Genomic DNA, 57,671 nt, shown 5'->3' with positions numbered 1-57,671 from the left:
TCCTCTGCGGAAGGTCGTCGATCCTGAGGCGGACATCCGGGTGAACGAGTTCTTCCGCGACCTCTACCGGGAGACCGCAGTCCAGCTCACCGGACTGGAGGCGCGCGAGCACACCGCACAGGTCCGCAACGAGGACCGGATGCAGCGCGAGCTGGATTTCCGTGAGGGACGGCTCCCTCTGCTCTACTGCTCGCCCACGATGGAGCTCGGTGTCGACATCGCGACCCTCAACGCCGTCGGAATGCGCAACGTCCCGCCCACCCCGGCGAACTACGCGCAGCGTTCGGGCCGGGCGGGGCGCAGCGGCCAGCCCGCGTTGGTGACCACCTACTGTTCGACGGGCCGTGCGCACGACCAGTACTACTTTCGCCGTTCCCACCTCATGGTGGCGGGCAGCGTTCAGCCTCCTCGGCTCGATCTGACCAACGAGGACCTCCTGCGTTCCCACGTCCACGCGATCTGGCTGGCGGAGACCGGCGCCTCACTGCAGACCCGGATGGGGCAGGTCCTCGACATCTCCGGTGAGGACCCGACGCTGGACGTCCTGCCGCACCTGGAGGAGCAGTTCGCGGACGAGGCCGCCCGCAGGAAGGCCGTCCGGCGGGCGCTCGCGGTTCTCGACGACCTCTCCGCCGTGTCCGCCGACCAGCCGTCGATCAAGGACTCTTCGTGGTGGTACGAGGAGTGGGTCCACGACGTCGTCCGCGGCGCGGCGGAGCGTTTCCACGCCGCGTGCGAGCGGTGGCGCGAGCTCTACCTGGCCGCACTGGCCGAGCAGCGGGAGCAGAACCGCCGGGTCCTGGACCACTCGACCAATCCCAAGGCGAGGCAGCAGGCCCAGCGGCGCCGCATGGACGCGGAGAACCAGCTCAAGCTCCTCAAGAACGAGGATTCCGAGCAGCAGTTCAGCGACTTCTACACCTACCGCTACTTCGCCTCCGAAGGGTTCCTGCCCGGCTACTCGTTCCCGCGGCTTCCCTTGGCGGCCTATATCCCAGGGGAACGCCGGCGCGGCGCCTACATCCAGCGGCCACGCTTCATCGCCATCGGAGAGTTCGGCCCCGGCGCGCTCATCTATCACGAGGGCGCCCGGTACCAGGTCAGCAGCGTTCAGGTCCCTGCCGGGGCCGAGGCCGGGGAGGTGGGCACGACCGAGGCGCGCATCTGCGGGTCGTGCGGCTACTGGCATTCCCGGCAGGCGGGTGTCGACCGTTGCGAGGAGTGCGATGCCGAACTCGGCGGGGTGCTGCCCGGCATGATGCATCTCCAGACGGTGCACACAGTGCGCCGCCAGCGGATCTCCTCCGACGAGGAGGAGCGCCGCCGCGCCGGGTTCGACCTCCAGACGGTCTACCGGTTCAGCAGCCACGGCTCCCGTCCCGGCCGGTTGCACGCCGAGATCGAGGGGGCGGACGGGGAGCCGCTGGCCGACCTGGTGTACGGGGACGCCGCCGCCATCCGCGTGATCAACCGGGGGCGCCGCCGCCGCAAGGACCCCAGCGACGTCGGCTTCTGGCTCGATCCCATCCGGGGCCGCTGGCTGAGCGAGACGCGCGCCGCCGACCTCACCCCCGATGACGCCGAGCTCGGGTCGCTCCAGGACGCGGTGCGCGCGGTGAAGGTCGTGCCCTTCGTCGAGGATCACAAGAACATCTGCGTCTTCAGGTTCGGTCGCCGGGTCTCGAGGGCTGAGGCGGTCACGCTTCAGTACGCCCTCGAACGGGGCATGGAGGCCTACTTCCAGTTGGAGGACGCCGAACTCAGCAGCGAGTGCCTGCCGGACGCCGACGACCGCGGCCGGATGCTCTTCGTGGAGAGCGCCGAGGGAGGGGCCGGGGCACTCCGCCGACTGCACGACGACCCCGAGGTCCTCGCCGAGGTGGCCAAGACCGCCCTGCAGATCATCCATATCGATCCGGTCGACGGCTCGGACAGGGGCTCGGCCCCCGGCGCCCGTGAACGCTGTGAGCGGGGCTGCTACGACTGCCTGCTGTCGTACAGCAACCAGGGTTTCCACCAGCTCATCGACCGGCATGCCGTCGTCGGGCTGCTCACCGAGCTGGCGGCCTCCTACACGCATGGGCGCCGTGCCCAGACCGGCACCCGCGAGGAGCACGCTGGAAGCCTGTCGGACGCCTCGGGCAGCGAGCTGGAACGCCGATTCCTCTCCTTCCTCAAGCAAAGCGACTATCGTCTGCCCGACGAGGCACAGACGCTGGTCCATGACGCTCTGGCCCGTCCCGACTTCGTGTATCACCTGGGTGCGGGCTCGGTGGCGGTGTTCATCGACGGTCCGCACCACGGGCACGACGCCGTCTGGGAGCGCGATGTGCAGGCGGAGGGGCGGTTGCTGGACCTGGGATGGCTGGTGATCCGTTTCAGCTATGACACGGAGTGGAGCGAGATCGTGAACAAGTACCCCAGCGTGTTCGGTCCCGGCCGGGGCAACCGCTGATGGGCGCGACGGGGTACGCGCCGGGTTCGCTGATCGCCGCCCGGGGCCGCGAATGGGTGGTCGTGCCCGACGCTTCCAGCAGCTCCGCCAACGGCTCCGGGGGCCCCGGGGGGTTCATCGTCGCGCGTCCCCTGAACGGTGACACCGAGTTCACCACGGGGCTGTTCGCCGACGAGGTCGAGCCGGCCAGCTTCCCCCGGCCGACGGCCGATCACCGGGAGATCGGTGACAGCGTTGCCGCCGAGCTGCTGCGCACGGCGATGCGGATCGGTTTCACCTCGGCGGCCGGGCCCTTCCGATCCCTCGCCGCCATCGCCGTGGAGCCCCGGCAGTACCAGCTGCTGCCGCTGCTGCTCGCGCTGCGGATGGACGTCGTGCGGCTGCTCATCGCCGACGACGTCGGTATCGGCAAGACCATCGAGGCGTCCCTCATCGCCAAGGAGCTCCTCGAGCAGGGCGAGGCCGAGCGCATGACCGTCCTGTGCTCGCCCGCCCTGGCCGAGCAGTGGCAGGACGAGCTGCGCGAGAAGTTCGCCATCGACGCCGAGCTCGTCCTGCCGTCCACGGTGGCCAAGCTGCAACGGCAGGCGGGCCTGCGCGCCGACGAATCGCTGTTCGACCGACACCCCTACACGGTGGTCTCCACCGACTTCATCAAGTCGCCGCAGCGTAGGGCGCAGTTCCTGCGGACCTGCCCCGAGCTGGTCATCGTGGACGAGGCGCACACCTGCGTCCCGGCGGGCGGCACCGGGGCCAGCCTCCGCCAGTTGCGTTTCGATCTGCTCGCCGAGCTCGCCAAGGACCCCGACCGCCATCTGATCTTGGTCACCGCCACTCCGCACAGCGGCAAGGAGGGTGCCTTCCGGGATCTGATCGGCCTGCTCGATCCGGAGCTGGAGACGGTCGACCTGGAGACCGAGAAGGGTCGCGACCGGCTGGCCCGGCACTATGTGCAGCGCCGCCGCCGCGACATCCGTCGCTACCTGGACGAGGAGACGCGCTTCCCCAACGACCGCCAGCTGCGGGAGGTGGCGTACGAGCAGACCAGCGACTACGCCGACCTCATGCGCAGGGCGCTGGCGTACGCCCGGGACACCGTCGTCGACGACACCGGAGCCGTGCGCCGCCAGGTGCGCTGGTGGTCGGCCCTGGCGCTGCTGCGTTCGGTGGCCTCCTCGCCCCGCGCCGCCGCCCAGACGTTCGTCACCCGTTCCGCAGCGGCGGCCGCCGAGACGGAGGCGGAGGCCGAGGCGCTGGGGGCGGCCCGCGTCCTGGACCGGATCGACGACGACGCGTACGAGGGCATGGACGTCATCCCCGGCGCCGACGACGAGGAACTGCCCAAGTCCGCCCGCGACCGGCTGCGGGCCATGGCCAAGGTCGCCGAGGAGTTGGAGGGGGCGGAGCGGGACGCCAAGCTCGCCAAGCTGATCGTGGAGGTCAAGGGCCTCATCGCGAGCGGCTACGACCCCATCGTCTTCTGTCGCTACATTCCGACCGCGGAGTACGTCGCCGAGCATCTGGGCAAGGCGCTGGGCCGCAAGGCGAAGGTCGACTCGGTCACCGGCAAGCTCCCGCCGGCCGAACGCCTCGCCCGCATCAAGGAGCTGACCGACCAGAAGGGACGGCACGTCCTGGTCGCCACCGACTGCCTGGCCGAGGGCGTCAACCTCCAGGAGCACTTCCAGGCGGTCGTGCACTACGACCTGGCCTGGAACCCGACCCGGCACGAGCAGCGGGAAGGCCGCGTCGACCGGTTCGGGCAGCGCAGCAAGCAGGTCCGGGCCATCACCCTCTACGGGCTCGACAACGGGATCGACGGGGTCGTCCTGGACGTGCTGATCCGCAAGCACGCGACCATCGCCAAGCAGACCGGTGTCGCCGTTCCCGTGCCCGAACGCAACGACACCGTCGTGCAGGCCCTCGTCGAAGGGCTGCTGCTGCGCAAGGAGGATCCCGAGCAGCTCGCCTTCGATTTCGAGGTCGGCCAGAGCCGCGACCAACTGCACCGCGATTGGGAGAGCGCGGCGGCGCGCGAGTCGAAGGTGCTCACCAAGTACGCCCACTCCGGTGCCAAGGAGCTGGACGAGGTGCGGCAGGAGGCCACCGAAGTCCGTACCGCCCTCGGCCGCCACACGGACGTGTCGAAGTTCGCCCGGGAGTCGTTGGCTGCCCTCGGTGGGGCGGTGCAGGTCCGGGAGGACGGCTTCACCGTCCAGACCCAGGGCCTTCCCGTCGGGGTGCGCCACTCGCTCGGCCTGATCGGGGCGGCCGACGACGAGGCGAAGGCGCCGGAGCTGGTCTTTCGGCACGACCTGCCGGTGAAGTCGGGGGAGCACGCGCTCGTCCGGACGGATCCGCGCGTGGTCGCCCTGGCCCGCTACGTCGTGGACGCCGCCCTCGACCCGGAGATCAAGGACAAGGAACGGCCCGCCCGCCGCTGCGGCGCCATCCGCACCCGCGCCGTCCCGGTCCGGACGACTCTGCTGCTGGTCCGCTACCGGTTCCACCTCACCCTGCCGGGGCGGGGGAAGACCAGGGCGCTCGTCGCCGAGGACGCCCAGGTCGTGGCCTACCGGTCGGGTGCGAACGGCCGCGAGTGGCTGACCGAGGAGGAGGTCACCGCCTTGCTGGGCGCCTCACCGGATGCCAATGTCCTGCCCGAGCTCGTCCAGCAGGCTGTGGAGAGGTCGCTCGCTGACCTGGGCGAGCAGCCGGGCCCGGGTGAACCCGCGCCACCGGATTCGGTGCAGGCCGACCTGGACGCCCGAGGCCATGACCTCGCGGACAGTTTGGCCAAGGCGCACCGGAGGGTACGCGCCTCGGTGGGCGCGATCCGCCGCGGCCTCAAGGTCACTCCGCACGATCACGCGGACGTGCTCGGCGTCTACGTCTACCTTCCGGCCGGAGGTGCCCGGTGACCGGATCGTCGTACATGGCCGTCAGCCTTGAAGGCGGTCTACTCTCCGCCGACCTGCTCGAGCGGATCAGGGTCGCGGACCGGCAGCTTCCCGGAAACCGTTCCGAGGACTACCACCTGGCCGCCGGTGAACGCATCGGCGAGGCGGCCAGCCGTAAGTGGGACTACCTGAAGGGCGCCTACCGGACCTTCCGCGACCGCCTCGAAGCCCTGCCCGAGTCCGACCCGGCCACCTCCGAGACCCGCGAACGCTGGCTGCTGCGCCTGTTCGACGAGCTCGGCTTCGGGCGGCTCACCTACCTCAGGGGCGGGATCGCCGCCGGGGAAGCGAGCTATCCGATCTCGCACCAGTGGGGCGACCATGTCACCGTCCACCTGCTTGGCTGGCACACCGATCTCGACCGCCGCGTGCCCGGCGCCAAGGCGCAGGCCGCGCGGGCCCCGCAGTCGATGGTGCAGGAGTTCCTCAACACCAGCGACGCCCACCTGTGGGGCGTGCTGTCCAACGGGCGGGTGCTGCGCATCCTGCGCGACTCGACCGCCCTGGTCGGCTCCGCGTACGTGGAGTTCGACCTGGAGGCGATCTTCGAGGGGGACCTCTATCCGGACTTCCTCCTGCTGTTCGCCCTGCTGCACTCGTCCCGCTTCGAGCTTCTGCCTCGCGACGACGGCGGCGAGCCCACGGTGGCGGACTGCTGGCTGGAACGCTGGCAGGCCCACACCATCGAGACCGGGATCCGGGTTCGTGAGCGGCTGCGTCAGCAGGTCGAGTACGCCCTGAATGAGCTTGGTACGGGGTTCATGGAGGTCAACCCCGGCCTGCGCGAGGACCTGGCGGCCGGACGGCTGACCCGCGAGGACTTCCGGCACGAGCTGCTCCGCCTCGCCTACCAGCTGATCTTCCTGTTCGTCGCCGAGGACCGGGGGGCGCTGCTCCTGCCCGATCCGCCGGACGCGACCCCCGAGCAGCGCGAAGCGTTCAAGGCCGCCCGGGACCGCTACGCGGACTATTTCTCCGTCGACCGGCTGCGCCGCATCGCCTCCCGCCGCCGGGGAGACCGCCACACAGACCTGTGGCGCACCCTGGTGCTGGTCCTGGACGCCCTCGGCACGGATGACGGACGTCCCGAGCTGGCCCTTCCCGCACTCGGCGGCCTGTTCTTCCGCGCGGGCGACCCGCTCGCCGATGCCGCCCTGGCACCCGACCTGCTGCGCGTCTGCGAGCTGACCAACCAGCGCCTGCTCTCCGCGATCCGCAAGATGTCGACGTTCCGGGACAACAAAGGTGTTGAGCATCGCATCGACTACCAGCACCTCGACGCCGAGGAACTCGGCAGCGTCTACGAGTCCCTCCTGGAACGCGAGCCCCAAATTGATGGAGCCGAGCCCCGCTTCTGGCTGGAGAAGCTGCCAGGGAACCAGCGCAAGACCACGGGCTCGTACTACACGCCCACGGCGCTCATCGACGAGCTGCTGAAGACCACCCTCGATCCGATCATCGAAGAGTACGCGAGATCAGGAGACCCCGAGAACCTCCTGAACATCACCGTCTGCGACCCGGCCTGTGGCTCCGGCCATTTCCTCGTCGCCGCCGCCCGCCGCATCGCCAAAAAATATGCCGCGATGCAGCACGGCGACGAGGAGCCGACGCCGGCCGCCATCCGCGAGGCGATGCACAAAGTCGTCGGCAAGTGCGTCTACGGCGTGGACCTCAATCCGATGGCCGCCGAACTGGCCAAGGTCTCCCTCTGGCTGGAGTCCTTGCAGCCAGGCCGCCCCCTCGCGTTCCTGGACTCCCACATCAAGGTCGGCAACTCGCTCCTGGGCACGACGCCCAAGCTGCTGCTCAAGGGCATCCCGGACGAGGCGTACAAGCCCATCGGCGACGACAACAAGAAGATCGCCACCCAGCTCCGTAAGGAGAACGCGGCCGAACGCGGCGGCCAGCTAGAGGTAGAAGACTCCCTCTTCGATCTGCCGCAGGCCCCGGAGACCAACGAGCCTCTCACGCAAGAGGCCACCGCCCTCAACCGGATGCGCATCGGCTCCGTCTCGGACATTCGTGAGCAGGCCCGCCGCTTCCACGAATTCCAGGCTTCCCCAGACCTGCTCCGCCGCAAGCACATCGCCGACGCCTGGTGCGCCGCCTTCGTCTGCCACAAGGACGAGAACTCTCCCCGCGCCATCACCTCGGCCACCCTCAAGATCATGGACGGCGATGAGGGGACAGGGAGGCTCTACCCCAGGGCCGTGCTTACTCCCGAGCTGGAGGCCGAACTCAACGACCTCACCCGCCGCTACCAGTTCTTCCACTGGCACCTGGAGTTCCCCGACATCTTCCGTGTCGGCGCTCCCGACGCACGCGACGAGAACCCCGACACCGGCTGGAGAGGCGGCTTCGACTGCGTCCTCGGCAACCCGCCCTGGGAAAAGGTCGAACTGAAGGAACAAGAGTTCTTTACCGCCCGTCGCGATGACATTGCCAACGCGTCCAACGCGAACGCCCGAAAGAATCTCATCCAGGAGTTGGGCACGAGCGACGAGCCGAGTGACCAGGCGCTGTACCTCGATTACCAGTATGAACTACGGCAGACAGCGGGCTGGAGCCAACTACTCCGTGGATCTGGTCGATACCCCTTGACCGGGCAGGGGCGCCTGAACACATATGCGGTCTTTGCCGAGACCGCGCGAGTTATTATCGGGCCACGAGGACGTAGCGGTCTTGTCCTTCCGACGGGCATCGCAACGGATGCGACCACGGCCCCATTCTTCGGCGACCTGGTAAGGAAGAGCAAGCTTGCGGCCTTCTTGGAGTTCGAAAACGAGGAGTTTCTTCTCAGTAAGGATGTCCATCACAGCTTTCGGTTTTGCTTGTTGAGTGTCGCTGGCCGGAACTCTCAGATCAGCCAGGCGGAGTTCGCGTTCGGATCTAGGCGCATCTCGGATATTGATAACCGTCGCTTTACAATGCCTCCTGAGGATATTCTTATTCTCAATCCAAATACTGGGACGGCGCCGCTATTTCGCTCTCGAAGAGATGCTCAGATTACGCTTGGCATCTATCGTCGACTGCCAGTTCTTTGGCAGGAGCGACCGCGTAGCAACCCGTGGAATATCTCTTTTATGCAGGGCCTTTTCAACATGGCGGGCAGTTCAGGGTTGTTTAAAACCAGGGACATGTTGGAGATGGAAGGATGGAAACTTAGGGGAAACATTTTTACCCGCAATAATGAGCGCATGCTGCCACTATATGAAGCAAAAATGATTCATCACTTTGATCATAGATTGGGTACCTATGAAGGTCAAAGTGATGCTCAGGCCAATATGGGAACGCTGCCGCGCCTAGATTCGACTGAAAAGAAAGATCCAGGACGTCTTGTGTTGCCTCGCTATTGGATCGATCAAAGTGATGTCGCCAAGCGTCTTCATGGCCGTTGGGATAGAGGGTGGCTGATTGGTTGGCGCGACATTGCCCGCAGCACGGATGAGCGGACAATGATCTGCACCTCACTGCCCCTAGTGGCCGTAGGGCACAAGCTGCCACTCTTCTTTTCGCCTACTAACCCCTGCTATTTGCAGGCAAATTTCAGTAGCTATATATTTGACTATGTGTGTCGACAAAAATTGGCTGGCACTTCGGTTTCCTTTTTCACTCTCAAGCAGTTGCCGGTCGTTTCTCCGGAAGCTTATGGCCGTCCCGCGTGCTGGGACATGGAAATACCATTGGGTGAATGGGTTGTAAATCGCGTCAAAGAATTGGGATATACGTCATGGGATCTAAAACCTCTCGCCGAAGAAATTGGCGACTTGGGTAGTCCCTTCTCGTGGGATGGGCAGCGGCGGTTTAATATGCGGGCGGAATTGGATGCTGCCTATTTTCATCTCTACGGTGTCGCGAGAGATGATATCAGTTTTATAATGGACAGCTTTGGGGCGTTCCAGCGTAACGATCCTGAGCGATTTGCCCGTACGAAGGCGTTGATTCTGGAGGTATACGACGCCATGGCGCGGGCGATTGAGACGGGCGAGCCGTACAAGACGATTCTGGATCCCCCTCCGGGGGAGGGACCTCGCCACCGGGATACGCGTACTTGGTCGGCCTCATAGACCCTTGGCCCTGAGAAGGCGGAGTTCTACTCAGGGCTGTGGGGTAGCGAGGTCTCCTCGGTGGAAATCCGACTGGATGCTCTGGAGAAGAGCCCTCCACTCTGGAGGAGGGTTCGATGACAGGGCAGGGGCTGGACGTTGCGTACTCCGAACGAATCATCGGCCGCGCAGGCCACTTAACGCATTTGCCCTTGGGTTGCTGTGGTGCGACTCGTGTCAGCCAAGGTAGTTCATGCTTATCTTTGGGGCCTGTTGATCGGTCGGCTCAGCGGTCCTGAGGCAGGCGAACTAGCCTCAGGACCGTGAGAGGGGACGAGTCAGTGTTGAGTGGAGCGGATGCTCTGAAGGAAGGCCGCCCACTCAGCCTGTGTAAATTGCAAGATGGGCCCCTGGCCGTGCAGCTTGGTGTCGCGGACGCCGATCGTGCCATCGGCGGCGTGTCCTGCTTCGATGCAGTGGCCGTTGGGGTCGCTGTGGCCAGATTTCCGCCAGCTGGTGTAGTGCGTGTTCATAGCTCTGATCCTGCCTGCTTGGCCTGTCGGTCGGCTACCCCTGTCAGAAAGGTGAGGCTGTCGGCCGGGGAGAGGGCGGCCTTGCGGAGTCGGTTGTACAGCACGGTGTACTGGGCCACTTCACGACGTTGGGTGTGAACGAGGTCAGTGGTTACCGTGTCGACCACGACAAGCGGCGGATCAGCATGGTCTGTGAACGTGTAGAGGAAGAACGATGATTTTGGGAGCAGGCCGCCGGGGATGGTCACGTTTGCTGGCAGGACCCGGACGGTAACGCGCGATTCCGCTGAGACCACTGCGACGAGATGCCGGAGTTGTGCTGTCATCACCTTCGTCGGCACAGCCAGGCGATGAATCACGCACTCGTCGAGGATTGTCTCGTAGGTAGGTCCGTCCTTCTGGAAGATGCGGCGCTGCCGCTGGAGCCGTGCATCGGCCATGCGGTCGGGCCGGTAGTCGAGTTCTCCGTGTGCGGCGTCCAACTCGACGATGGATGAGATGAAGTCTGGTAGTTGGAAGATCGCGGGCATGTTGGTCTGGTCGTAACACCGGATCTTCGCCGCGCTTGACTCCAGGTCGGCCGCCAGGCGTTGGCGTGGACCCATCGGATTGCCGTAGCGGTCCCACCAGCCCTTCTCGGCCGCCTCGCGAGCGAGGCGGACCAGCCGGTCGTACCGAGGCCCCTCCACTCCCAGGGTTTCGAGGATCTTCATCACCTCCGCTAGGTCGGGACGGATCTGACCCAGCTCCAGGCGGGTGATCTTGGTGCGGGACTGGTAGACGAGCTTGGCCAGCTCGTCGGTGGTGAGGCCGCGGTTCTCGCGAAGCTTGCGGAGTTCGGCCGCGAGCCGGCGGCGGCGGACGTAGGGGCTCGGCATGCTCCTTCTCCTCACCTAGGGAGCTGTGATGATTCGGTCACTCTGCGTACCGACCTAGGTTTGCACTAGCAAACTCGAACTGGCAATCGATTGGCCGGATCGGGTCACGCTAGCGAGATCCCTGCACGTCAGAGATGTGCTTGGGAAATTCGCACGTGCGGGATTCGCACGTGCCGACTTCGAGTGTGCAAACGTCTGGTGTGCAGGGCTGCACATGCGAAGGTCGGCTGTGCGCGGTGGGGGTGTGCTGATTGGGCGGTCGGAGCGGTTGGCATGCTGATTCTTCGTGTTCGGGTGGCCACATCTTGTGACGATGTGGTGGTCGCGGAGCGCGTCCCCGAGTGCTCCGCAAGGCGACCCTGACCCGAGGTGTCCGATGTCCTTGGCTCTTCTGCCCGCGGCCGACGCCGCGGTGCCGCTCTACTGGCGGCGGACCTTTCCCGGCCGTGCCGAGCAGGCCCGCGCGGCGCGCGGCTTCGTTCGCTGCCTGCTGGCCAGTTGCCCCTATCTCGACGACGTTCTCCTTGCCACAGGCGAGCTGGTCGGGAACGCGCTCCGGCACAGCAAGTCCGGCCAGGAGGGCGGCGCGTTCACCGTTGAGATCCTTCGTGGCTGCGGCGGCCTGGTCGTCGCGGTCGCCGACCAGGGAGGGCCCGGCGAACCGGCCATCCCTGACTCCGACCAGCTCGACGAGAGCGGGCGCGGCCTGCTCACCATCGCCTTCATCGCCGCGAGCTGGGGGTGGCACGGCAACGAGCGCGGACGGAAGGTCACCGTGACGTTCGCGGGGGAGTGGACGGAGTGACCGGCGCGATCTCCGACCTCCACAACCAGGCTCGCCAGCGCGTGCACTCGCTGATGACCGCGGCGATGCGCGCCGACCCCGCCGCTCTCGACCAGGCCGCCTCCGAGCTGGACATCGACCCCTACAGCCGAGAGTTCGTCCGGGAGGCGCGTCGCCTGGTCCTGGCCTGCGGCGCGGCACTGTCGGCGGTCCTGGCGGTTCACCGCCCCGGCAAGGACGCCCATGACCAGGAGGTGTGTCGGGGCTGCGGCACGCGCCGCTGCCACACGTTGCGCCACATCTCAGAGGTGTTCACGGCCTACACGATCCGTCCGGTGACCATCGACCGGGCCGAGGCGTGGCGCCGGGCCGAGTCGTGCTTCGGCCCGGCCGCCCCGGCGGTGGCTGTCGAGGAACGCGAAGACTGCTTCATCGCCCGCCCGGTCCCCTTCACCGGCGATGCCTATCTGCTTGTCGTCGACCGCCGCACCGGCGCTCTGACCCGCTGGCCCGACATGCCCAGTGCGCAGCTGGTCGACTACTACCGTGCCTACCTGCGGGGCGAGCTGTAGCGACGCCGGCGGCGGCCCGCTGATGGTGGCTTGGCGAATGGGGCCGGGCATGGGATCCCCGGGCCGCCGCATGTATCCACGGTTCGTGTGATGCCCCGCCGTCTCCGGCGATGCTCGAAGAGCCTCGGTGTGGAGGCGGGGCGCCGCTTTGCTCGACCGCCCTCGCCTACAGCGAGAGCGTTGTCACCTCCAGTAGGCCGCGTGCGCGGAGTTCGGCGAACGCGGCCAGGCATCCTTCGTGCCCGCCCCGCGTGACGATGTGATGTGCCTCGGCCAGGGCGCCCAGCGCGTTGACTCCGAGCGGGTACGGGATATCCGCTACCACCACGCGCTCGCCGATGCCGCAGGCCCGGTACTCCTTGGCGAGTGTGTGAGCCGCGATCCAGCGAACCTCACCGTAGAGGTAGGGGAGCCCGAGGAGGGCCGGGGTCCGGTCGTCCAGCAGTTCACGGAGCCGTGGCAACAGGCGCTCGGTGCCCGTCGGCTCGTAAACGAGCACCTGGAGCGTCAGCACCCGTTCCCGGGGAACGTCGCTGGCGAGGTCGCGTAAGACTTGCTCGAGATCATCATCGGTGTACACGGCGCTCCCCACGGTGTGCGATTCCCTTGAGGCTAGTGATCAGGTGCGGGCGGCGGATCAGTCATTGATCGGAGGGGGCCGTAGACGCCGCAGTCCATTCCGCGATTCCGTCGCAGCTCCAGAAGCGCGCTGTTCACAGGCATGCACATGGACTCGTGTGGCGGCCGTGATCCGGTCGGCCTGCACCTGATCTCCTGTGCCGTGGCGTAGTTCGGACGTCGAGCAGTCAGCCGGCCGCCTGACCGGGGCCACCGCCGAACGCGCGACGGCCCGGCCTTGACGAGGGGCGGCTGCCCGGTCGGTTGCGGCGGAGCCGGTCGTGCTCTGCTGGGTGGCACCGTGCAGGCGTCCGAGACGCGCGCCGTGGTCCCGGCGGTGGGCGTGGGTCGGATGAGTGGAGCCGGTGTCATGATGCCGCCCCGGCGGTCGGTCATGGCAGGTCGGTGACGCAGGAGAGCGCGCCGTGCGGCGCCCGAAGATCGTTCGACTTCGTCAAGGGCGTTCACGGTTTCCCGAGTCCGTGTGCCGCCATGCGCGATCTGCCCGCGCCGGATCCGACCGAAATTGGCCACAATGTCGGGTAAAGGTGCGGCCCATATTGTCCCAGCGGGTAGCTATATGAAGGCATATAGTCGACGCAGGCGTGATCAACACAACGGCGCACGGTCACACGGGGATGCGGGTATGAGCACGAAATTGGCGCTCGAGGCGCTGATGATGCGCAGCGGAGCGACGATCCTGGCCGACCATCCGGAGGGCCTCCGGGCACAGATCCTCTGGCAGATGATCGTCGAGCGGCATCCGGCGATCGAGGAGGAGTACGTCGCCACAGGCGCGAAGGCGAATCCGGCGACCAATTTCCGCTGGAACAGCGTCAGCCTGGTCAAGGCGGGGTGGGTGAACAAGACCGGCGGCCGGTGGTATCTGACCCCGGTGGGCAGGTGGGCGCTGCGCCAGTACACCGAACCCGACCGGTTCTTCCGGCAGGCGAATGATCGCTACTACGACTGGGAGCGCAACCGCGACGCCTTCCAGCGGGCTCAGGAACTCGTCGAGGCGGTGGAGGAGAGCCACTGGATCTCGGCGGGCGAAGTCGCCGACGAAACAGGACTCGACGTCACGAGGCTCGTGCACTGGTTCCAGGGCGCTCGGCCCGAGGGATGGTGGCGGCTCCTCGACGAAGGCGGGCATCTGCCCGCCGACGCGCATCTCGACGAGACCGACCGGGAGAAGTGGCTGGGCCTCCTGGCCGCTGACGGAGTCGACGTAGCCCAGGGCCGGGCCGATCCGCTCCGCAAGGTGCCCATCCAGGACGTGGTGCCGGTCGACGAGGGGGAAGAGGTCGCCCGGCGGGCCTGGCTGGTACGGGGCTCGGACGTCCGGGGCGCCGAGCTCCACGGAGAGAACCTGATCAGGACGTTGTGGCTGCGGGACAACGTGTGCTCCCTGGCGGCCTCGCGGCTCAGGGACATCACCACCGGCGCCCCGCTCGAAGTCGTCAAGGCGGCGGTGAACGAGGACTACTCCGGGCGCTCTAATCAGGACCGGGCGAGGCTGGCCGTCGAGTACCACATGTTCCTCACCCGGATGGCCGAGGGCGACCTGATCCTGACCAACGACGGCAGCCAGGTCTACATCGGTATCGTCCAAGGACCGGCCTCGTTCCGCAGCAGCGTCGACGGCCGGGCCAACCTCCAGCGTCCCGTGCAGTGGCACGATCCCGGGAACCCGTTCGACTTCGCCGAGGACCTCCCCGACGAACTGGCCGCTCAGGTCGCCAACCCCGATGCCGATGTCATCGAGCTGAGCAGGTTCCTCGCGGCGCTGGAGAACCTGATCGGGCCCGGGACCACCGTTCAGCCGGAGATGAAGCTCCCCGACGCCCCCGAGCAGCTGGCCCGGAAACTCCTCGTCGGGCACGGCTGGCTTCAGGAGTGCGTCGAGTTGCTCCGCGAGCGGCCTCAGATGATCTTCTACGGGCCGCCGGGGACGGGGAAGACCTTCCTCGCCCGCGAACTCGCCCGGCACCTGGTGGGCGGCAAGCCGGAGAACGTCCAGCTCGTGCAGTTCCACCCCGCCTACTCCTACGAGGACTTCTTCGAGGGATACCGGCCGCAGAAGGGCAAGGACGGTTCGGTCGTGTTCGACGTGGTCCACGGCCCCTTCCGCCGGCTCGTGAGCGCGGCACGGGAGCACCCCGGCGACCCCTACGTCCTGATCATCGACGAGATCAACCGAGGCAACCTGGCCAAGATCTTCGGAGAGCTCTACTTCCTCCTGGAGTACCGGCGCGAGTCGGTCCACCTCCTCTACGGATCCGACGAGGGGCAGGGGTTCACGCTCCCCGGCAACGTCCTCCTCATCGGCACGATGAACACCGCCGACCGGTCCATCGCCCTCGTCGACGCGGCCATGCGGCGGCGCTTCTGGTTCACCGAACTGCACCCCGACGTCCCCCCGACCCGGGACGTGCTCCCCGAATGGCTGAAGGAGAAGGGGTACTCCGACGAGCCCGCGCGCCTGCTGACCGAGCTCAACAGGCGCATCCAGGACCGCGACTTCAGGATCGGCCCGTCCTACCTGATGCGGGACAGCGTCGCCACCGAGCAGGGACTGGAGCGGATCTGGCAGAAGCAGATCATCCCGCTCCTGGAGGAGCACCACTACGGCGACGGAACCGACGTCCAGGGGCAGTACGGCCTCGACGCGCTGCGCAGCGCCCTGTCATGATCACCGTCCGGCTGCGTGAGAGCGGCGGGTGGCAGGGCGCGGAGCTCACCGCGGCGCAGGCCACCGCCCTCTCCGCCTCCGAACTCGTGCTCGTCGCGCCCGGTCCTCGGCCCGGCCTCTGGCGGCTGCGGGACAACCGGCGGGTCGGCGCCGCGGCCGTCGGGCCCGCCAGGCAGCGCATCCAGCTTCGCGTCGAGCCGAAGATCGCCATAGATCGGCTCTTCTTCCTCCTCGGCTACGCCCGCAAACCCCAGGGGTGGCGGCAGGAGGAGGTGGACGCCGGGGAGCACGACGAACTCCTCCCGGCGCTCGCGTACGCCTTCGCGCGCGCGGCCGACCGCGCCCTCCGCCAGGGCGTCCTGCTCGGCTACCGCGAAACGGAGGAGGCGTCGCACGTCGTGCGCGGCCGGATCCGCGTGCCCGACCAGATGCGGCGGCGGTACGGATTCCCCGTGCCGATCGAAGTGCGCTACGACGACTACACGGTGGACATCGCCGAGAACCGGCTGCTGCTCGGCGCCGCCCACCGCTTGCTGCGGATGCCCGGCGTCTCCGCCGACATCCGTCGGCTGCTGCGGCACCTGCTCGTGCGGCTGGACGGCGTGACCCGTCTCGTGCCGGGCCTGCCATCACCGCACTGGACGCCTAACCGCTTGAACGCCCGCTACCACACGGCCTTGGGACTGGCCGACCTTGTGCTGCGCGGCGCCTCCTACGAACTGGACGACGGCACCGCCGTGCGCGTCGACGGGCTGATGCTGGAGATGTGGCGGGTATTCGAGGATTTCCTGACCGTGGCGCTGGCCGAGGAACTGCGCGCGTACGGAGGCGGGGTCCGGTTCCAGGACGGCAGGCACCATCTCGACCGTGCGCGTCAGGTGGGCCTCAGACCCGACCTGGTCTATGTGTCCCCGGACGGCAACCCGGGCGCGGTCGTGGACGCCAAATACAAGCACGAGGACAGCCCAGGGGGACATCCGGCCGACCTCTACCAGATGCTCGCCTACTGCACCGTGATGGGCCTGCGAACCGGGCATCTGGTCTATGCGGCGGGCTTCCCGAGCCCGTACGTCCACGACATCGCGGGCACTGGAGGCGTGCGGATCGTGGAGACCGCCCTGGATCTGTCGCTTCCGTCCGAACGGCTTCTCGCCCAGGTCCGGGATCTGGCTCAGGAGATCGCCGGTCGCCAGGCCACCGGCACTACTGTGAGTCCGTGACCGAGTCCTACCTTCTGATCCTGGGAGACCGCGAGGCCATCGCCTGGGTCCTGGGGGAACAGCGCATGGCCTTCCCCCGGACGGCGCGGGCCGAGATCGAACGCCTCACCGTGGGCGACGAACTGCTGATCTACGCCACGCGCGGCGCGTTCGGCAACCCGACCAGAGACAGAGGGCGGGTGATCGGCCGGGCCGTGGTGCGGTCGGAGGTGGCCGCGCTGGAGCAGCCGGTGAAGTTCGGTGAACGCGAGTTCCCGCGCGGATGCGACCTGGAGGTCGAGGCTCTTGCCCCTTGGGGCAGCGGAGTGGAACTGCGCCCGCTGGTCGAGCGTCTGGAGGCCTTCCCGGACACGAAATCGTGGAGCGTCCGGCTGCGGCGTCCACTGCTTCACCTGCCGCAGGGCGACGCGGAGCTGATCGGCGACGCGTTGGGTCCACTGGCCGGAGCGCTCGCGGACAATCTCGGCGGCTACCGGGCCAGAGCGGGCCTGACCGCGCCGTCGAAGAGATCCTCGGACGTCACTGCGTAGCCGCCGCGCAACGGCAGGCGGGCAGCGGAAGTGCGGCGATCTCCGCCTGGAAGTCGACGGTCGTGGCCGGGTGCGCAGGGTCCTGACTGATCAGGCAACCCGCGAACGCGGGACGGGCCGCCAACCGGGTGACGTCCCCGCCGTCGAACAACGTGTGGATCACCTCCAGGAGCACTTCCACCCGGGGCCGCACGACGGAAGCGGAATCGCCATAGGTCTCGTCGAGCGCGGTACCGAGGTTCAGCGCTTTCCATGCGGGGACCTGCTCCTCCGGGAGACCGAGCCAGCGCTCGATCGTGCCGTGCAGCCTGACCGCCCCGAGTGTCGCCCCGGGAACGGTTGCCGCGGCTCGCAGTGCCTCCAGGGACGCCCGGTCACGGCAGATAGCCCTGCGCTCGGCCGACGTCCCCGGGTCCTTCATCGGCGCGTCCTCGTCCCAGAGCACCACGTGCGGGATCTGGAACATCGACAGCGTCGAGACGGCGCGGTGCAGCTCGTACTTGCCGCCGGCGTCCAGGACACCGAGGTTGGGTCCGAGAGATTCCAGAAGCCCGCGGGCGTCCAGCCACTCGAAGACCGCCACGTCGCTGAAACCCTCGACCACGATCACGCGGTCGGCGAAGAAGGCCGCCGCGCGGCGCGGGTCCAGGTCGTACAGGACGCGGTTCTCCTCGTCCCCCGGCGGCGCCTGCGCAGGATCTCTGAAGCACGCGTGGGCCGCGCGCGTGTAGAGCGAACGCGTGCGAACATCTTCAAGCGTCGCAGTGACCTGGAGAGGGGAAGGCGAGGTGACGCGGACGGCGGCACCCGGCCTGTGCACACGGGCGAGCGCCTCGGGCGGAGTGCGCGACGCCGAGAGCATCTTCGGATCGTGCGTGGTGATGGTGACCGCCGTGTTGCCGGTCCCGGCGATGCGCCGCAAGTCGTGCGCCAGCCGGACGATCTGCGCGGGATGCAGGAACGCCTCCGGCTCCTCGAACAGGATCCACCGAAACTCCTCCGGCTCCCCGTCCGCACGGAGCTGGGCGGCGGCCTGGATGAGCCCCGCGATCAGCGCGCGCTGGACGCCCGAACCCTCGGCCTCCATCGAATGCAGGCTGCCCCCTTTCGACAGGGAAAGATCGATCAGGTTGCCGAGGATGAACTCGTCGGTCAGCTCGCCCACCCGCACCCGCGCCGACAGGCCCCAGGGGCGGAGTGCGTCACCGAGGCGCTCCTCCAGGCGGCGCACCGGGCCCGATTCCATGGCCTGCCGCAGACCCTGGAGACCGTGGTTGATCGTGCCCAGGAAACCGTCGACGCGAGGGTCGGTGAACGCGAGCAGCATCACGTCGCGGAGCGGGGAGGGAGCGCTCATCGCCGTCTGGTCCTCGACGCTGGTCACCGCGGGCACGTAGACGCAATGCCCGAGCCGGGACGGCGGCTCGCGCCACCCCGTCGCCACCACCGCCTCATCTTCGTTGGCCGGAATGAAGTAGTAGTCGCCCTGCCGCCGGTCGCCGTCACCGGTCAGATAGCGGCGCACGGTCAGCACGTCACCGTCCAGCGGGCGGATCTCGTCGTCGGCCAGCTCACCGGGCTCCAGATCCAGCTCCTTGAGATCGAGCTCGTTCAGCACATAGCTGATCTCGACCCAGGACGGATCGTGAGCCTCCTCGGACGTCAGATCCCAGGGCCTGTCCCGCGCCGGATCCCAAGTGAGAGACCCGTAGAAGAGGCGCACGGCATCGAGCAGCGTCGACTTGCCCGCGTTGTTCGGGCCGATCAGGGCGCTGAACGGCCGCAGATGCAGCTCGGTCGCGCGAGCGCCACGGACATTGCGCACCGACACCCGGAGGGGACGCATGAAGGGCTCCTCTTGTCGACGGCTCAGCGCGGAATGGGGAGGAAGGGGCTGGGACGTCCCGTATGAGATACGTAGAGGGCGTCGCGGGCCCGAGTGCAGGCGACGAACAGCAGGCATCGTTCGCGCTGGAGGGCGTGCTGGTGCGCGGTCAGATCGTCCATCTCTGGAGGGACGACGGAGTCCAAGGGGATCAGGCCCTCGTCGGCGCCGACGGCGGCTACGCACTGGAACTCCAGCCCCTTCATGGCGTGCATGGTGCCGACCTTCACCCCATCGCTCTTGGCGCTGGGCGCGTAGGCGGGAAGGCCCGCCGCCTTGAGCTTGCGCTTGACCTGCTCGGCCAGATCGCGCCTGCGTGAGGCGACCCCGATCGCCCGTCGCTCGACACCGCTCGCCGCCCAGTCGCGGACCTGCTCCACCAGGGCGTCCAGTTCCGCTTCGCGGTCCGGGAACCGCCGGACGACGGGACGGCGGCCGTGCATCGGCGACCCGTAGCCGGCGAGCGCGTCGTCGATGTCGTCCATACCGGTCACGGGCAGGTCGTCGTGAAGGATCTGGACCGCCCAGGACAGGATCTCGTGGGTCGTCCGGTAGCTCACCGTCAGCCGGCGGCTGCGGCCCCGCACCTCGATGCCGAGCTGCTTCAGGGAGACCCGGTTCTCGTAGATCCGCTGATGCGGGTCGCCCGCGATGAACAGATCATCCGGCCCTTCGGCGACCGCGGCCCGAAGCAACCGCCACTGAGCGGGGTGCAGGTCCTGGCCCTCGTCGACGATGATGTGCCGGAACAGGCGCTGCCCGGTCGAGTCCAATATCCGTGCGGCCTCGTCGGCCATCTGGAGGAACGACCACACGCCGTCCTGACGCATCCGGTCCGTCAGCGTCTGGATCGCCCGCCATACCTCGGGCTTCCTCGCCGTCGCGAGCGGCCTGCCCCGGCCTCGGCGATCGCACTTCACGTACTCCTGCTCGGTGGTGATGCGCTGCGCTAGGATCACCTGCTCCCATTCGCTGAGCAGGAACGCCCCGGTGTGGTCGAAAGCGAGCGCCTTGGCCTCGTTCTCCCAGCGCTCACGCATCTCACCGTCCAGCAGCGGCTTGGGGGATCGCCCGCCCTGGGCCTCCTTGATGACGCCGAAACAGATGCTGTCGGTGGTCGCGATCTTGATCCGTCCGCTCGTCGCGAGATCGTCCACGAGCAGCGCCACCTGGTCGCGCAGCGCGTCGGCGAGATGGCGGGTGTAGGTCGTCAGCAGGATCGGGGTGTCATCCTCCCCGCCGTCCTCACCGGGCAGGCGATCGGCCAGGAACGCCGCTCGATGCACGGCCGTCACCGTCTTCCCGGTCCCGGCACCGCCCGTGATCATGACGGGGCCGCGGTAGGTCTCCCGGTAGGCGATCTTGCGCTGCTGCGGGTGCAGGAAGACCCGCCACACGTCGAACGGGTGCGCCAGGATGCGCGTGAGCTCGTCCGGCCCTTCGACGAACACCACCTGCTCGGGCGTGCGCGCCATCGCCGTCGTGAGGTCGTCCGGGTCCACCCGCTGCGGCGCGGTCGCCTCCACCAGGTTCTTGCTGACCTCCGCCCACGCCTCCTCGACGGTCATGCCCGATGCCAGCGCCACCAGCGCGTCGTACTGGACCGCGGGAAGCAGCCGCTGCAAAGCCTCCAGATGCTCCTCACGGGTGAGAAGGCGGATCACGGGAAGGACATCCTCATCCACACCGAGCCGCTTAAGATCCGCGTCCTTGATCTGGTCGAAGAGACGCTCGCCCACTCCGCTACTGGCCGCGGCCTTCTCCAGAGCCGGAGTCACCGTCTCCAACTGCAGCTCGTCGCGGCTTTCCAGCACACCGAGCCGCTGGTTGACCGTGAACCTCCGGCTGGCGCAGTAGGCGTACGCCTCGTCATGCGGTAGGACACGCAGCAGGCAGTACGAATCACCCGATTCGGGCGCGAGCACGACCCCACGCCAGAACTTGTCGATCCGGATCGTCCTGATGCGCGGGTCACGCGCGTTGCGCACCCGCTCCAGGTGAAGACCCGCGTGCGTGTGGCTCTGGAACCGGCCGATCGCCTGCTGAACCGCCTTCTGGACCGGCTTCTCCAGCTTGGCGTACTCGGTGAGGAACTCCTTGGCGATGGCCAGCTGCGCCACGTGCGGATCCCTTCTGGGGACGGCGTATGAGCGAGATAGACCCCGGGAGGGAGGTCAGTCCGATTCTCGGACCTGGTCGACGAACCAGTCCAGGGTCGCGACCACCACGTCCCAGACGGAGTCGTCGGTGAGCAGGGAGATCGGGAAGTTGGGATAGAGGGAGAGCTTCGCAGCCGGGAGTTCGACCCCCGGCGCCGTGTTCAGGCGCCGGCGAAGCTCGTCGCGTGCCTCGCCGTCATCGAACGGCACCCGTCGTGCGAGGGGCTCGAAGGGGATCTCGACGTAGGCCGGATAGATGGCCAGCATCCAATAGTCCTGACCGCCATGCCGCATCAGGAGTCTGCAACGGGCTGTGGCGGCCCTGCCGAAACTCGGGCCTTCACCCAGCCGCCGCCAATGGTCGAGCAGCCCGGAGACCGCCCGGGCCACGTCGGGACCCTGACGTTCACCGATCTGACGATGGAACCTGAGCTCATGCTCGGCGAGCTCGGACGGATCGACGTCCTCGGCATCGGCGGTCCGCATGTCCTCCGCACCGGGGAGCCCGAGCAATTGGGCCAGTTCCGTCGCCGTGACGCGCTGGTTGGGATCGGCGCGTCCCGACTCGTCGAAGTGGATTCCCTCCTGGCGCAGGACCTCGTTGATGTCACGGTCGTCGTTCTCGTCCACCCAGCGGAAGTTCTTCGACGGCCGTCCCTCCGTGGTGATGACACGATGCGCGTTCAACACCCGCCTACCGGCCAGATGCACCCCGACGGGCAACGGTGCGGAACCGATCAGCTCCGCGAGCTCGGCGTACGTCGTCCACGAACCCGTGGGCAGGTTGGCGAGCGCCTTGTGCAACAGCGTCCAGTCGCGGCCGGGCGCGTCACCGTCCTCCCGTTCGGCGGGGCTGGGCCAGATATTGATCGCCCGTGAGGCGAGGTCATCGGCCCGGCCGAGGATCTCGGCCTTGTTCCACCGTGGCCGGCCAACGATCGCCTGGGTCATCGCGATCCCTGTTTGCCGCAGGCGCTCCCGCTTCCGCTTGTAGGGCATGTCCCCGAGTTCGGAGTTGTACGCGGTCAGGGTGAGATTGCCGAGCGTGTGCACCAGTTCGCGGTGCACCATGGCCGCCTCGTCGCCGTTCTCCGAGAGCTCCGCGCGCCACTCGTCGGTGAGGTGCTGGGGGAGCACGTGCTCGATGGTGATCTTCTTGTCCTCCAGCAGGACCGGCTCGCCGCCCTCGAAGGTCTCCTCGAGACGCCGGAGCACGAGCTTCTTCTGCCCTGCCCGTCCCTGCCAGTAGAACTGGCGCGTACGGATCGCCGTCCGCAGCTCATCGTCGCTCAACCAGTACAGGCGTGCCGGCGACAGCGCCGACCGGACCGTCTCGGCGAGCGGCTCGTCGGCCGACAACTGGACGGTCAGGCGCTGGAAGATCCGGTTGAGGTTGCGGGTGGGAACACCGCCGATCAACCGCCGTACCAGGAAGCTCTCGATATAGGCGAGCGCATCGGCGACCTCGTCGTCGTGGGCGTGCCCCTCCTCGCGCAACTCCAGCATCCGCATGATCGGCGGATAGGTGGTCTGAGCCTGCCATTCGTTGAGGAACGTCAACCTGGCCCTGATCCGGACGTCCTCCTCCTGCTCCGGAGACAGGATCAGTTTCAGATGCTCGGCACGGCGGGCGAGTTCAGCCGCATACCGTTCGACCTTTGCCTCGTGTCCGGCGGTCTCGTCCAGCAGCTCCTGGTGGCCGCGGTAGACGTCGGAGTACTTGGCGTCCTCGCCGCGCTTGAGGACCAGGACGAGGTACATCAGCAGCTCGAGCGCCTGCGTGCCGTGCTCCTTGCGGAGACGCTCCTGCAGCGGCAACCAGTACAACCGGTAGACGTGTTCACCGCGGGTGGGAAGGCACATGAAGACGTAGTTGCGGATGAGATCGACAGGACTGAGACGCGTTCCGGTGTTGTTGAGCGACTCGAAGATGCGGAAGGCGTTGTCGTCCTTCTCGACCACGATGTGCACGAGACTGAGCCGGCTCAGGATCACTTTCTCGATGCGTTCGATGTCGTGCGGGTCGGCCGGATCGTCGGCATCGACGAGCGCGGCGCGGAAGAACTCGTAAGCGGCCCCGATGTTGCCGCTGACCCTTTCGTCGAGCTGGCCGTCGATGCACGCCATCAGCGCGGCCCGATCCGCCTGGGTGGGCAGCAGCCGGTAGCGCAGATCCCCCTGCCTGAACTTGTTGATCAAATGCTGCTCGTTGATGCGTTCGACGCACGAGGGATCCTCGGCGGCGAGATGGTCGCGCAGTGCGCAGAGCGCCAGCAGGAGCGTGGTCAGGCGCTGCTGCCCGTCCACGACGATCCACTGCGAGGTCAGGGCGTCCAGGTGCGGACTCGGAGCCAGCACGACCGAACCGAGGAAGTGCGTGGTCGCCTGGCCCCGGGCGAGCGCATCAGACTGATCGAGGATGTCCGACCACAGCGTGCCGAGCTGAGAAGGCCCCCAGGCGTACGTGCGCTGATAGAGCGGGATCACGAACTGCTTCTCGCCCTGGATCAGCTCGCGAAGTGTCGTCTCTCCGGCCTTCACGCCATCCCCCGTCCTTGTGCGCCGCCCTGGCACAGTGCCGACTCACCCCGATGTTGACAGGAGTTAGGGACATGTGTGCTGCTTTCAGCATGGCGTGATCTGGTCGTTAAGGGCCGTCCATCGTTGCCCTCCGGGAGCAGCCGGGGTAAGTCGTCCCTCGGCGTTTAACGGCGGAGGGCGCGGCGGGCCAGGGGGATGGCGGCCAGGACGGCGGCGGCGGTTCCGGCGGCGAGGAGGGGTCTCTGCCAGCGGCGGTGGGGTTCGGGTTGTGATTCGGGTTCGGGGCGGGTTCTGGGGAAGGGGCGGGGGCTTGGGTGTATTCCTCGTCGAGGATCTGGTGGAAGCGGAGGGCGCGTTTCGTGTCGGAGGTGCGGATGCGGACCTCGCGGGCGGCCTCCCAGAAGGCGCGGCCGGGTCGGCCGCTGAACATCTCCCGGGAGATCGCTCGCAGTCGGGCCTCGCCCAGGGCCTTGGTCTCGAACGACATCTGCCACTCGGACAGGATCATGTTGATGTACATGAGCTGGCGGCGGGCCTTGCGGTCCTCGTCTTCGGGAACCGGGCCCCATGCCTCGTCCAGGTCGGGATCGTCCATGGCCATTTTGAGCAGGTCAGCGATCGCGGAACGGCGCGCCTCTTCGCGGGCGATCCGCGTTTCACGTGCCTGGAGGATGAGTGTGGCCGCGATGCCGAGGAGCGCGAGAGCGGCCAGGAGAGCGGACGCGGCGCCAGAAGTCTGCCCGATGAAGCTCAGACGCTCCCATCGGGATGTGGAACCCCCGAAACCACGCAAAGCCCACGGCGAGGAGCCAATCAGACCTATCGCCACAAGTATGGCGAGTATCAGCGTGAGCGTTCTGAAGGCGCCGCGGTTTCGGGGATTGAAGGGCATCTAAGAACGATAGATCAGGCCGCCGGGCTCGGGAGCGGAGCGATCTCACGTTCGAAGAATGTGAGCAGCGACTCGCCCGACTCGTACAGCCGGGCTATCTCCGTCGCCGCGGCCTGGATCACGTCCGGTGCCTCGATGCGGCGCGCGCCGCAGGGCGTCCAGTCGTCGCGGTAGCGGACCTCGTACAGGACGCGGCGGCCCAGAACCACGATCTCGGGAAGTCGGCTGCGTGATTCCAGCGTTCTCACGCACGACGCTTGGAGGACGCGGAGGCCGAATCCTTCCTCGGCGAGCATCCGCAGCGCGTTCAGCTCCCATTGGAGATAGGGGGTCACGGGTTGCTCGACGACCCGGACGCGCTGGATGCGTAGCCCTTGCTTGGCGTTGTCCCGCGCCTCCGCTCGCACCGCGTCGCGGTCGGCCTCCAGCAGGCGCAGGGCCCGGTCCCAGTCGCCGGACATGAACGCCTCCCAGCTGGTGTCGCCGGGTTCGCGGAAGGTCTGGGCGCGTTCGAGCTTCCAGATCACGCCTTGGAGGTCCTCGACCTGGCGGGCGTAGTCCTTGTGGTACGCGGCGTGGTCGAGGACCTCGCCGGGGACCTGCCGGATCCGCTCAAGCATCGGGGATGTCCGGTTTCGCGGCGGAAAGCATGCGGCCGGAGATGATCACGAGTCGTTCGTCGGAGCCGATGCGCACGCCGGGTGGAAGGCGGTCCGCGTAGGCGGTGGTGGCGTCCCGGCCGATCACGGCGATATCGCCGTTGTCGAGCTGCCAGATCTCGGGACAGTCCTGGGTGGTGCGGCTGTCCCCGAGTTCCGCGGCCGTCCTGCCCAGCCTGCGATGGAACTGTGCGTCGTGATCGGCTTCCCATGGTCTCGGCATGAGGCCACTCGCTTCCGTCATCGGCGATGTTGCTAATTTTCCCATCGGCGTTGGCGGTCGACAAGAGTCGTCATGGTAAAGGGCAGGGATGAAAGCGGGGCGCTGTGGTGTCGCTTTCTCAAGGCCCAGTTGACGGCGTGCGGACATGCCGCGGGAGTGGCTGGAGGACCCGTTTACGGAGACCTGCTTGCGCGTATTGCGGGTGACCGAAAATGCGATGGAGGGCGCAGTGATCCCTTGGTGACCGGGAGTGGAAAAGGCGAGGCATCTTTGCTGGTCAATGGGGCGAGATGCCCGCTATTTCCCATGAAAGGTCGTGAAGGCGGTTACCGATTCTCGGGACGCTTCAGGGGTGGGGCTTTGCGGGCCGAGCCTCGGTAGGACTCGGGGGTGTAGCGGAGGGCGCTGTGTTCGAGCGTGTCGGCGGCGGCCTCCAGGAGGTCGACGCCGAGGAGATCGGCGAGCCGGGTGAGGTAGATGAAGACGTCGCCCAACTCCGCGCGGATGCGGGCGTCGGCCTCGGGGTCACCGGTGACCTGGCGGGACTCGTCGGGGGTGAGCCACTGGAACTCGGCTACGAGTTCGCCGACCTCGCCGGCCAGGGCCATCGCGAGGTTCTTGGGGGTGTGGAACTGTTCCCAGTCACGTTCGGCCGCGAACTCCCGGAGTCGCGCGGCCAGTTCGCCGATCTCCTGCATGCCGCCAGGTTAGGAGGTGGAGGCCAGGAAGGCGGTGATCTCCTGGCGGGTGGGGGCCGTGGTGGGGCCCCGGTGGAGGACGGAGAGGGCGGCCGCGGCGTTGGCTCGGCGGGCGGCTGTTTCGAGGTCGATGCCGCGGAGGAGTTCGGCGGCCAGGACTCCGCAGTGGGTGTCTCCGGCGCCGTTGGTGTCGATCGGGGTGACGGGGTGCCCGGTGATGTGGGTGATTTGGTCTTCGTGGGCGATGGTGCAGCCTGAGGGGCCGGTTCGGACGATGACGGTGGCGTGGGCTGGAAGGCGTTCGAGGAGGGCGGTTGCTGCGGTGCCGAGGGTGGGTTGGTTGGTGAGGGCTTGGGCTTCGGAGATGTTGCAGCTGAGGATGTCCACGTGCTTGAGGAAGTCGTCCAAGGGGAGGTCGGCGGCCAGCGGGCCTGGGTCCAGGAGGACCTTCCCTGGGAGAGTGGCCAGCCAGGTTTGCAGGGTTGTTTCGTTGGCGGGGTTCAGGAGGGTGTAGCCCGTGACGTAGATGAGGTCGGCTTCGGTGACCTGGATGGTGTTGAGGTCGTCCAGGGAGAGTCGGCCCTCTGCGCCGGTGCCGGTGATGAAGGTGCGTTCGCCGTTCTCTTCGATGAGGGCCACGCACGTGCCTGTGGCTGACTCGTCGCCAGGGGGATGCGCTATGGCGATGCCTTCTGCGTGGAGGGCTGCTCGGACGCGGTCGCCGAAGGGGCCTGTGCCGTGGGTGCCTGCATAGAGGACGTCCGCGCCTGAACGGGCGGCTGCCGCCATCACGTTGAGGCCGCCTCCCGGGAGGAGGTCGGTGGTGGTGGCCAGTACGTCGTGCCCGGAGGTGGGGAGGGCCGGGACGCGCATGACGAGGTCGAGGATGACCTGGCCGGTGTGGATGAGTCGCACACGTCGAACTTACTCAGAAGGCGCTGGTGATGGCGCCGCTGCTGCCCCAGTCGCGGTACGTGGCCGAGTAGAGGGAGTGGAAGGTCTCCTCGGGGGTGATCCGCGTCCAGATGTCGATGTCCAGGCGGAGGGGGAGGTGGTCGCGGGTGACCACGAGGGTGTAGGTGATCGTGCTGGCCCCTCCGCCGAGGTTCTTGTAGAACGTGGAGACGGGGTTGTCCGCAGCGAGGTCGTGTTTCTCAGCAGCGCCAGGATGTTGTACGGCGAGGTCACCCAGCGGGCTTGCATGGCCATCCAGATGTGCGGGTCGGTGCGGCCTGCGTTCGGGCCCGCGGGATAAGGCGTCTTGGCCTGGTTGCGGAAGTAGCCGTTGTTGCCGACCAGGATGACGCGTTGGTTGTACGACTCGCTCATGTCCCCCGAGGGGTTGCGTACGGTCACGTCGTAGTTGGTGCCCGCCCCAGGATTGAAGTGCAGCCGTCCGGTGGCTTCGAAGGCGTCGGTGCTCTGGGTCATTCCTCCTTCCGCTGTGAACGACGCCGCCTCTAGGAGGTGGAGCAGGATCGCCCTGCTGGCGGGACGGCGCGTCGGGTCCTTGTGCAGGCACTGGGCGAGCAGGGTTCGGAGTGGGCCGGGGCCGTTGGCCGCGTAGGCGAGGGTGGCGCCCCAGGCGAAGACGTCGGCGGCCGGCGTGACCGGCTTCCCGACAAGTTGCTCCGGCGCCATGTACGAGGGTGTGCCGATGACCGAGCTGGTCGCGGTGAGGGTCGCGTCGAGCGTTCTGGCTACGCCGAAGTCGATGACGCGGGGGCCGTCGGGGCCGAGCAGGACGTTGCCCGGCTTGAAGTCGCGGTGCACCACGCCGGCCATGTGGATGGCGGCCAGCGCGGTGGCGGTGCCGACGACGAGCCGGTAGAGCTCGGGGCCGGCGAGGGCGCCGCCCTCCTCGACGCGTTCACGCAGGGACGGGCCGTCGATGAACTCCGTGACGACGAACGGCGTCCCGGCCTCCTTGCCCACGTCCAGGATCCGGGCCGTGCAGAAGGGCGCGACCTTGCGGGCGGTGGTCGTCTCTTTGAGGAAGGTCGCGTGGGAGCCCGCGCGCTCGTGGAGGAGCTTGATCGCGACGTGTTCACCGGCTGCGGCGGCGAGGTGGACGACGCCCTGGCCGCCTTCGCCCAGGCGGCCGAGCAGCCGGTGGCCGCCGACGCGCTCGGGGTCGCGGGAGGTGAGGGGACGAATCCTCGCGGGGCTCACTGGCATGCTCCATGGGCGTTGCTGAGAAGTCCTGAGGGCGGGCGCGAATGATCGCGGAGCTGCGGGGTTTCGCTCGTGCCGCCGAGACTTGGACGGCCGAAAAGGAACGGTCGTTTACCGGCGGTTGAACATCCGGCCGTTGTCTCGGCCGTGCGGATCACGGTGATCTGGGGGTTGCCCCAATAAAAGGGATTTCAATGGCGAAGTCTGACGAAAACGGGTGATCACGTCGTGGCTTCGCGGAAAGGCGCTCGGGGTATAAGTGGTCCGAGACATCTCGCTCGCCCCCACCCCTTCCAGTAACGGAGTCAGGAATGCATGCCTCCCGCCTCGGCGTGATCACTCTGGGTTCACTGATGTTCACCGCCTGTTCCTTCGTGGCCGCCGGGTCGGCGTCCGCGGCGGCCACGCACTATGTGGCGCTCGGCGACTCCTACTCGTCCGGGACGGGGGCGGGGAGTTACGACCCCGGGGCGGGCGCCTGCAACCGCAGTGCCAACGCCTATCCGCGGCTGTGGGCGGCGGCCAAGTCGCCCGACTCGTTCACGTTCGCGGCATGCTCGGGCGCCACGACCGCGAGCGTGGCCAGCGGGCAGCTGGGTTCGCTGACGTCCACGACGACGCTGGTCACGATCACGGTGGGCGGTAATGACGCCGGGTTCGCGAAGGTGATGGAGACGTGCGTGCTCCAGTCCACGGCCAACTGCGAGACCGCGGTGAAGAACGCCGAGACGTACATGCAGAACACGCTCCCCGGACGGCTCGACTCGGTGTACGGATCGATCCGGTCCAGGGCTTCTTCGGCTCGCGTGGTCGTGCTCGGGTACCCGCGTCTTTACATCCCGAACAGCGCGGGCTGCGTCGGCCTCAACCAGACCAAGCGGACCGTGCTCAACCGCGCCGCCGACACGCTGAACACCTCGATCGAGAAGGCGGTCGCGCGGGCCGGGTTCGTGTTCTCCGACGTGCGGGACGAGTTCTCCGGGCACGAGCTGTGCTCGGGCGACGGCTGGCTCAACTCGGTGACCTATCCGATCGGCGACTCCTACCACCCGACCGCCCGCGGGCACGCGAACGGCTACCTGCCCGCGGTGAACTCGGCGGCGCGGCGCGCGCTGGCCCTGCAGCGCTAGTCGTTTTCGATCAGGGCGATGGCGGCGTTGGGGCAGGCGGCGACGGCGGTTCGTGCGGACGCCGTCTGGTCGGCGGTGGGGAAGGGCTGGAGGACGAGCACCAGCCCTTCCTCCTCGTCCTGGTCGAAGAGGTCGGGGGCGTTGAACGCGCACTGGCCCGCCCCGCGGCAGGCGGCGTGGTCGGCCACGAGCCGCGCGTTCACCAGGCGACCGGGAGCCGCTGGACGCCGTAGATGATCGACTCGCGGAACCGGAGTTCGGCGGGATCGCAGGCCAGGGACAAGTTCGGGAACCGGTCCAGCAGCCTGGTGAACGCGATCTCCATCTCCACGCGCGCGAGGGTCTGCCCGATGCACTGGTGCATGCCGAAACCGAACGCGACGTGGTGCTGCGCGGAGCGCGTCAGGTTCAGGGCGTCGGGGTCGGAGTAGCGGTCCGGGTCGCGGTTCGCGGCAGGCAGGGCGATGATGACGCCCTCCCCGGCCGGGATCGCGACCCCGCCGAGCCGGACGGGTTCGGTCGTGACCCTGGCCGTGCCGCGCTGGACGACCGTCAGGTAGCGCAGCAGTTCCTCGACGGCCTGGGGGATCAGGCCGGGGTCGTCGCGCAGGAGGGCGAGCTGGTCGGGACGGTTCAGCAGCGCCAGGGTCCCGAGGCCGATCATGCTCGCGGTGGTCTCGTGTCCGGCGACGAGCAGCAGCCGGGCGATCGAGACCAGCTCGTCGTGCCCGAGCGCGCCGTCGGCGACCCGTGCCACCGTGCGTCCCAGCAGGTCGTCGGTCGGTTCGTGCTCCTTGTCGGAGACCAGCCGGTCGAGGTAGCCGGCCAGCTCGCCGAAGGCCGCGCCCGTCTCCTCGTCGCTGAGGGTGAGGGACAGGGACGCGACACTGCGGGACTGGAAGAACTCGCGGTCGGCGTACGGCACGCCGAGCAGCCCGCAGATCACCAGGGAGGGCAGCGGGAGCGCGAAGTGCTCCACCAGGTCGGCCGGCGGGGAGGCGGCCGCCATCGTGTCGAGGAGGGCGTCGACGGTCTCGGTGATGCCGGGGCGGAGCCGGTTGGTGCGCCGGACGGTGAACTCGGCGGCCAGCGCGCGCCGCAGCCGCCCGTGGTCGGGATCGTCCATGCGCAGGAACGACAGCGCCCCCGGGACCGGGGGCAGCGGGAACATCCTGGGGAAGGCGGGGTGCTGGTCGTCGGCGCTGAGGCCCGGATGGGCGAGGGCCTCCCGGACGTCGGCGTGGCGCGACACCAGCCAGTGCTCGGTGCCGTCCGGCAGCGACACCCGGCAGGGCGGCCCCTCCCGGAACGCGGCGAACTCGGGGGCCGGGTCGAACGCGTTGGCCCGGTGGAAGGGGAAGGGGGCCGGCGGGGCTGAGGGGCCATTCATGAACGGTCCTCCGAAGGCCATCGTGCCGATCCGTTTCCGGAGTCCGAAAATGGCGTGATGGTACCGCCGGATCGGCGTGATCCGCTGGGGTCGGATTCGACGCTAACTTTCGCCGGTCGGACGTCAAGCGGTGGTGTGCAGTCGGTTTCGGCCCTTGCTGACGAGCGAGAACGGGTGGGAAGAACCGAGCCGGATGGTGATGTGGGGTCGCCTTGTCCGCCGAGTTGCGATGGCCGTCCCTTAAGGGAGGTGTGTAATCGGACCGGGTCCGTCGCCGTAATGAGGGAATGACTTTATGGTGCGCTGGTGGCGGTGACGGTCCTGGGCGCGGCGGTCGCGCTTTGGTAACCGACACTGTCTCCCAGGTAAGGTGCCAGGCGCCGATTTCGGGGTGAACCGGACTCTGTCGGACGGCTCCTCTAACGTGATCAGGCATGAGCGATCGACTGCCGGACGAGAGCGTCCTGGTGTTCCCCGACGTCCTGCGTGAGGCGCTGCACCCGCGCCGCGGAGGGCTGCCTCCTGTGCCTGAGGCTGTGGTGGACGCGTCCGAGCTTGGCCGGGTGCGGGAGCGGCTGGAGGCGGTGCGCCCGGCCATCGAGCGCATCCTCGGCGAGGAGCACCGCAACGCCGACCGGCCCGTCGAGGCGGCGCGGGCGTACCTGCGAGGCGAGCTGGACCCGCGGGGAGCGGCGGTGGTCGCGCGACTCGAAACCCTGTTGACCTACGCGGGTCGCCAGCCGTCGCAGGCTCCGTGGATCGACGCCTGGGTCGTCGAGCACGGGCTCGCCTTCGCCGCCTGCGCCTGCGTGGAGGTCGACGGGGTCGACCTCGATCGGCGGATCGGGACCGAGTCGTACATGCTCGACGGCGACATCTGGCAAGGCGGCAGGTGGGAGCCCAACTTCGTCCACTGGGCGCTCGGCGGAGCCGGGAAGAGGATCCGGTCCCTGCTGGCCGTGGCCGGCGACGCCGAGTACGCCGAAGCGGTGGAACGGCTTGCGGGCCACCGGCGGCACCCGCTGCAGAGGGCCCTGGTGTCCTACCTGGTTCCGACGCGGCAGGACTGGGTCGAGGAGTGCCTGGCGGACCCGGAGCAGTCCTCGCGCGCCAAATGGCTGCTCTGGTGCGCGCTCGGCTCGATGGAGCAGGGGGCACGACTCGGGGCGATCTGGGAGTACGAGTACTACGAGCAGAACCACGGCTTTCTCACGGGCCTGCTCGCCACGGCGGTCGAGGGCGTCGGCACGGCCATCGCGCCCGCGCTCGCGGACTCCCTCGACGACGAGACCGACGTGAAACTCCGCAAGATGTTCCTCGACGCGCTCGCCGTGCTGCCCACCGATGAGGCGTTCGGCTTGGTGGCCGAACGGCTCCACCAGAAGGACGTCCGGCCCGCCGTGGTGACGATGATGGGGCGTTTCCCGAGGCGGGCGCTGCGCGTCCTGGGGCCGGTCGCGGCGGGGGACTCGGAGTCGGCGCGGGTGGCGGTGTCCCTGCTGGACGAGCACCTGCGGGCCTGGCCCGAGCTGGCCGCCGGCGAGCTGCCCGAGCAGGTCCGGTCGGCCGTGGGAAAGGCGCGGGAGGGGAGGGTGGAGGAGGCCGCCGCCGGCGACCTGCCCAAGGCGCTGACCTCGGGACAGGCCCCGGAACCGCCTGCCTGGGCGGCGCCCGGGATGCTGCCGCAACTGCTGCTGCGCGGGCGCGGCAAGTCCCTACCGGCGGACGCCGCCGCCCGCCTGATCGCCGCGCTGTCCAAGACGGGCCCGCGTCGTGCGCCCGCGGCGAACGTCAGGGACGCCCTGGAGGCGTGCGACCCGGTGTCGCTGGCCGCGTTCGGCTGGGCCCTGTTCGACCTCTGGCGGACCTCCGGCGAGGTCGGTGACAACGGCTGGCCGCTGTCCCAGCTCCGCTGGACCGGCGACGACGCGACGGCCCGCAGGATCGGCACGATGGTCCGGTCCGCGGCCTGGCGAGACGGCGTCAAGCTCCCGCAGAACGCGCTGACCGTCCTCGCCGCCATGGGGACCGATGTCGCGATGATGCAGCTCAACTCCGTCGCCGAGAACGTCAAGCCCAAGGCCATCAAGCGGAGGGCCCGCAAGCTGCTCGACCAGGTGGCGGAGGAGCGCGGGCTCACCCGCGACCAGCTCGCCGACCGGCTGGTGCCCGACTTCGGTCTGGACGCCGACGGCAGCATGACGCTCGACTACGGGCCGCGCCGTTTCACGGTGGGCTTCGACGAGCAGCTCAGGCCGCAGGTGTTCGACGAGAAGGGCGTGGCGCGCAAGACCCTGCCCAAGCCGGGCGTCAAGGACGATCCCGCGCTGGCGCCCGCCGCCCACCAGAGGTTCGGCGGGCTGAAGAAGGACGTCCGCACGCTCGCCACCGCGCAGATCCGCCGCATGGAGCGGGCGATGGCCGACCGGCGCCGCTGGGAGCCCCGCGACTTCCAGGAGCTCCTGGCCGGCCACCCCCTCATGTGGCATGTCGTGCGGCGGCTGGTCTGGCTGCACGAGGACGGCGGGAAGGTCACCGCGTTCCGCGTCGCCGAGGACCGCACCTTCGCCGACGCGGACGACGACGTCCTGACGCTGCCGGAGTCGGGCCTCGTCGGCGTCGCGCATCCGGTGGACCTGGGGGACGAGCTGGACGACTGGGGCCGCACGTTCGCCGACTACGAGATCGTGCAGCCGTTCCCGCAGCTCGGCCGCGGCACCTACGCGTTCACCGCACCGGAGCGGGAGGCCGAGCTGCTGGAGCGGTTCGAGGGTCTCGACGCCGGGGTGGGCGCGGTGCTGGGCCTGGAACGCCGGGGGTGGGTGCGCGGCGGCTCGGCGGACGGGGGCATGCAGCCGTGGTTCCACTGGGAGGTCCCCGACGCCGGCCGGACGGTCACCATCGAGGTCAGCCCCGGAATCCCGGCGTGGAATCCGGGCGAGGCCGGCCTGCAGACGGTCCGGTCCGTCCGGATCGCCCGCGCCGACGGCCTGGACGACCTGGTGTGCTTCGGCGACCTCGACCCGGTGAGCGCCTCGGAACTGCTCCTCACTCTGCACACCCTGACCGAGACCACCGCCTGAACGCCGAGGCAGTTCAGGCGGCGGCGGGTTCGCGGGCGGGGGAGCGGAAGACCTGCGCGGTGTGCCAGTCGATGTGGAGCGCGTTCGGGGTCGGCAGGCCCGACTGCGGTTCGCTGACGGGACGTCCCGACAGTTCGTGCACGAGCTTCAGGGTGGCGGCCGTGCGGCCGATGAACTTCCGGGAGACGGCGACCGTGCGGTCCTGCGTCATGCCCAGCACGCCGCGGTCCAGGAGCCGGTGGTGCAGGGTGCACAGGCACAGGCCGTTGTCGACCTGGTCGGGGCCGCCGTAGGACCTCCATTGGAGATGGGCCGCGTCCAGGCCCACGGCCGTACCGTTGAGCCATCCTTCGTAGCCGCAGAAGGCGCAGCAGTACTCGTACGCCTCCAAGACCCGCATGCGGAAGCGCGGGTCGCGCGGTGGAAGGAGCCGCTCGGTGGGGGCGGGCAGGTCGATGCCCTCCAGGTCCAGGCCGGCCTCCTGGCAGATGTCGTCGTGGAGGGACGGCTCGAAGTTGGCCTCCAGCAGGGCGCGGGCCAGTTGCCCCACAAGGGACGGGTCGGCGGTGAGCGCGTGCGCCAGGTCGGGGTGGAGGCGGCCCTGCACGCCGGGCCGGCGCAGCTTGCTGAGGCCGGAGCCGGGGCTGCCCGTGCCGTCGGGCGTTTCCACCACCCAGATCTTGTCGTCGTTGGTGAGGTGGTGGAACGGGTAGCCGGGGCTCGTGGAGCGCGGCGGCCCGAACTCCGTGAGGAGTCTGCCCAGCGGTTCCTCGGCGGCGGAGAACGGGATGGGGCGGTCGCCGTCCCGCTGGAAGCGCGCGAGTGCGAGGAGCAGGAGCAGGGGCTTGTGCGGGGCGCGCACACCGTGCTGGGTGTGCTGACGGATCCGCAGTATTCGCTCCACCCAGTCCACGGGAAAGAGGATAGGGGCGTCAGTGGTACTTGCCGGGCCCCGTCTCCCCTTCGCCGTCGAAGTCGAGGGTGTGCTCCATGTCGAGGTACTCGTCCTCCGGCCACAGGGCGTCGGCGAGGAAGGCGAGGTACTCCTCGTCCCAGGGGTCGAGTTCGGCGGTCAGCGACTCCGGGTAGGGGCCGGGGCCGGTGTCGGCCTGGACGCACGGCGGCGCAGAGACCGGCTCGGCGTGGACGGCGTCCGGCGCGTCCGCGAGGTCGGCGTCGGCGTGCGCCGGCCGTGCTCGGCGGGTTCCCCGGGAACGCGGGAGCAGGCGTGGCAGGCTCAGGGCGAGCAGCGCCGCCACGGAGGCGAGGACGAGGGCCGCGATCACACAGCTGTCCTTTCCGTAAGAGCCTTTCGTAAGGAGCAAAGTAGTTGAAAGCTACTAGCCGGATGTTTCGGAAGGGCAACGACATGCCGCACGCGGGGGAGAGCGATGCCGCGAAGTTTTCCGCTCCTTGGCCGGAGGTCCGGGAGCTGGGGCGGCTGGTTTGGGACCACCTGGTGTTCGTCATGCCGATGGCGCCGAGCCAGGTCATCCTGGCCATGGGCTGCCACGACCCGCGGGTCGCGGTGCAGGCCGCGCGGCTGTGGCACGAGGGGTGGGCGCCTTTGGTCGTGGTCTCCGGCGGCAGGGGCAAGGTCACCGAGGGCTGGGCGGAGACGGAGGCGCGGGTGTTCGCGCGGGTGGTGCGCGAGCACGGCGTGCCCGGCGACGCGGTGCTGCTGGAGGAGACGGCGGCCAACACCGGGGAGAACATCACCGCCACGCGGGCCCTGCTCGCCGCGCGCGGTGTGCCGGTCGAGCGCGGGATCCTCGTGGCCAAGCCCTACATGACCAGGCGCTCCCTGGCCACGGCGGCGCGGCAGTGGCCGGGCGTCGACTGGCGGACCTCCGCGCCGGAGGTGTCGTACGAGACGTACCTGGAGGGGGACGCGCGGCGGTTCCTGGAGCTCATGGTCGGGGATCTGCAGCGCATGGCCGTGTACGCCGAGCGCGGCTTCCAGGTGCCGATGCCCGTCCCGGAGGCGGCCTGGGCGGCGCACGAGGAGCTGGCGCGGCTCGGCTACGACCGCTACGTGATCACCTGACGCCCGGCCTTGTTCCGGGCCCGCTGGGCAGAGGCGGGGGGCCGACACTGCTCCATATTCTATGGGCAAATCTAGTCACTTGCAGTCGTATATCATGATCGGGTGAAGCTTTCGGAGTGGGCACGTCAGCAGGGCGTGAGCTATCAGACCGCCTGGCGGTGGGTGAAGAACGGCAAGATGCCCGTCCCCGTTCGCCAGGCCCCGTCCGGTACATGGATCGTGGAGGAGTCCCGCAAGCAGGTTTCCGGCCATGTGGTCGCGTACTGCCGAGTCTCCTCGGCCGATCAGAAGCCGGACCTTGACCGGCAGGTTGCCCGGGTGGTGACCGAAGCCGGTAAGCGCGGGCTGCCCGTGGGCGAGGTTGTCACCGAGATCGGATCTGGTCTGAATGGCAAGCGCCGCAAGCTGCATCGTGTGCTCGCCGACCCCAAGACGTCCGTGATCGTGGTCGAGCATCGTGACCGGCTGGCCCGGTTCGGCGTCGAGCACCTGCAAGCCGCCCTGTCTGCGACGGGACGTGAGCTAGTGATCCTCGATCCCGAAGAGACCACCGACGACCTGGTCAAAGACATGACGGACGTTCTCACCTCCATGTGCGCCCGCCTGTACGGGCAACGGGCCGCGAAGAACCGCGCCGCCCGCGCCATCGCCGCAGCAACCTCGAAGGAAGACCAGTAATGCCCAAGAAGAAGCGCCAGCCGCCCCAGCCGGGCACGGACCGATACCTGTGCCCGGCGGACGCCTCCAACATCCTCGGGGTTAAGCGCCACGTCATCGCCGAAGCGCTGCGCCAGGCCGGACGAGAGAAGCCGCTCACTCACACCGAGGCGCGATCCTGGCGTGATCATCCGGAGACCGCACCCGGGGAGGGCATAGCCGTACTGGCCGCCGCCGCCTCCGCGAAGGCCGAGCAGGAACACCGCGAGCGCCAGCGTGACATTGAGTACGAGCACCGCATGCTCAACCTGACCGAAAAGGTCACCAAGCTCCTCCTCAAGAGGGCGAAGCACTTCCGAAATCCGGATGCCGAGCTGATCGCGCAGGACATGGCGTTGCGTGCCTCGAAGGAGATGTGCCGCGCCCACAGCGACACCTGCGGCGACCTCGGTGACCCTGTACTCCTCAGCGATCTTGATATTGCCGCCCTGCGCTGGGCTGGCATCAACCCATACGACCACTCGACGTGGATCGTGCACCGGGGGGACTGCCCCGCGTGAAGAAGTTCTGTCCGCAGCCCGGTTTCGTGGTCCAGGCGTACAAGTTCGCCCTGGACCCGAACGCGACCCAGGAGGCCGCGCTGCGATCGCACTGCGGTGCCGCCAGGGCCGCCTACAACTGGGCTGTCGGGTGGGTGTCGGCCTCGTGGTGGCAGCGCAAGGCCGAAGCCACCTACGGGATCGCCGAGGAGGAGCTGACGCCGTGGCGACCGTGGTCGCTGCCCGCGCTGCGCAAGGAGTTCAACCAGGTCAAGAAGACCGACCACCGCTATGCCGGCTGGTGGGAGGAGAACTCCAAGGAGGCATACAACACCGGCCTGGCGAACGCCGCTGCCGCGTTCGACAACTACGCGAGGTCAAAGAACGGCAAACGCCGCGGTGCCCGTATGGGCATGCCCCGCTACAAGCGCAAGCACAAAGCGCGCCTCGCGTGCCGGTTCACCACCGGCAGCATCCGCGTTGCCGACGACCGGCATGTGACGCTGCCCGTGCTGGGCACGATCCGCACCCACGAACCGACCACCAAGCTCCTCGCCCGTATCAGCGACAGCACCGCCCGCATCCTGTCGGCGACCGTCCGGCACGAGCGAGGCCGCTGGTTCGTCTCCTTCCAGGTCGAGACCAAGCGGGAGATCACCAAGGTTGCCCGGCCCAGCGTGGCCGTGGGTATCGACCTCGGGGTGAAGGTACTCGCGGTCATGGCCGACAGCGCCGGAGAGATCCGCTACGCCGACAACCCCAAGCACTATGAGGGCGAGCAGAAGCGCTTGCGGCGTCTCTCGCGGCGCGTCTCCCGCCGCCAGGGCCCGGCCGTCTACGACCCGGCCACCGGCAAGACGACCCGACAGGAGCCGTCGAACCGCTGGCGCAAGGCCAACGCCGAACGCAACAAGGTCCACCACCGGGTGGCGAACCTCCGCGAAGACGCCCTGCACAAGCTCACCACCAGCGTGCGCGCCGAGTACGGCACCGTCGTGGTCGAAGACCTCAACGTCGCCGGAATGCTCCGCAACCGGCGCCTTGCCCGCAAGATCGCCCAGGCCGGCTTTGGAGAGATCCGCCGCCAGTTCACCTACAAAGGCCAGCGCAACGCCTGCCCGACCATGGTCGTCTCGCGTTGGTACCCATCCTCGAAGACCTGCTCCTCATGCAAGACGGTGAAAGCCAAGCTGCCCCTGCATGTCCGAGTGTTCTCCTGCGACGCCTGCGGCCTCGTCATCGACCGGGACGAGAACGCGGCCCGCAACCTTGCCGATCTCGCGTCGGCCAGCATGACCGGTACCGGAGTGGCCGGAGACCGGGGCACCCCCAGCGTGCCGAAACCGCGTGGAGCCGACCAGAAGACCCGCGCCACCCGCCAGGCCCGCAAAGGCCCGGCGGGGCGGGCAGGTGGCGCAAAACCGACCATGCGTCGGAAGGAACCGCGAGACCTTCATCAGGACACCACGACCCAACTCGGGCTGTGGTGACACCGTTAAGGACCTTCCGTGCAGAAACGCACGGATTGCTGAGATCCGACTATGACCTCAGCAACGGCATGGTGCACAATCGGGCCATGGGCACGACGCAAGCGACCACTTACTGTCGTATCTGTGAACCGCTGTGCGGGCTGGAGGCCACCGTCGAGGACGGTGCGCTGCTCCAGATCCGGTCCGACCGCGAGCACCCGCTGTCCAAGGGCTTCGCCTGCCCCAAGGGCATCGCCATGACCGAGGTCCAGAACGACCCCGACCGCGTCGTCCACCCGCTGCGGCGCCGTCCCGACGGCGAGTTCGAACGGGTGACCTGGGACGAGGCCCTCACCGACATCGCGGCGAGGCTGCGCCGCATCCGGTCCGACCACGGCGGCGAGGCCATCGGCTGGTACTTCGGCAATCCCGCGACCTTCTCCTACAGCCACCCGCTGTGGCTGAACTCCTTCATGGCCGCGCTGAAGTCGCCGCACCTCTACTCGGCCGGGTCGCAGGACGTCAACAACCGGTTCGCGGCGAGCGCGCTGCTGTACGGCTCGCCCGCGCTGGTCCCCATCCCCGACCTCAAGCGCACCGACCTGCTGCTGATGCTCGGCGCCAACCCGCTCGTCTCGCACGGCAGCATCATCACCGCGCCGCGCATCAAGGAGGAGCTGGCGGCGATCACGCGGCGCGGCGGCCGGGTCGTGGTCGCCGACCCGCGGCGCACCGAGACCGCCCGCGCCCACGAGCACCTGCCGGTGGCGCCCGACGGCGACGCCTGGCTGCTGCTCTCCCTGCTGAACGTGATCTTCGCGGAGGGGCTGGAGGACCGGCGGGACGACGGCGTCCGGGCGCGGGGGACGGAGACGCTGCGCCGCCTCGCCGCCGCCTTCCCACCCGAGGACACCGCGGCGCGCAGCGGCGTCCCGGCCGAGACGGCGCGGGCCCTCGCGCGCGACCTGGCCGCCGCGGAACACGCCGTCGTCTACGGCCGCACCGGCACCTGCCTGGGCCGGTACGGCACGCTCACCGCGTTCCTCATCGACGCGGTGACGTTCGTGACGGGCAACCTCGACCGCCCAGGCGGCGGCATCTTCGGCGCCGCGCCGCTGCGCGTGGACGAGATCCTCCGCCTGTCCGGGCTGGCCACCTACGGCCGGACCAGGTCGCGGGTCGGCGGCTACCCCGACGTGCTGGGCACCTTCCCCGCCGGGGTGATGGCCGAGGAGATCACCACCCCCGGGCCGGGACGGCTGCGGGCGCTGCTGGTCTCCGCCGGGAACCCGCTGCGGACCGTGCCGGGGACCGCCGCGCTGGAGTCCGCGCTGGAGGAACTCGACCTGCTGGTCTGCATCGACCTGTACGTCACCGACACCGGGCGCAAGGCCGACTACGTACTGCCGGCGACCACGTTCCTGGAGCGCGAGGACCTCCCGCTGCCGTTCCTGCAGAACCACCTCACCCCGTACGTGACCTGGACCGAGCCGGTCGTGGCGCCGCGCGGCGAGGCCCGCCAGGAGTGGGAGATCATCGACGAGCTGGCCCGCCGGATGGGGCTGGCGCTGGGCGCGGTCGGCGCGCAGCGGCTCGCGTACCGGATGGGCGTGCGCCCCTCGCCCCGCCTGATGGTCGACCTGCTGCTGCGCACCGGGCCGCGCGGCGACTGGTTCGGGCTGCGCAGGGGCGGGCTCAGCCTCCGGAAGCTGCGCGCCAACCCGCACGGGATCGTCCTGGCCGAGCACCAGCGGACGGGCACGCTGCGCCGCAGGATCCTGCACAAGGACAAGCTGGTGCACCTGGACCCGCCCGAGATCGTCGCCGAGATCGAACGGCTGGCCGCGGCCCCGGAACCGCCGCCGGAGTACCCGCTGCGCCTCATCGGCCTGCGCGAGCTGCGTTCGCACAACTCCTGGATGCACAACGCCCCCGCCCTGATGCGGGGCAAGCGCGCGCACGCGGCACGCGTCCACCCCAAGGACGCCGCCGAGTACGGCCTCCAGGACGGGCAGCCGTGCCGGATCGCCTCCGAGCACGGGACGGTCGAAGTCCCGGTCGTCGTCACCGACGAGATGTCGCCCGGAACGGTCGCCGTACCGCACGGCTGGGGACACGAGGGCGGCGGTTGGAAGCGGGCCAACGCGGCCGGTGGCGTGAACGTCAACGTGCTGGCCTCACCCAGGGCCGACGACCTCGAACCACTCGCGGGGATGGCGCACCTCAACGGCGTCCCCGTCGCCATAGGCCCCGCCACCTGAACCAGGGCGGGCACGGGAGCGTCCAAGGCCCATGCCCGAGCGCCGCTGGTTCCTGAGGCCCGCCTACGTGCCGGTGATGATGCTGGTGCTGTCGCTGCTGGCGGCGGTCGTCGTGGTGGAGTGGCGTGGCGAAGGGGCTTACGGGGAACCGAAGCCACGCGACACCGCTCTCCTGGAAGCGCGCGCTCGCGAGGTCATCTCCGCCTGGCAGGCGCGGCATCCCGTTGCGAAGCGCACCTTCGTGCCCGTACGCCCCAGGACGGTGCCGCCTGTCGTCGGGACGTCGGTGCTGTACGGGCGCGATCCCTCCGTGCAGCGGCAGGAGGAGATAGGGCGCGCCGTGAGGTCGGGGCACCTGCGCGTGGCGCCGCGCGCTGTCACGGACGTCCTACCGGAACGGCAGCCGGTCCTGTGGGAGGACGGATTCAGCCTGGACGTGCCTGTCGTCTCGGCGGCCGATGCGATCTCCACGGCACGGTCCTCTTTCTGTGAGTCGCAGGACTGCGGGGTTCCCGCGCTGGAGGTGACCGGGGCGCGGTTGCGGTCGGCGCCCATGGAGACGGCGCATGGAAGGGCCTCGGTGCCCGTGTGGATGCTCGACCTGGAAGGCACCCCGGTACGGCTGGCGCTCAAGGCCACCGATCCGCGACTGGAGCCCGAGGCCCTCAAGCCTCGTTTCCAGCCCGGCGGCGGTGTTTACGCCCCTGTTTCCAGGGTGGAGGCGCCGACGCAGGGGTCCTCTATGACCGTCCAGTACATCGGGGCGCCTCCCGGGGAGGGGCCGTGCTCGGCCGAATACCGGGCACGCGTGGTGGAGGGCGAGACCGCGGTGGTGGCGATCGTCCAGGCGCGTCCCCGGCGCGAGCCCGTCGAGGGCGTCGCCTGCGCGCCCGCCGGAACGCTCCGGCGGGAAGTGATCTCCCTGTCCCGCCCTCTGGGCGAGCGGGTCGTGCTCGATCTCGCCCAGGGACTGCCGGTACCCGTCATCGGATGAACCGGAGGGTGACCGGATAAAGTCTCACACGCATGTGAGTGTTCAACCGCGACGGACAGGGGCGGGACGATGCGCATCGGGGAACTGGCCCGGCGTACCGGCGTGAACCACCGGCTGCTCCGCTACTACGAGGAGCAGGGCCTGATCGAGGCGGAGCGCTCGCCGAACGGGTACCGCGAGTACGGCGACGAGGTCGTGCTCCAGGTCAGGCAGATCAGGGCGCTGCTCGGCGCGGGCCTGAACACCGGGGCGATCAGGAGCATCCTGCCGTGCGCGCAGGGGACCAGGCCGACGTTCGATCCGTGCCCGGAACTGATGGCCACGCTGCACCGCGAACTCGCCTCGATCGACGAGCACATGGACAACCTGGAGCGGGCGCGCAGAGCCCTGAGCGGATACCTCGCCGACGCCTCAGGACGCGTCGAGGCGCGCGAGACCGAGCCGGAGACGGAGCGGGATACGGCTGACCGGGGCCGCGTCTAGACGGTTGATTCCAAGGGGTTTGGGTGCGGTCAGTGATCAAAAGCGGTGAGTGATCGTTTGACCTGTTGGCCGGTGTGGTCGTTGTGCCAGATCGCTGCGGTCAGTGCCAGCACCCGGACCGCGATGCGGACGGCGACGCCGGCCGGGGTGCGTCCGCCGTGACGTTCCAGGTCGAGGTGGCCCTTGAGGGTCTGGTTGATCGATTCGATGGTCTGCCGCAGCGGCTTGAACAGATGCACGGTGGGGCGTTCGGGCTCGCCCTTGCGGGCGGGCCGTAGCAGGACCAGGTCGCCCTCGGTGAGAGCGTGCTCGAACGCGCGGCCGTAGTAGTGGCGGTCACCGATGATCGTCTGCCCCGGGTGGCGGGCGGCCAGGTCCGGGTCGGCGCCCAGCATGTCCAGCAGTGTGGCGCGCTCGTCGGCCTTGGCACCCGTCAGCGCGAAGGCGACCGGCAGCCCGCCCAGGGTGCACAGCAGATGCAGCCGCAGCCCCCAGAAGAACCGCGAGTGGGAGGCGCAGTAGCCGTATTCGGCCCATCCGGCCAGCTCGCTGCGCCGGGTGGTGTCGCGGGAGCGGCCGCACTCGACCGGGGTGGAGTCGACGACCCAGACGTCATCGCTCCACAGCGAGGTGTCCCGGCCCAGCATCTGGATCATGTGCACGACCAGGACCGAGGCCGCCCGCAGCCGCTTGTTGTAGCCGGACTGCCCGGGCAGGCGGGGGAACATCACGGCCAGGTCGGTGCGGGCGTAGCGCAGCCATCGCCGCTCGGAGGTGAAGCCCAGCAGCGCCGACATCACCGCCAGGGTGACCAGCTCGGCGTCACTGAGCCTGGGCTGGATGCCGGTGGCCGGGCGCCAGGGGGCCAGGTCCGGGAAAGCCCGCAACCAGTCGTCGATCCTCACATACAGTGCGGTGGCGAGGGTGTTCAGGTCTGGGGTCACAACCGACCATGGACACCCTCGCCCCATTTCCGCAGGCGATCCCTTGGAATCAACCGTCTAGGCGGGGCCGGTAAAGAGCCGTCCAAGCAGGGAGCCGTCCGGGCGGGCCTGGGTAAAGAGTCGTTCAGGCGGCCGGAGCGGGGTGGGCGTACTCGGTGGGACGGTGCGGGGCGATGACCCGGCCGTCGGGGAGCAGCTCACCGGTGTCGTCGAAGAGCACGATGCCGTTGCACAGGAGGCTCCAGCCCTGTTCGGGGTGGCTGGCCACGATGCGGGCGGCCTCCCGGTCGAGCCTCTCGGGCGTCGGGCAGGGCGGCTGGTGCGTGCAGACCCGGTGGGTCGGGGTGAACGGGGATCGGGCGGACATCGGGTAGTACCTCCACTGTGTCCTAATTTAGGACATAGTGAATCTTGCCTACAGGCGACCTAAATATGCAAGTAGATGGGGAATTCTTTACTTTGCCCCAGGTGTAGATCGCGTCCGGGCGGGTCAGCGGCGCAGATCGTCGTCCGCCTCGTCCCCGTGGTCCACGTCGAGTCCGACGATCGACAGGCAGCCGGTGCAGATCCATTCGGCGATGACCGCCTCGGGGTTGGTGGCCTGCGTCCGGTACGGGTGCGCCAGGCGCCGCCGCCGCATGCCGTGGCCGCAGGTGGAGTGCAGCAGCCTCCCGCACTGCGGGCACGGCCAGACGTCCTCGCGGTGCCGCAGGCACTGCGGGCACTGCGGCGCCTCGTACGGCCCGGCGAGCTCGAAGACGTCCGGGACCTCGGTCGAGGCGAGCTCGTTCCGCCACTCCGCCTCCAGGTCGAGGTACTCGTCGGCGGGCCAGTGATGGTCGGCCAGCCACGCCAGGTACTCCTCCGAACTGGGGTCGAGCACCGCGGTGAGCGACTCGGGGTGGCCGGCGTCGCCGGCGGCGCGGTCGGTCTCCGGCGCGGGGGAGCGTCCTGGTCCGCGCCGTGTCAGGGCCAGCAGCGTGAGCAGGCCCAAGAGCACGGTGGCGGCCAAGCCTGTCGCCGTGGCCATCGTGGCGTCCTTTCATGATCTTGCTGCGAGGGTGTCCGATCATGAATTCACTTCACAAAACGCTGCGCACGCTACAAGAAAGGCTCTTTACGGAAAAGTCGATCACAAAAGAATCTTGCTCGGGTTCGCGCCGCCGGGGGTGTCCGAAACCCCCTCCGTGCGGGGGCCGGGAGGCCCGCCGCGCGGGGACGCGTCGCATCCGCCGCGCTCCGTCCCGCTGGTCCCATCTGTCCCGGTCCGGGCGGGGCTGGGCGGGTCCGGTGTGGGATTACTCTCTCCTCCGGTGCCGATCGGGATGTCCAAGATCGACCCGGCCTCTACGCTGGCGTGGCGTGAACGGATGATTCCGGGCGGTGTGCCCCGGATCCTGGAAGGGCTGGGGGGGACCTAGCGTGAGCGAGGATGCGGTCCGGCCGCGTACCGACGACCTGGAGGCGGCCCTGGCGTCGGTCGCCACCGGGCCCGAACTCGGCGCGCTGCTGCTGGAGCTGCGCCACCGGGCCGGGCGGTCGCTGCGCGGGCTGGCGGAGGGCAGCGGGCTGGCCGAGGACGTGATCACCGGTATGCTCACCGGCCGGCGGTTCCCCGCCGAACGGGGGCTGCGCGCCTTCCTGGGGGCCTGCGGCGTCCCGGAGGCGCGGACGGCCCCGTGGGTGGCGGCCCATGCCGCGCTGGACCGCGGCGGCCTCACCTCTCCCGGCCCGGGCTTCCGAGCTCCGGACGACGACGAGGACGGGCTCAGCGTCACGATCGTGGACGGCGCGAAGTTCTTCGAGGAGGTCTCCGAGCGGATCAACGCCGATCCGGGGGCCGGCATCCGGGCGGACATCCGGGCCGAGATCCGGGCGGAGCTGCGCGACGAACTGCGGGCGGAGCTGCGCGAGGAGCTGCGGGCCGAGCTCCGCGCCGAGTTGCTGGAGGAGCTGGAGGACGTCCGCCGCCGCGCCTCCGCGATCCTGGCGTCCGCCGAGCGCGACGCCCGCACGCTCCTGGACGAGGCCCTCAGGTCGCGGTTGAGCGCAGCCCGGAGGGAGGGGACCCAGCCCGACGCCAACGTCTCGTTGACCGGGCTGCTCGGCGAGACCGTCCCGGAGGAGGCGGCGCCGCGGGTCCGCGAGCCGCTGTGCGTGCCGATCGGGCTGGACGCCGAGCGCCGCCCGGTCGAGCTCGACCTCAGGGACTCCGGGCACGGCCCGCACGGCATGGTCATCGGGGCGGAGGGCTCGGGGAAGTCGGAGCTGCTGCGCGCGATCGTGCTCGGCCTGGCGATGACGCACCCGCCGGAGGAGCTCAACCTCGTCCTGCTGGAGCACGGGGACGGCGGGACGTTCGCGGGGGCGGACCGCCTCCCGCACGTCTCGGCGCACGTGCCGAACCTGTCCGGCGCGCCCGCGCGCGCCGAGCGCGTGTACGAGGCGCTGTCCGGTGAGATCGTCCGGCGCCAGCAGGCGCTGCGCGCCGCGGGCGACCTGCCGTCCGTGCGCGAGTACGAGGAGGCCAGGGGCGGGCGCGCCGGCCTGGACGCGCTGCCGCCGCTGCTGATCGTCGTCGACGGGGCCTCCGAGCTGCTGGCGCGCAGGCCCGACTTCGGCGACCTGTTCCAGCTGATCGCCCGGCTCGGCCGGGCCCTGGGGCTGCACCTGCTGGTCGCCGCGCGCAGCCACGCGGACAAGAGCCTGCGCGCGCTGCACCGGCGGGCGGGCTACGTGATCGCGCTGCGGACCGTCGCCGCCACCGACTCGCGCGAGCTCCTCGGCGTCCCGGACGCCCACTGGCTGCCCGACGCCCCCGGCCACGGCTTCTTCAGATGGGGGACCGAGCCGGCCGTGCGGTTCAGGGCCGCGTCCGCCGCCGACGTCCGCGAGGCCGTGATCGAGCGGCTGGCGGCGCGCGGCGGCACGCCCGCGTTCCGGATCTGGCGGCCCCCGCTGGAGGAGGCGCCCGGCCTGGAGGAACTGCTGCCGCCGCTGTCGGTCACGGCCGAGCACGGCCTCACCACGGCGGGCTGGGAGCACCGGGGCGGGCTGCGCGCCGTCGCCGGGATCGTGGACCGGCCGTTCTACCACCGGCGCGACCCGTACTGGCTGGACCTGTCGGGAGAGGCCGGGCACGTCGCGGTCGTGGGCGGCCCGGAGAGCGGCAAGACCACGGCCGTCCGCGCGCTGGTCGCGTCGCTCGCGCTCACCCACACTCCGGAGGAGGCGCGGTTCTACTGCCTCGATCTCGCGGAGCCCGACCCCGCCGCCGTGCGCCGGGACGATCCGGCGGCGGGCCTGGCGGCGCTGGAGGGGCTGCCGCACGTCGGGGCGGTCGTCACCCGCGACCCCGGCCCGGCCGGAACCGCCCGCGACCACCGCGACCACGACCGCGTGCGGCGGACGATCGCGCAGGTCACCGCGATCCTGGAACGCCGCGAGCACGCGCCCGCCCAGACCGGCCCGCTGGAGGACGCCGCTCACGTGTTCCTGGTCGTGGACGACTGGTGCACGCTCCGCGACGACTTCCCCGACCTGGAGGGCTCCGTCGCCGACCTGGCCGAGCGCGGCCTCCCGCACCGGGTCCACGTGATCGCCTCCGCCGCCGCGTGGAAGGACTTCGGTGACCGCGCGCGGGAGGCGTTCGGGACGAAGCTGGAGCTGCGCCTGGCCGACCCGTCCGCGTCGGAGTTCGGCGCCAAGCGCGCGGTGAACGTCCCCGACGGGAGCCCGGGACGCGGCCTGACCAGCGACGGGTTCCACTTCCTGACCGCGCTCGCCGACCTGGGACGGCTGGTGCCCGACGTCGCCAAGGCGTGGACGGGCCCGGCGGCGCCCGCCGTCCTGCCGCTCCCCGACGTGCTGCCCGCCGCACGGCTGCCCGTCCTGGTGCCGTCCGGTCCGGAGGGCCGCGCCCGGATCCCGATCGGCGTCGAGGAGGGGACGCTGGCGACCGTGCACGCCGACTTCGCCGCGCACCCGCACTTCCTGGTCCTCGGGGCCGCGGGATCGGGCCGCTCGAACCTGCTCCGCCACATCACCGCCGCGATCACGGCCCGGCACGCGCCCGAACAGGCCCGGGTGGTGTTCATCGACTACCGCCACTCGCTGGCCGAGGTCGCCGACACCGAGCACCAGATCGGGTTCACGGTCTACGCCGACAGCGCGACCGCGCTGGTCAAGGACATCCACGCCTCGCTGAGCCGCCGCCTCTCCGCGGGCGGCGGCCCCGCCGTCCCGGGACGGGACTGGACGGGCGCCGAGCTGTTCGTGGTCGTCGACGACTACGACCTGGTGGCGCGCCGCGGCGCCGACCCGCTGCGCCCCCTGGCCGACCTGGTGCCGCACGGCCGTGAGATCGGTCTCCATCTCGTCCTCGCCCGCGCCCTGCACGGAACCTCCCGCGCGCTGCCGGCCGAGATCGTCGGGCCCATGCTGGAGATGGGCACGCCGTGCCTCCTGCTGGCCGCCGGAGAGGACGCGGCGAGCGAGAAGGCCCTGGTGGAACGCCTGTCGCCGCTGCCGCCCGCCCCGCGCCGCCCCGCACCGGGGCGCGGTCACTTCTCGCCGGGCCGCGACCGGCTCGCGGACGCGCGGCCCGGCCCCGCCCGGCTGATCCAGACGCCGCTGCACGCCCCCGCGGCCCCCGCCCCGCCCGTTCCTTAAGTCCGCTTTCGCTCCCGCTTGCTGTGATCGTGCCTGCCGGCCCGGAAGGGACCGGGCCGGCGGCACCGATCACGGAGGGAAACAGAGCATGGCTCTCAGCGGACGTACCAAGATCGGGATTGTGCTGGCGGGGGCCGCCGGGGCGGCGGCGCTCGGCCTGGGCGGCGCGGCGCTGGCCGACCCTGGCGCCCCGCCCGAGCTGCGGATCGTCAGCGGCCACGACGAGGCGCCCGGGACCACCGGCGGCCCCGGCATGACCGGCGCCTCCTGGAACGCCGGCGCGCCCGGCAAGGACTGCCCGGAGAAGCGCACCGCCACGCCCGACCCGGCGCAGGCGGCCGACGGCCGATGACGGGGTCCCGGGTCGCCGAGAGCGCGCTCGCCGAGCGGGCCCTCTTCGAGATGAAGAGGATCATCGTCGGCCAGGACCACATGATCGAGCGGATGCTGGTCGCGGTCCTGGCCGGGGGCCACTGCCTGCTGGAGGGCGTGCCGGGGGTCGCCAAGACCCTCGCCGCCGAGACGCTGGCCACCGTGGCCGGCGGCTCGTTCTCCCGCGTGCAGTTCACCCCCGACCTGGTGCCGTCGGACATCGTCGGCACCCGCGTCTACCGGCCGTCGGCCGAGTCGTTCGACATCGAGCTCGGCCCGGTGATGGCCAACGTGGTGCTGGCGGACGAGATCAACCGGGCGCCCGCCAAGGTGCAGTCGGCGCTGCTGGAGGTCATGGCGGAGCGGCAGGTCAGCATCGGCGGCCGAACGTTCCGGGTGCCCTCGCCGTTCCTGGTGCTGGCCACCCAGAACCCGATCGAGTCCGAGGGCGTCTACCAGCTGCCCGAGGCGCAGCGCGACCGGTTCCTGATGAAGATCGACGTCGGCTATCCGACGGAGGCGCAGGAGCTGGCGGTGCTCTACCGGATGAGCGTGGACCCGCCCGCGCCCGCCCCGGTGCTGGACGCCGAGCTGGTGACCGGGCTGCGGCGGGCCGCCGAGCTGGTGTTCGTGCACGACGAGGTGGCGCGGTACGCGGTGCGGCTGGTCGCGGCCACGCGGGACCCGATCGCCCACGGGGTGGACGAGATCGCCCGGCTGATCGCCTACGGCGCGGGGCCGCGGGCCACGCTGGGGCTGGTCGCGGCGGCCCGCGCGCTGGCGCTGCTGCGCGGCCGCGACTACGTGCTGCCGGGGGACGTGCGGGACCTGGCGCAGGACGTGATGGCGCACCGGCTGGTCCTGTCGTTCGACGCGCTGGCCGACGGCGTGGACGCCCGGACGATCGTGGGCCGGGTGGTGTCGGCCGTCCCCGCGCCGCGGATCGCCCCGCGCGAGGACGACCCCGGCGGCCAGGGCGGCGGCGGGCACGACGCCGGGCCCGACGCGGGCCCGGACGCCCGGCCGTACACGGGGCCGCACATGGGGCCGCACGCCCCCGGGACGGAGGCGGCGTGAGCGTCCCGAACCCGAACGCCTCCCTCGACCTGCGCGACCTCGCCCCGGAGCAGGCCCTGCGGCGGCTGGAGCTGGTCATCACGCGGCGCCTGGACGGGCTGCTGCAGGGCGATCACCTCGGGCTTCTGCCGGGCCCGGGGACCGAGGCCGCCGAGGGCCGCGAGTACCTGCCCGGCGACGACGTGCGGACCATGGACTGGAACCTCACGGCCCGCACGACGGTCCCGCACGTCCGGGACCGGATCGCCGACCGGGAACTGGAGACCTGGGCGCTGGTCGACGCGACCGCGAGCATGGACTTCGGCACCGGCCGGCTGGAGAAGCGGGACCTGGCGGTCTTCGCGGTCGCGGCGGTCGCGTTCCTCACCGAGCGCACCGGCAACCGGATCGGGGCGCAGATCGTCCACGGGGACGGGCTGCGGCACGTCCCCGCCAGGTCGGGCCGCCCGCACCTGCTGGCGCTGCTGCGCACGCTGCTGGCCGCGCCCCGCTCCCGGCCGGGCGGCGAGGAGGGCCCGACGCTGGGCGCGGCGGCCGAGCTGATGCTGCGGACGGCGTCGCGGCGGCGCGGGCTGGTCGTGGTCGTCTCCGACTTCCTCGAACCGGTGGAGTCGTGGCAGCGGCGGCTGCGGCTGCTGGCGCACCGGCACCAGCTGCTGGCCGTCGAGGTCGTCGACCCGCGCGAGCTGACGCTGCCGGACGTGGGGCTGCTGGCGGTCGTCGACCCCGAGACGGGCCGGCGCCGCGAGATCTCCACCGCGAACCCGCGGCTGCGGCGCCGGTACGCGGAGGCGGCGGCGGAGCAGCGCGCGGAGATCGGGGCGGCGCTGCGCCGGGCGGGCGCGGCCCATCTGCGGCTGCGCACCGACGGCGACTGGATGCGGGACGTCGTCGAGCACGTCCTGTCCCGGCGCCGCGCCGCCACCGCCGCGCCCGCGCCCGCAGGGGGGAGGGGACATGGACTTCCTGGCGCCTAGCCGGCTGCTGCTGCTGACCGTGCCCCTGCTCCTGGTCGGCCTGTACGTCGCCGTGCAGGTGCGGCGGGGGCGGTACGCGGTCCGCTTCACCAACCTGGCCCTGCTGGAGAAGGTCGCCCCGGTCACGCCGGGCTGGCGGCGGCACGTCCCGGCGGCGGCGTTCCTGCTGATGATGGGGTTGTTCGTCACCGGGTTCGCGCGTCCGGCGGCCGATGTGCGGGTGCCGCGCGAACAGGCCACGATCATGGTGGCGGTGGACGTGTCCCACTCGATGGAGGCCACCGACGTCGAGCCCGACCGGCTCACCGCGGCCAAGCGGGCGGCCGGGACGTTCCTGGACCGGCTGCCGGCGCGGTTCAACGTGGGCCTGGTGGCGTTCTCCGGGACGGCCGCGGTCACGGTCCCGCCGACCACCGACCGGCGCGAGATGCGGGCCGGGATCGACCGGCTGACGCTGGGCCCGCGCACCGCGATCGGCGAGGGCGTGATCGCCTCGCTGGAGTCCATCGCCTCCTTCGGCGCCCAGTACGGCGAGAACGCCCCGCCGGGATGGGTCGTGCTGCTGTCGGACGGCACCAACACCTCCGGCCGCAGCCCGGAGGAGGCCGCCCAGCGCGCGACGCGGGCGCGGATCCCCGTCTCGACCATCGCGTACGGGACACCGGAGGGGATCTTCTACCAGAACGGGGCCGCGGTGCCGGTCCCGGTGGACGGGCCGTCGCTGGAACGGCTCGCGCAGGAGACCGGCGGCCGCTTCTACGAGGCCGCCTCCGGCGACGAGCTGCGCCAGGTCTACGAGGACATCGGCAGCAGCGTCGGCTACCGCACCGAGCGCCGCGAGGTGTGGGGGTGGTTCATCGCGGCCGGGCTGCTGCTGGCCTGCGCCACCGCCGGGGCCTCGCTGCTGTGGTTCTCGCGACTGCCCTAGGGGCTGGGGGAATTCGATGAGTCAGAGTTCGACAGGCTACGGATCCGTCGGGTCGCCCGAGGACGACCCCAGGTACGGCCTGGGGGAGCCGCGCGGGCCCGACTTCCAGTCCGCGCCGCCGCCGCAGGGATGGGCTTCGGGCCCGGTGCCCTCTGCCCCGTGGACGGCACCGGTCGTCCTGCCCGGCCGGCCCGCGGCCCCTGGGGCGCGGCGCGGGCGGCCCGCGCGGCTCCTCGTCGCGGCGGTCCTCGCCGCGGCGCTGGCCGGCGGCCTCGCCGGCGCCGCGGCCGGGTGGGCGACCGGCGACCGGGCCGCGGCGCCGCTCGCGCAGTCGACCGCGGGCCCGGCCAACGGCCCCGGCGACCTCAGCGACGTCGCGGCGCGCGTGCAGCCCAGCGTCGTGTCGGTCGAGGTCCGGACCGGGTCGGGGCGCGGCGGTGGGTCCGGCTTCGTCATCGACCGGTCCGGCCACATCCTGACCAACGCGCACGTCGTGGAGGGCGCGGGCCAGGTCGACGTGGTGCTGTCGGACCGGCGCCGCCTCTCGGCCCGGGTGCTGGGCGCGCTGCCCGACCAGGACCTCGCGGTACTGTCGATCAGCCCGTCCGACAGCCCGTCGCCGCTGGTCTTCGGCCGGTCCGCGGACGTGCGGGTGGGAGACCCGGTGATGGCGCTGGGCTCCCCGCTCGGGCTGGCCGGGACGGTCACCGGCGGGATCGTCAGCGCGCTCGACCGGGAGGTCCGGCTGGGCGACGGCGGGCGCCGCACCGCGCTGCAGACCGACGCGTCCATCAACCCCGGCAACTCCGGCGGCCCGCTGGTGAACGCGCGCGGCGAGGTCGTCGGCGTCAACACCGCGATCGCGACGCTGAGCCGGGGCGGCGGGGGCGGCTCCATCGGCATCGGGTTCGCCATCCCGGTGGACCGGGCCGTGGACGGCGCCGAGCGGATCATCCGCTGACCGGCGGCGGGCGTCCGGGCTGAGAAGATACGAGCAGGCGAAGAGGGAGGTAACGGGCGCATGAGGGTTCTCGTGGTCGAGGACGAGGAGGACCTCGCCGAGGCGCTCCGGTACGGGCTGGTCCGCGCCGACTACGCGGTCGACGTCGCCTACGACGTGGCCCAGGCGTCGGAGAAGCTCTACGCGGCCTCCTACGACCTGATGATCCTCGACCTCAACCTGCCGGACGGGGACGGCTTCGACCTGTGCCGCTCCCTCCGGGGTGGCGAGCTGGACGGGGAGAGCGGCCCCGGCCTGCGGATCCTGATGCTCACCGCGCGGGACCGCCTGGCCGACCGCGTGCACGGCCTCGACCTGGGCGCCGACGACTACCTGGTCAAGCCGTTCGCCTTCCCCGAACTGCTGGCCCGGGTCCGCGCCCTGCTGCGCCGCGACACCGGCCCCGCCGCCTCGGCGGTCTGGGAGGTCGGCGCGCTGCGGCTGGACACGGGACGGCACGAGGTCTTCCGCGGCGGGCGGCGGCTGCAGCTGACGCCCAAGGAGTTCGCGGTGCTGCGCTACCTGATGAGCCGCCCCGGGCAGGTGGTGTCGTCGGAGGATCTGCTGGAGCACGTCTGGGACGAGCACGCCGACCCGTTCACCAACACCGTCCGGGTCACCATCGGGACGCTGCGCCGCAAGCTGACCGTGGAGCCGGAGGAGCAGCTGATCGAGACCGTCGTGCGGCAGGGCTACCGGCTCAGGGACCCGGGGAGCGAATCCGAGCCCGCGTCCACCACGTCCGCCGCCACGTCCGCCACCACGTCCACCACCACGGGCGCCCCCGCGGGGCGAGCACGAGAGATGACCGACTGATCATGCGTCCGCGCCTCCGCCTCCGCCCGCCCGGGTTCGTCCAGTCGATCCGGTTCCGGCTGACGGTGATGTACTCCACCCTGCTGTTCGTCCTCACGGCGGCGGTGCTCGGCGGCATCTACCTCGCGGTCGACGCCAGCACCGACGCCGAGCCGATCACCAGCACGATGCGCGCCGGCAAGTACCACCAGGGCTCGCTGGTCCCGTACGCCGAGGTGGAGGTCGTCAAGGTCCAGCAGGTGGAGCGGGCCGTCAACTACGAGACCCAGCAGGCCCTCAAGCGCTACTCGCTGCTGATGCTGGGCGGGATGTTCGTCGCCAGCCTCGGCATCGGCTGGGTGCTGTCGGGCCGGGCGCTCAAACCGGTCCGCGCGATCGCCCGCGCCGCCGAGGAGATCCAGGCCACCGACCTGTCCCGGCGGATCCGGCTGGAGGGGCCCAAGGACGAGCTGCGCTACCTGGCCGACACCGTCGACTCGATGCTCGACCGGCTGGACGAGGCGTTCGGCGCGCAGCGGCAGCTCATCGACGACGCCTCGCACGAACTGCGGAGCCCCCTGGCCATCATCCGGGCCAACCTGGACACCGTCCTGACCGCGCCGGACGCCGAGGACGCCGACCGGCGCCGCGCCGTCCAGGTCGTCGACCGCGCCACCACCCGCATGACCCGGCTGGTGGAGGACCTGCTGGCCACCGCCCGCCGCTCCGCGCCCGCCTTCCACGACACCGACGTCGACCTGTCGGTGGTGGCCCGGGAGGCGGCCGAGGAGTTCGACTCGCTGGCCGCCGCCCGCCGCCTCACCATCGACCGCGACCTGCGCCGCGGCCTCACCCTCATCGGCGACCACGACGCGCTGCGCCGCGCGGTGGGCAACCTGCTGTCCAACGCGGTGCGGCTGGCCCCGGCCGGATCCGCGATCACGGTGGCGGCCGACCGGTCCGGCGGCTGGCAGTGGGTCGCGGTCAAGGACTCCGGGCCCGGCATCGGCCCGGACGAGCAGGAGCGGGTGTTCGACCGGTTCTGGCGCGGCTCGGACGCCCGCCGCTCCCGGGACCGCCGCACCGGGCTGGGCCTGGCGATCGTCCGGCACATCGTGGAGGCGCACGGCGGCCACGTCAGGCTGTTCTCCACCCCGGACGTCGGCAGCACGTTCGTCCTGTGGCTCCCGGTGGCCTCCGGCGGCGCCGCCGTCCCGCAGGCCCCGCCCGACCTCGACCCGATGGAGGGCAGGGCGGCCGCGCGGGCCCGGGGCGGCTGACCGGGAGGCGAGGGTGGCCGGGCGTTCGGCGGGCCGTCATCGCGCTGACACGGGCGCGTCACACCCCTGTGAGGAAATGGGGGCCGCACCGCCGTGTCCCCTGCGGGACCGGCCGCCCCGCACCCCCGACCCGCCCGCACCTTCGGAGGGCCCGCATGCGCGAGCAGACCTTCCCTTACGACCACCGCGTCCTGGCCGGTTTCCCGGGCGCCCGGTCGTACGAGCGCACCCCGGAACAGATCACCTACCTGGCCGAGCGCGCCGGGCTGCCGTGCCTGCTGGTCGTCCCGATCGCCGGGAATGACGGACCGCTCACGGTAACCGTTCTAGTATTCGAGGACGAACGCGAGCGCGGTGCCTACCTGGCCGCCCGTGATCGGACCGCTTCCGCCGCCACCTGAGCCTCCGTGGCGGGTGCGGTTTTCCGCAGGGGAGGATTGCGGCGCGTACCCGGGTACGCCGGTGGTCGTCTCCATGGTGAACAGGCTCACCACTCCATAACGTATGCATATGATCACGACTCTGACGGCGGCCGCCGCGGCGAACGGCGGGGACGCACCCGCCGGGGGGATCGCGGGCTGGGCCACCGACCTCATGGAAAGCCTCGGCGCGATCGGGGCGGGCCTCGCCATCGCCCTGGAGAACATCTTCCCTCCGCTGCCGAGCGAGGTGATCCTGCCGCTGGCCGGGTTCACCGCCGCGCAGGGCAAGATGAACCTGGCCGCGGCACTGATCTTCACCACGCTCGGTTCGGTGGTCGGCGCGCTGGCGCTGTACGGGATCGGCGCGGTCATCGGCCGTGACCGGATCCGCCGGATCGTGGACAAGATGCCGCTGATCAAGCTGTCGGACCTGGACAAGACCGAGGCCTGGTTCGCCAAGCACGGCACCAAGGCGGTGTTCTTCGGCCGGATGATCCCGATCTTCCGGAGCCTGATCTCGGTTCCGGCGGGCGTGGAGCGGATGCCGCTGCCGGTCTTCCTGCTGTTCACCACGCTGGGCAGCCTGATCTGGAACACCGTGTTCGTGATGCTCGGGTACGGGCTCGGCGACCAGTGGCACAAGGTCGAGGAGTACGTCGGCGTCTACTCCAAGGGCGTCCTGGCGGTGGCGGCCGTGGCGGTGGTGGTCTTCATCGTGCTGCGCGTCGTGAAGTCGCGCCGCAAGAACGGGACGGGCGCCCCCGACCAGGAGGCCGATGAGCAGCCTCCCTACGGCCAGCAGCAGTTCGGCCAGCAGCCGCAGCAGCAGGGCCACGGCGGGCAGGGCTACGGCCAGCAGCAGGCTTACGGCCAGCAGCCCCAGCAACCGCAGCAGCCCCAGCAGGGCTATGGCCAGCAGCAGCCTCAACAGGGCTATGGGCAGCAACCGCAGCAGCCCCAGCAGGGTTACGGGCAGCAGCCGCCCCGGGGCTACGGCCAGCAGCCCCAGTACCCCCAGCAGGGGCAGTACCCGCAGCAGGGGCCGGGGCACCAGCCCCAGCAGCAGGGGTACGGCCACTACGGCAACTGAAACGCAGAGGGCGACCGGAGCGGACGGCCTCGGGCGGGGGCGGTCGTGAAGCCGGAACGCGGTGGCCTGGCCGCGCGCCTGGTGAGGGCGCCGGCCGGGCTGACGCTGGGAGCGGTCAGCGCGGGCGTGGAAGCGGTGCTGCTGGCGCTGGCGGCGCTGTTCATGGCGTACGCGTTCGCGTTCTCGCGGGGCCGCCGCGCCGTCCCGGGCGTGGTCGCGGCGGGGGCGCTGGCGGGCGCGCGCTGGGAGCGCAGGAGGCTGGCGGCGTTCTTCGGCCATGACGAGCCGGCCGAGTACGGCCCGCTGCGCGCGCTGGCCTACCTGGTGCTGCGGGTCCCGCTGGGGCTGCTCGGCGGGGCGATCCTCGTCCTGACCGCCTACGGGGCGGTCGTGGGGGTGGCGCTTGCGGGCAGCTGGTGGATCACCGGCCGGTACCTGGACGGCATCCCGCCCGAGCCGTGGATCGTCTTCTACGTCGCGGCCCTGGGGGCGATCCTGCTGTTCATCGCGGTGCAGGGACTGGCGGGGGTGGTGGCGCTGGAGCGGAAGGTGGCGCGGCGCTGCCTGGGCCCGAGCCCGCTGGCCCAGTACGAGCGCCGCATCGCCGAACTGGCGGCGTCCCGGGCCGAGGTCGTCGACGCGGTGGACGACGAGCGCCGCCGCATCGAGCGGGACCTGCACGACGGCGTCCAGCAGCGGCTGGTGGCGCTGGGCATGCTGATCGGCCGGGCGCGGCGCGCCGGGGACGCGGAACGGTCCCGGGAGCTGCTGCGGCAGGCGCACGAGGAGTCGCAGCGGGCGCTGGAGGACCTGCGCGAGGTCACCTGGCGGGTCTACCCGGCCGCGCTGGACGGCGAGGGGCTGCGGGCGGCGCTCGAGACGGTGGCCGAGCGGTCCCCGCTGCCGGTGACGATCGACTACGAGCCGACCGGGCGGCCCCCGCACGCGGTGGAGACCGCCGCGTACTTCGTGGTCTGCGAGGCCGTGACCAACGCGGCCAAGCACTCGGGGGCCACCCGCGTCGCCGTCCAGGTCGCCGAGACCGAGACCGAGATGGAGTCCGGGACCGCGGGCGGCGAAGGGGGAAGGGTGATCGGGGTGCGGATCGAGGACGACGGCCGCGGCGGGGCCGACCCCGCCGGCGGCGGGCTGGCCGGGCTGGCCCGGCGGGTGGCGGCCCTGGACGGGGCGTTCCGGGTGGACAGCCCGCCGGGCGGGCCGACGGTGATCGGGGCGGAGTTCCCGTGCGGGTGATCCTGGCGGAGGACTCCACGCTGCTGCGGGAGGGCCTGATCCGGCTGCTGGCCGAGGAGGGCCACGAGGTCCTGGCGGCCGTCGGCGACGCCGAGGCGCTGCTGGCGGCGGTGCTGGAGGACGGCCTGGCGCCCGACGTGGTGGTCGTGGACGTGCGGATGCCGCCCACGCACACCGACGAGGGGTTGCGGGCGGCGCTGGAGATCCGGCGGCGCCGCCCGGGGATCGGCGTGCTGGTGCTGTCGCAGTACGTGGAGAAGCGCTACGCCACCGAGCTGATCACGGCCG

Annotated in this window: 47 protein-coding genes and 1 pseudogene (2 of these 48 cut by a window edge); 29 read left to right on the top strand and 19 right to left on the bottom strand. The window is 70.2% G+C overall.

Translation table 11 applies throughout. The annotated features are described in order from the left end of the window. The 3 genes in view from ACZ466_RS03880 to ACZ466_RS03870 are tightly spaced (each overlapping or abutting the next) and all read left to right on the top strand, a layout consistent with a single transcriptional unit that may run on beyond the window. Positions 1–2,455, top strand: the 3' end of a protein-coding gene (locus tag ACZ466_RS03880; protein ID WP_378283615.1) for a DEAD/DEAH box helicase. Its footprint begins 2,750 nt before the window's first position; the window shows 2,455 of its 5,205 coding nt (coding positions 2,751–5,205); its start codon lies off the left edge, out of view; its stop codon occupies positions 2,453–2,455. Then, positions 2,455–5,376, top strand: coding sequence for a helicase-related protein (locus tag ACZ466_RS03875; protein WP_378283614.1), 2,922 nt, complete (start codon positions 2,455–2,457; stop codon positions 5,374–5,376). The genes ACZ466_RS03880 and ACZ466_RS03875 overlap by 1 nt, the downstream gene beginning before the upstream one ends. Beyond that, on the top strand, positions 5,373–9,482 hold the full coding sequence (locus ACZ466_RS03870) for an Eco57I restriction-modification methylase domain-containing protein (protein ID WP_378283613.1): 4,110 nt from the start codon (positions 5,373–5,375) through the stop codon (positions 9,480–9,482). The genes ACZ466_RS03875 and ACZ466_RS03870 overlap by 4 nt, the downstream gene beginning before the upstream one ends. 317 nt (positions 9,483–9,799) lie before the next feature. Here the strand turns inward: ACZ466_RS03870 and ACZ466_RS03865 are convergent, their stop codons facing one another. Together ACZ466_RS03865 and ACZ466_RS03860 are read right to left on the bottom strand one after the other, a co-directional pair. Then, the gene (locus tag ACZ466_RS03865) at positions 9,800–9,994 is read right to left on the bottom strand and encodes a DUF397 domain-containing protein (protein WP_378283612.1); all 195 of its coding nucleotides are present in this window, start codon (positions 9,992–9,994) and stop codon (positions 9,800–9,802) included. Continuing rightward, on the bottom strand, positions 9,991–10,872 hold the full coding sequence (locus tag ACZ466_RS03860; RefSeq protein ID WP_378283611.1) for a helix-turn-helix domain-containing protein: 882 nt from the start codon (positions 10,870–10,872) through the stop codon (positions 9,991–9,993). The genes ACZ466_RS03865 and ACZ466_RS03860 overlap by 4 nt, the downstream gene beginning before the upstream one ends. A 376-nt stretch (positions 10,873–11,248) precedes the next feature. Here ACZ466_RS03860 and ACZ466_RS03855 point away from each other — a divergent pair, with 376 nt between their 5' ends. Further along, positions 11,249–11,677 (top strand): ATP-binding protein, encoded by a 429-nt coding sequence (locus ACZ466_RS03855; protein ID WP_378283610.1) that lies wholly within the window; start codon positions 11,249–11,251, stop codon positions 11,675–11,677. Next, positions 11,674–12,228: a hypothetical protein gene (locus tag ACZ466_RS03850; protein WP_378283609.1), complete on the top strand. Its 555-nt coding sequence runs from the start codon at positions 11,674–11,676 to the stop codon at positions 12,226–12,228. Before ACZ466_RS03855 ends, ACZ466_RS03850 begins: the two co-directional genes overlap by 4 nt. A gap of 166 nt (positions 12,229–12,394) precedes the next feature. On the opposite strand, the gene ACZ466_RS03845 is transcribed toward ACZ466_RS03850, so the two are convergent. Beyond that, positions 12,395–12,808, bottom strand: a complete 414-nt coding sequence (locus ACZ466_RS03845) for a hypothetical protein (protein WP_378283608.1) — start codon at positions 12,806–12,808, stop codon at positions 12,395–12,397. 684 nt (positions 12,809–13,492) lie between these two features. Here ACZ466_RS03845 and ACZ466_RS03840 point away from each other — a divergent pair. The 3 genes from ACZ466_RS03840 to ACZ466_RS03830 are packed head-to-tail and all read left to right on the top strand — an operon-like array spanning position 13,493 to position 17,288. Continuing rightward, positions 13,493–15,538 (top strand): McrB family protein, encoded by a 2,046-nt coding sequence (locus ACZ466_RS03840; RefSeq protein ID WP_378283607.1) that lies wholly within the window; start codon positions 13,493–13,495, stop codon positions 15,536–15,538. After that, positions 15,535–16,758, top strand: coding sequence for an McrC family protein (locus tag ACZ466_RS03835; protein ID WP_378283606.1), 1,224 nt, complete (start codon positions 15,535–15,537; stop codon positions 16,756–16,758). Before ACZ466_RS03840 ends, ACZ466_RS03835 begins: the two co-directional genes overlap by 4 nt. Further along, complete coding sequence (locus ACZ466_RS03830; RefSeq protein WP_378283605.1) at positions 16,755–17,288, top strand: hypothetical protein; 534 nt, start codon at positions 16,755–16,757, stop codon at positions 17,286–17,288. The genes ACZ466_RS03835 and ACZ466_RS03830 overlap by 4 nt, the downstream gene beginning before the upstream one ends. Here the strand turns inward: ACZ466_RS03830 and ACZ466_RS03825 are convergent. The 9 genes from ACZ466_RS03825 to ACZ466_RS03785 all read right to left on the bottom strand — a co-directional run bounded on the left by ACZ466_RS03825 (position 17,278) and on the right by ACZ466_RS03785 (position 28,517). Beyond that, a complete protein-coding gene (locus ACZ466_RS03825; protein ID WP_378283604.1) occupies positions 17,278–19,134 on the bottom strand; it encodes an ATP-dependent nuclease in 1,857 nt (618 codons plus the stop codon). The genes ACZ466_RS03830 and ACZ466_RS03825 overlap by 11 nt on opposite strands. Positions 19,135–19,157: 23 nt before the next feature. Further along, positions 19,158–21,293, bottom strand: coding sequence for a UvrD-helicase domain-containing protein (locus ACZ466_RS03820; RefSeq protein ID WP_378283603.1), 2,136 nt, complete (start codon positions 21,291–21,293; stop codon positions 19,158–19,160). A gap of 54 nt (positions 21,294–21,347) precedes the next feature. Next, positions 21,348–23,873, bottom strand: a complete 2,526-nt coding sequence (locus ACZ466_RS03815) for a DUF262 domain-containing protein (RefSeq protein ID WP_378283602.1) — start codon at positions 23,871–23,873, stop codon at positions 21,348–21,350. Positions 23,874–23,979: 106 nt separating this feature from the next. Then, complete coding sequence (locus tag ACZ466_RS03810; RefSeq protein ID WP_378283601.1) at positions 23,980–24,765, bottom strand: DUF6082 family protein; 786 nt, start codon at positions 24,763–24,765, stop codon at positions 23,980–23,982. A 14-nt stretch (positions 24,766–24,779) separates the two neighbouring features. Continuing rightward, positions 24,780–25,385: a DUF6879 family protein gene (locus ACZ466_RS03805; RefSeq protein ID WP_378283600.1), complete on the bottom strand. Its 606-nt coding sequence runs from the start codon at positions 25,383–25,385 to the stop codon at positions 24,780–24,782. Further along, positions 25,378–25,647, bottom strand: a complete 270-nt coding sequence (locus ACZ466_RS03800; RefSeq protein ID WP_378283676.1) for a hypothetical protein — start codon at positions 25,645–25,647, stop codon at positions 25,378–25,380. Before ACZ466_RS03800 ends, ACZ466_RS03805 begins: the two co-directional genes overlap by 8 nt. A gap of 326 nt (positions 25,648–25,973) precedes the next feature. Next, positions 25,974–26,345 carry a nucleotide pyrophosphohydrolase gene (locus tag ACZ466_RS03795; RefSeq protein ID WP_378283599.1) on the bottom strand — a complete coding sequence of 124 codons (372 nt, stop codon included), beginning with the start codon at positions 26,343–26,345 and terminating at the stop codon, positions 25,974–25,976. A 9-nt stretch (positions 26,346–26,354) separates the two neighbouring features. Beyond that, on the bottom strand, positions 26,355–27,260 hold the full coding sequence (locus ACZ466_RS03790; RefSeq protein ID WP_378283598.1) for a PfkB family carbohydrate kinase: 906 nt from the start codon (positions 27,258–27,260) through the stop codon (positions 26,355–26,357). A 9-nt stretch (positions 27,261–27,269) separates the two neighbouring features. Then, positions 27,270–28,517, bottom strand: a complete 1,248-nt coding sequence (locus tag ACZ466_RS03785) for a serine/threonine-protein kinase (protein ID WP_378283597.1) — start codon at positions 28,515–28,517, stop codon at positions 27,270–27,272. Between the two features lie 314 nt (positions 28,518–28,831). Between ACZ466_RS03785 and ACZ466_RS03780 the strand changes: the two genes are divergently transcribed. Further along, the gene (locus ACZ466_RS03780) at positions 28,832–29,650 is read left to right on the top strand and encodes an SGNH/GDSL hydrolase family protein (RefSeq protein ID WP_378283596.1); all 819 of its coding nucleotides are present in this window, start codon (positions 28,832–28,834) and stop codon (positions 29,648–29,650) included. Here ACZ466_RS03780 and ACZ466_RS03775 read toward each other — a convergent pair. Then, the gene (locus ACZ466_RS03775) at positions 29,647–29,853 is read right to left on the bottom strand and encodes a ferredoxin (protein WP_378283595.1); all 207 of its coding nucleotides are present in this window, start codon (positions 29,851–29,853) and stop codon (positions 29,647–29,649) included. The genes ACZ466_RS03780 and ACZ466_RS03775 overlap by 4 nt on opposite strands. After that, positions 29,850–31,040, bottom strand: a complete 1,191-nt coding sequence (locus ACZ466_RS03770; RefSeq protein ID WP_378283594.1) for a cytochrome P450 — start codon at positions 31,038–31,040, stop codon at positions 29,850–29,852. The genes ACZ466_RS03775 and ACZ466_RS03770 overlap by 4 nt, the downstream gene beginning before the upstream one ends. Before the next feature lie 434 nt (positions 31,041–31,474). On the opposite strand from ACZ466_RS03770, the gene ACZ466_RS03765 reads away from it, so the two are divergent. Then, positions 31,475–34,123: a DUF4132 domain-containing protein gene (locus tag ACZ466_RS03765; protein ID WP_378283593.1), complete on the top strand. Its 2,649-nt coding sequence runs from the start codon at positions 31,475–31,477 to the stop codon at positions 34,121–34,123. 13 nt (positions 34,124–34,136) lie between these two features. Here the strand turns inward: ACZ466_RS03765 and ACZ466_RS03760 are convergent, their stop codons facing one another. Together ACZ466_RS03760 and ACZ466_RS03755 are read right to left on the bottom strand one after the other, a co-directional pair. Then, the gene (locus ACZ466_RS03760) at positions 34,137–35,036 is read right to left on the bottom strand and encodes a phosphorothioated DNA-binding restriction endonuclease (RefSeq protein ID WP_378283592.1); all 900 of its coding nucleotides are present in this window, start codon (positions 35,034–35,036) and stop codon (positions 34,137–34,139) included. Between the two features lie 19 nt (positions 35,037–35,055). After that, complete coding sequence (locus tag ACZ466_RS03755; RefSeq protein WP_378283591.1) at positions 35,056–35,409, bottom strand: hypothetical protein; 354 nt, start codon at positions 35,407–35,409, stop codon at positions 35,056–35,058. 83 nt (positions 35,410–35,492) lie between these two features. Here ACZ466_RS03755 and ACZ466_RS03750 point away from each other — a divergent pair, with 83 nt between their 5' ends. From ACZ466_RS03750 to ACZ466_RS03720, 7 genes are all read left to right on the top strand, one after another. Beyond that, positions 35,493–36,170 carry a YdcF family protein gene (locus ACZ466_RS03750; protein ID WP_378283590.1) on the top strand — a complete coding sequence of 226 codons (678 nt, stop codon included), beginning with the start codon at positions 35,493–35,495 and terminating at the stop codon, positions 36,168–36,170. Between the two features lie 102 nt (positions 36,171–36,272). Continuing rightward, positions 36,273–36,848 (top strand): IS607 family transposase, encoded by a 576-nt coding sequence (locus tag ACZ466_RS03745; RefSeq protein WP_378283589.1) that lies wholly within the window; start codon positions 36,273–36,275, stop codon positions 36,846–36,848. Then, positions 36,848–37,387, top strand: coding sequence for a hypothetical protein (locus ACZ466_RS03740; protein WP_378283588.1), 540 nt, complete (start codon positions 36,848–36,850; stop codon positions 37,385–37,387). The genes ACZ466_RS03745 and ACZ466_RS03740 overlap by 1 nt, the downstream gene beginning before the upstream one ends. Further along, a complete protein-coding gene (tnpB, locus tag ACZ466_RS03735) occupies positions 37,384–38,856 on the top strand; it encodes an IS607 family element RNA-guided endonuclease TnpB (protein WP_378283587.1) in 1,473 nt (490 codons plus the stop codon). The genes ACZ466_RS03740 and tnpB overlap by 4 nt, the downstream gene beginning before the upstream one ends. 86 nt (positions 38,857–38,942) lie before the next feature. After that, positions 38,943–41,096: a molybdopterin-dependent oxidoreductase gene (locus ACZ466_RS03730; RefSeq protein WP_378283586.1), complete on the top strand. Its 2,154-nt coding sequence runs from the start codon at positions 38,943–38,945 to the stop codon at positions 41,094–41,096. 31 nt (positions 41,097–41,127) lie between these two features. Continuing rightward, entirely contained in the window at positions 41,128–42,090 is a 963-nt protein-coding gene (locus ACZ466_RS03725) for a hypothetical protein (RefSeq protein WP_378283585.1), read from the top strand. A gap of 69 nt (positions 42,091–42,159) precedes the next feature. After that, positions 42,160–42,573, top strand: a complete 414-nt coding sequence (locus ACZ466_RS03720; protein ID WP_378283584.1) for a MerR family transcriptional regulator — start codon at positions 42,160–42,162, stop codon at positions 42,571–42,573. Positions 42,574–42,602: 29 nt separating this feature from the next. Here the strand turns inward: ACZ466_RS03720 and ACZ466_RS03715 are convergent, their stop codons facing one another. The 3 genes from ACZ466_RS03715 to ACZ466_RS03705 form a co-directional block, all read right to left on the bottom strand. After that, on the bottom strand, positions 42,603–43,517 hold the full coding sequence (locus tag ACZ466_RS03715; RefSeq protein ID WP_378293641.1) for an IS982 family transposase: 915 nt from the start codon (positions 43,515–43,517) through the stop codon (positions 42,603–42,605). A 124-nt stretch (positions 43,518–43,641) separates the two neighbouring features. After that, a complete protein-coding gene (locus tag ACZ466_RS03710; protein ID WP_378293340.1) occupies positions 43,642–43,884 on the bottom strand; it encodes a DUF5999 family protein in 243 nt (80 codons plus the stop codon). 123 nt (positions 43,885–44,007) lie between these two features. Beyond that, positions 44,008–44,547: a hypothetical protein gene (locus ACZ466_RS03705; RefSeq protein WP_378293338.1), complete on the bottom strand. Its 540-nt coding sequence runs from the start codon at positions 44,545–44,547 to the stop codon at positions 44,008–44,010. A gap of 392 nt (positions 44,548–44,939) precedes the next feature. Here ACZ466_RS03705 and eccCb point away from each other — a divergent pair, with 392 nt between their 5' ends. The 12 genes and pseudogenes from eccCb to ACZ466_RS03645 form a co-directional block, all read left to right on the top strand. Then, positions 44,940–48,188, top strand: a complete 3,249-nt coding sequence (gene eccCb / locus ACZ466_RS03700) for a type VII secretion protein EccCb (protein ID WP_378293336.1) — start codon at positions 44,940–44,942, stop codon at positions 48,186–48,188. Between the two features lie 88 nt (positions 48,189–48,276). Continuing rightward, positions 48,277–48,540 carry a hypothetical protein gene (locus ACZ466_RS03695; protein WP_378293334.1) on the top strand — a complete coding sequence of 88 codons (264 nt, stop codon included), beginning with the start codon at positions 48,277–48,279 and terminating at the stop codon, positions 48,538–48,540. Next, on the top strand, positions 48,537–49,637 hold the full coding sequence (locus ACZ466_RS03690) for an AAA family ATPase (RefSeq protein ID WP_378293332.1): 1,101 nt from the start codon (positions 48,537–48,539) through the stop codon (positions 49,635–49,637). Before ACZ466_RS03695 ends, ACZ466_RS03690 begins: the two co-directional genes overlap by 4 nt. Further along, positions 49,634–50,614, top strand: a complete 981-nt coding sequence (locus ACZ466_RS03685) for a DUF58 domain-containing protein (RefSeq protein ID WP_378293330.1) — start codon at positions 49,634–49,636, stop codon at positions 50,612–50,614. The genes ACZ466_RS03690 and ACZ466_RS03685 overlap by 4 nt, the downstream gene beginning before the upstream one ends. After that, complete coding sequence (locus tag ACZ466_RS03680; protein WP_378293328.1) at positions 50,595–51,542, top strand: VWA domain-containing protein; 948 nt, start codon at positions 50,595–50,597, stop codon at positions 51,540–51,542. Before ACZ466_RS03685 ends, ACZ466_RS03680 begins: the two co-directional genes overlap by 20 nt. A gap of 16 nt (positions 51,543–51,558) precedes the next feature. Continuing rightward, positions 51,559–52,503: a S1C family serine protease gene (locus ACZ466_RS03675; RefSeq protein WP_464042826.1), complete on the top strand. Its 945-nt coding sequence runs from the start codon at positions 51,559–51,561 to the stop codon at positions 52,501–52,503. Between the two features lie 60 nt (positions 52,504–52,563). Beyond that, positions 52,564–53,244, top strand: a pseudogene (locus ACZ466_RS03670) (response regulator transcription factor); the annotation flags it as partial. A 116-nt stretch (positions 53,245–53,360) separates the two neighbouring features. Further along, positions 53,361–54,617: a sensor histidine kinase gene (locus tag ACZ466_RS03665; RefSeq protein ID WP_378283380.1), complete on the top strand. Its 1,257-nt coding sequence runs from the start codon at positions 53,361–53,363 to the stop codon at positions 54,615–54,617. Between the two features lie 155 nt (positions 54,618–54,772). Then, positions 54,773–55,018, top strand: a complete 246-nt coding sequence (locus ACZ466_RS03660) for a hypothetical protein (RefSeq protein ID WP_378283381.1) — start codon at positions 54,773–54,775, stop codon at positions 55,016–55,018. 109 nt (positions 55,019–55,127) lie between these two features. Beyond that, complete coding sequence (locus ACZ466_RS03655; RefSeq protein ID WP_378283382.1) at positions 55,128–56,129, top strand: DedA family protein; 1,002 nt, start codon at positions 55,128–55,130, stop codon at positions 56,127–56,129. A gap of 45 nt (positions 56,130–56,174) precedes the next feature. Next, complete coding sequence (locus tag ACZ466_RS03650; protein WP_378283383.1) at positions 56,175–57,383, top strand: sensor histidine kinase; 1,209 nt, start codon at positions 56,175–56,177, stop codon at positions 57,381–57,383. Continuing rightward, a protein-coding gene (locus tag ACZ466_RS03645; protein WP_378283384.1) for a response regulator crosses the window boundary here: on the top strand, positions 57,374–57,671 show its start. The gene runs 353 nt beyond the window's last position; only the first 298 of its 651 coding nucleotides appear in the window; the start codon lies at positions 57,374–57,376; its stop codon lies beyond the right edge, outside the window. The genes ACZ466_RS03650 and ACZ466_RS03645 overlap by 10 nt, the downstream gene beginning before the upstream one ends.

The organism is Actinomadura rugatobispora (assembly GCF_055379765.1).
The sequence above is the reverse complement of the archived record's forward strand: the minus strand, read 5'-3'. Positions and strand labels throughout refer to the sequence as shown.

Bases quoted from the DNA above. Each gene is read 5' to 3' on its own strand.
- ACZ466_RS03875 (WP_378283614.1), top strand. From the start codon at position 2,455: ATGGGCGCGACGGGGTACGCGCCGGGTTCGCTGATCGCCGCCCGGGGC.
- ACZ466_RS03865 (WP_378283612.1), bottom strand. From the start codon at position 9,994: ATGAACACGCACTACACCAGCTGGCGGAAATCTGGCCACAGCGACCCC.
- ACZ466_RS03860 (WP_378283611.1), bottom strand. From the start codon at position 10,872: ATGCCGAGCCCCTACGTCCGCCGCCGCCGGCTCGCGGCCGAACTCCGC.
- ACZ466_RS03855 (WP_378283610.1), top strand. From the start codon at position 11,249: ATGTCCTTGGCTCTTCTGCCCGCGGCCGACGCCGCGGTGCCGCTCTAC.
- ACZ466_RS03840 (WP_378283607.1), top strand. From the start codon at position 13,493: ATGAGCACGAAATTGGCGCTCGAGGCGCTGATGATGCGCAGCGGAGCG.
- ACZ466_RS03835 (WP_378283606.1), top strand. From the start codon at position 15,535: ATGATCACCGTCCGGCTGCGTGAGAGCGGCGGGTGGCAGGGCGCGGAG.
- ACZ466_RS03825 (WP_378283604.1), bottom strand. From the start codon at position 19,134: ATGCGTCCCCTCCGGGTGTCGGTGCGCAATGTCCGTGGCGCTCGCGCG.
- ACZ466_RS03810 (WP_378283601.1), bottom strand. From the start codon at position 24,765: ATGCCCTTCAATCCCCGAAACCGCGGCGCCTTCAGAACGCTCACGCTG.
- ACZ466_RS03805 (WP_378283600.1), bottom strand. From the start codon at position 25,385: ATGCTTGAGCGGATCCGGCAGGTCCCCGGCGAGGTCCTCGACCACGCC.
- ACZ466_RS03800 (WP_378283676.1), bottom strand. From the start codon at position 25,647: ATGCCGAGACCATGGGAAGCCGATCACGACGCACAGTTCCATCGCAGG.
- ACZ466_RS03795 (WP_378283599.1), bottom strand. From the start codon at position 26,345: ATGCAGGAGATCGGCGAACTGGCCGCGCGACTCCGGGAGTTCGCGGCC.
- ACZ466_RS03780 (WP_378283596.1), top strand. From the start codon at position 28,832: ATGCATGCCTCCCGCCTCGGCGTGATCACTCTGGGTTCACTGATGTTC.
- ACZ466_RS03770 (WP_378283594.1), bottom strand. From the start codon at position 31,040: ATGAATGGCCCCTCAGCCCCGCCGGCCCCCTTCCCCTTCCACCGGGCC.
- ACZ466_RS03765 (WP_378283593.1), top strand. From the start codon at position 31,475: ATGAGCGATCGACTGCCGGACGAGAGCGTCCTGGTGTTCCCCGACGTC.
- ACZ466_RS03750 (WP_378283590.1), top strand. From the start codon at position 35,493: ATGCCGCACGCGGGGGAGAGCGATGCCGCGAAGTTTTCCGCTCCTTGG.
- ACZ466_RS03740 (WP_378283588.1), top strand. From the start codon at position 36,848: ATGCCCAAGAAGAAGCGCCAGCCGCCCCAGCCGGGCACGGACCGATAC.
- ACZ466_RS03730 (WP_378283586.1), top strand. From the start codon at position 38,943: ATGGGCACGACGCAAGCGACCACTTACTGTCGTATCTGTGAACCGCTG.
- ACZ466_RS03725 (WP_378283585.1), top strand. From the start codon at position 41,128: ATGCCCGAGCGCCGCTGGTTCCTGAGGCCCGCCTACGTGCCGGTGATG.
- ACZ466_RS03720 (WP_378283584.1), top strand. From the start codon at position 42,160: ATGCGCATCGGGGAACTGGCCCGGCGTACCGGCGTGAACCACCGGCTG.
- ACZ466_RS03710 (WP_378293340.1), bottom strand. From the start codon at position 43,884: ATGTCCGCCCGATCCCCGTTCACCCCGACCCACCGGGTCTGCACGCAC.
- ACZ466_RS03705 (WP_378293338.1), bottom strand. From the start codon at position 44,547: ATGGCCACGGCGACAGGCTTGGCCGCCACCGTGCTCTTGGGCCTGCTC.
- ACZ466_RS03695 (WP_378293334.1), top strand. From the start codon at position 48,277: ATGGCTCTCAGCGGACGTACCAAGATCGGGATTGTGCTGGCGGGGGCC.
- ACZ466_RS03690 (WP_378293332.1), top strand. From the start codon at position 48,537: ATGACGGGGTCCCGGGTCGCCGAGAGCGCGCTCGCCGAGCGGGCCCTC.
- ACZ466_RS03680 (WP_378293328.1), top strand. From the start codon at position 50,595: ATGGACTTCCTGGCGCCTAGCCGGCTGCTGCTGCTGACCGTGCCCCTG.
- ACZ466_RS03675 (WP_464042826.1), top strand. From the start codon at position 51,559: ATGAGTCAGAGTTCGACAGGCTACGGATCCGTCGGGTCGCCCGAGGAC.
- ACZ466_RS03665 (WP_378283380.1), top strand. From the start codon at position 53,361: ATGCGTCCGCGCCTCCGCCTCCGCCCGCCCGGGTTCGTCCAGTCGATC.
- ACZ466_RS03660 (WP_378283381.1), top strand. From the start codon at position 54,773: ATGCGCGAGCAGACCTTCCCTTACGACCACCGCGTCCTGGCCGGTTTC.
- ACZ466_RS03655 (WP_378283382.1), top strand. From the start codon at position 55,128: ATGATCACGACTCTGACGGCGGCCGCCGCGGCGAACGGCGGGGACGCA.